The organism is Haemophilus seminalis, assembly GCF_006384255.1.
Lineage (GTDB): Bacteria > Pseudomonadota > Gammaproteobacteria > Enterobacterales > Pasteurellaceae > Haemophilus > Haemophilus seminalis.
Map to the genome: position 1 here is coordinate 1 of NZ_VCED01000007.1, position 57,671 is coordinate 57,671.

Annotated in this window: 50 protein-coding genes, 2 tRNA genes, 1 other RNA gene and 1 pseudogene; 34 read left to right on the forward strand and 20 right to left on the reverse strand. The window is 37.8% G+C overall.

What is annotated here, in order from left to right; all coding sequences use genetic code 11:
* The 6 genes from FE813_RS10565 to FE813_RS08720 form a co-directional block, all read right to left on the reverse strand.
* A partial coding sequence (locus FE813_RS10565) for a collagen-flanked surface repeat-containing protein (RefSeq protein WP_444546726.1) occupies window positions 1-748 on the reverse strand: 748 nt, incomplete at its 3' end.
* A 75-nt stretch (window positions 749-823) separates the two neighbouring features.
* Window positions 824-2,209, reverse strand: a complete 1,386-nt coding sequence (locus tag FE813_RS08700; RefSeq protein ID WP_139990253.1) for an ESPR domain-containing protein — start codon at window positions 2,207-2,209, stop codon at window positions 824-826.
* Window positions 2,210-2,481: 272 nt separating this feature from the next.
* A complete protein-coding gene (locus FE813_RS08705; protein ID WP_005628250.1) occupies window positions 2,482-2,961 on the reverse strand; it encodes a threonine/serine exporter family protein in 480 nt (159 codons plus the stop codon).
* Between the two features lies 1 nt (window position 2,962).
* On the reverse strand, window positions 2,963-3,733 hold the full coding sequence (locus FE813_RS08710) for a threonine/serine exporter family protein (protein ID WP_139990254.1): 771 nt from the start codon (window positions 3,731-3,733) through the stop codon (window positions 2,963-2,965).
* Window positions 3,734-3,862: 129 nt separating this feature from the next.
* Window positions 3,863-5,125 (reverse strand): HlyC/CorC family transporter, encoded by a 1,263-nt coding sequence (locus FE813_RS08715; RefSeq protein ID WP_005626318.1) that lies wholly within the window; start codon window positions 5,123-5,125, stop codon window positions 3,863-3,865.
* Between the two features lie 135 nt (window positions 5,126-5,260).
* Window positions 5,261-6,046 carry a cytochrome C assembly family protein gene (locus FE813_RS08720; protein WP_139990255.1) on the reverse strand — a complete coding sequence of 262 codons (786 nt, stop codon included), beginning with the start codon at window positions 6,044-6,046 and terminating at the stop codon, window positions 5,261-5,263.
* 142 nt (window positions 6,047-6,188) lie between these two features.
* On the opposite strand from FE813_RS08720, the gene ffh reads away from it, so the two are divergent.
* From ffh to FE813_RS08825, 21 genes are all read left to right on the forward strand, one after another.
* Window positions 6,189-7,577, forward strand: a complete 1,389-nt coding sequence (ffh, locus tag FE813_RS08725; protein ID WP_139990256.1) for a signal recognition particle protein — start codon at window positions 6,189-6,191, stop codon at window positions 7,575-7,577.
* 190 nt (window positions 7,578-7,767) lie between these two features.
* Complete coding sequence (locus FE813_RS08730) at window positions 7,768-8,106, forward strand: PM0253 family protein (protein ID WP_048954133.1); 339 nt, start codon at window positions 7,768-7,770, stop codon at window positions 8,104-8,106.
* Window positions 8,107-8,293: 187 nt separating this feature from the next.
* On the forward strand, window positions 8,294-9,880 hold the full coding sequence (locus tag FE813_RS08735) for a carbon starvation CstA family protein (protein WP_139990257.1): 1,587 nt from the start codon (window positions 8,294-8,296) through the stop codon (window positions 9,878-9,880).
* Window positions 9,881-10,229: 349 nt separating this feature from the next.
* Window positions 10,230-13,013, forward strand: a complete 2,784-nt coding sequence (locus FE813_RS08740; protein WP_139990258.1) for a YadA-like family protein — start codon at window positions 10,230-10,232, stop codon at window positions 13,011-13,013.
* A 216-nt stretch (window positions 13,014-13,229) separates the two neighbouring features.
* The gene (mraZ, locus tag FE813_RS08745) at window positions 13,230-13,685 is read left to right on the forward strand and encodes a division/cell wall cluster transcriptional repressor MraZ (protein WP_139990259.1); all 456 of its coding nucleotides are present in this window, start codon (window positions 13,230-13,232) and stop codon (window positions 13,683-13,685) included.
* Window positions 13,686-13,722: 37 nt separating this feature from the next.
* Window positions 13,723-14,688, forward strand: a complete 966-nt coding sequence (gene rsmH, locus FE813_RS08750; protein WP_139990260.1) for a 16S rRNA (cytosine(1402)-N(4))-methyltransferase RsmH — start codon at window positions 13,723-13,725, stop codon at window positions 14,686-14,688.
* Between the two features lie 2 nt (window positions 14,689-14,690).
* On the forward strand, window positions 14,691-15,014 hold the full coding sequence (gene ftsL / locus FE813_RS08755; protein ID WP_048954129.1) for a cell division protein FtsL: 324 nt from the start codon (window positions 14,691-14,693) through the stop codon (window positions 15,012-15,014).
* Between the two features lie 11 nt (window positions 15,015-15,025).
* Window positions 15,026-16,855: a penicillin-binding transpeptidase domain-containing protein gene (locus FE813_RS08760; RefSeq protein WP_139990261.1), complete on the forward strand. Its 1,830-nt coding sequence runs from the start codon at window positions 15,026-15,028 to the stop codon at window positions 16,853-16,855.
* 9 nt (window positions 16,856-16,864) lie between these two features.
* The gene (gene murE, locus FE813_RS08765; protein ID WP_139990262.1) at window positions 16,865-18,331 is read left to right on the forward strand and encodes a UDP-N-acetylmuramoyl-L-alanyl-D-glutamate--2,6-diaminopimelate ligase; all 1,467 of its coding nucleotides are present in this window, start codon (window positions 16,865-16,867) and stop codon (window positions 18,329-18,331) included.
* Between the two features lie 13 nt (window positions 18,332-18,344).
* The gene (gene murF / locus FE813_RS08770) at window positions 18,345-19,718 is read left to right on the forward strand and encodes a UDP-N-acetylmuramoyl-tripeptide--D-alanyl-D-alanine ligase (protein ID WP_139990263.1); all 1,374 of its coding nucleotides are present in this window, start codon (window positions 18,345-18,347) and stop codon (window positions 19,716-19,718) included.
* Window positions 19,712-20,794, forward strand: a complete 1,083-nt coding sequence (gene mraY, locus FE813_RS08775) for a phospho-N-acetylmuramoyl-pentapeptide-transferase (protein WP_005635017.1) — start codon at window positions 19,712-19,714, stop codon at window positions 20,792-20,794. The genes murF and mraY overlap by 7 nt, the downstream gene beginning before the upstream one ends.
* A gap of 123 nt (window positions 20,795-20,917) precedes the next feature.
* Window positions 20,918-22,231, forward strand: a complete 1,314-nt coding sequence (gene murD / locus FE813_RS08780; protein ID WP_005637661.1) for a UDP-N-acetylmuramoyl-L-alanine--D-glutamate ligase — start codon at window positions 20,918-20,920, stop codon at window positions 22,229-22,231.
* Window positions 22,232-22,253: 22 nt separating this feature from the next.
* On the forward strand, window positions 22,254-23,438 hold the full coding sequence (gene ftsW / locus FE813_RS08785; protein WP_111696564.1) for a putative lipid II flippase FtsW: 1,185 nt from the start codon (window positions 22,254-22,256) through the stop codon (window positions 23,436-23,438).
* A 10-nt stretch (window positions 23,439-23,448) separates the two neighbouring features.
* The gene (murG, locus tag FE813_RS08790) at window positions 23,449-24,504 is read left to right on the forward strand and encodes an undecaprenyldiphospho-muramoylpentapeptide beta-N-acetylglucosaminyltransferase (RefSeq protein ID WP_139990264.1); all 1,056 of its coding nucleotides are present in this window, start codon (window positions 23,449-23,451) and stop codon (window positions 24,502-24,504) included.
* A gap of 68 nt (window positions 24,505-24,572) precedes the next feature.
* Window positions 24,573-26,000 (forward strand): UDP-N-acetylmuramate--L-alanine ligase, encoded by a 1,428-nt coding sequence (murC, locus tag FE813_RS08795; RefSeq protein ID WP_139990265.1) that lies wholly within the window; start codon window positions 24,573-24,575, stop codon window positions 25,998-26,000.
* A gap of 119 nt (window positions 26,001-26,119) precedes the next feature.
* Window positions 26,120-27,040, forward strand: coding sequence for a D-alanine--D-alanine ligase (locus FE813_RS08800; protein ID WP_139990266.1), 921 nt, complete (start codon window positions 26,120-26,122; stop codon window positions 27,038-27,040).
* A 1-nt stretch (window position 27,041) separates the two neighbouring features.
* Window positions 27,042-27,806: a cell division protein FtsQ/DivIB gene (locus tag FE813_RS08805; protein ID WP_139990267.1), complete on the forward strand. Its 765-nt coding sequence runs from the start codon at window positions 27,042-27,044 to the stop codon at window positions 27,804-27,806.
* 17 nt (window positions 27,807-27,823) lie between these two features.
* Complete coding sequence (ftsA, locus tag FE813_RS08810; RefSeq protein WP_048954118.1) at window positions 27,824-29,101, forward strand: cell division protein FtsA; 1,278 nt, start codon at window positions 27,824-27,826, stop codon at window positions 29,099-29,101.
* A gap of 83 nt (window positions 29,102-29,184) precedes the next feature.
* A complete protein-coding gene (gene ftsZ, locus FE813_RS08815; RefSeq protein WP_139990268.1) occupies window positions 29,185-30,444 on the forward strand; it encodes a cell division protein FtsZ in 1,260 nt (419 codons plus the stop codon).
* Window positions 30,445-30,476: 32 nt separating this feature from the next.
* Window positions 30,477-31,394 (forward strand): UDP-3-O-acyl-N-acetylglucosamine deacetylase, encoded by a 918-nt coding sequence (gene lpxC / locus FE813_RS08820; protein ID WP_048954116.1) that lies wholly within the window; start codon window positions 30,477-30,479, stop codon window positions 31,392-31,394.
* Between the two features lie 122 nt (window positions 31,395-31,516).
* Window positions 31,517-32,674 carry a chorismate mutase gene (locus FE813_RS08825; protein WP_111407207.1) on the forward strand — a complete coding sequence of 386 codons (1,158 nt, stop codon included), beginning with the start codon at window positions 31,517-31,519 and terminating at the stop codon, window positions 32,672-32,674.
* Between the two features lie 129 nt (window positions 32,675-32,803).
* Here FE813_RS08825 and FE813_RS08830 read toward each other — a convergent pair whose 3' ends face one another.
* Window positions 32,804-33,886: a porin gene (locus FE813_RS08830; RefSeq protein WP_106013397.1), complete on the reverse strand. Its 1,083-nt coding sequence runs from the start codon at window positions 33,884-33,886 to the stop codon at window positions 32,804-32,806.
* A gap of 254 nt (window positions 33,887-34,140) precedes the next feature.
* Window positions 34,141-34,611, reverse strand: a complete 471-nt coding sequence (gene rnhA, locus FE813_RS08835; protein WP_048954113.1) for a ribonuclease HI — start codon at window positions 34,609-34,611, stop codon at window positions 34,141-34,143.
* A 60-nt stretch (window positions 34,612-34,671) separates the two neighbouring features.
* Between rnhA and dnaQ the strand changes: the two genes are divergently transcribed.
* From dnaQ to FE813_RS08850, 3 genes are all read left to right on the forward strand, one after another.
* Entirely contained in the window at window positions 34,672-35,442 is a 771-nt protein-coding gene (gene dnaQ / locus FE813_RS08840) for a DNA polymerase III subunit epsilon (protein ID WP_139990269.1), read from the forward strand.
* An 88-nt stretch (window positions 35,443-35,530) separates the two neighbouring features.
* Window positions 35,531-35,607: transfer RNA gene (locus FE813_RS08845), tRNA-Asp, on the forward strand.
* A gap of 23 nt (window positions 35,608-35,630) precedes the next feature.
* Window positions 35,631-35,707 (forward strand) — tRNA-Asp (locus FE813_RS08850).
* Window positions 35,708-35,840: 133 nt separating this feature from the next.
* Here the strand turns inward: FE813_RS08850 and FE813_RS10835 are convergent.
* Window positions 35,841-35,900 (reverse strand): hypothetical protein, encoded by a 60-nt coding sequence (locus FE813_RS10835; protein ID WP_371316042.1) that lies wholly within the window; start codon window positions 35,898-35,900, stop codon window positions 35,841-35,843.
* Window positions 35,901-36,124: 224 nt separating this feature from the next.
* Here FE813_RS10835 and der point away from each other — a divergent pair, with 224 nt between their 5' ends.
* A complete protein-coding gene (gene der, locus FE813_RS08855) occupies window positions 36,125-37,636 on the forward strand; it encodes a ribosome biogenesis GTPase Der (RefSeq protein ID WP_139990270.1) in 1,512 nt (503 codons plus the stop codon).
* Window positions 37,637-37,691: 55 nt separating this feature from the next.
* Here der and hpt read toward each other — a convergent pair whose 3' ends face one another.
* Together hpt and pmbA are read right to left on the reverse strand one after the other, a co-directional pair.
* A complete protein-coding gene (gene hpt / locus FE813_RS08860) occupies window positions 37,692-38,231 on the reverse strand; it encodes a hypoxanthine phosphoribosyltransferase (protein ID WP_139990271.1) in 540 nt (179 codons plus the stop codon).
* Window positions 38,232-38,554: 323 nt separating this feature from the next.
* Window positions 38,555-39,910 carry a metalloprotease PmbA gene (pmbA, locus tag FE813_RS08865; protein ID WP_106013394.1) on the reverse strand — a complete coding sequence of 452 codons (1,356 nt, stop codon included), beginning with the start codon at window positions 39,908-39,910 and terminating at the stop codon, window positions 38,555-38,557.
* Between the two features lie 88 nt (window positions 39,911-39,998).
* On the opposite strand from pmbA, the gene yjgA reads away from it, so the two are divergent.
* From yjgA to rapZ, 6 genes are all read left to right on the forward strand, one after another.
* Entirely contained in the window at window positions 39,999-40,535 is a 537-nt protein-coding gene (gene yjgA / locus FE813_RS08870; protein WP_106013393.1) for a ribosome biogenesis factor YjgA, read from the forward strand.
* Between the two features lie 68 nt (window positions 40,536-40,603).
* Window positions 40,604-41,206, forward strand: a complete 603-nt coding sequence (lptC, locus tag FE813_RS08875; protein WP_106013392.1) for an LPS export ABC transporter periplasmic protein LptC — start codon at window positions 40,604-40,606, stop codon at window positions 41,204-41,206.
* The gene (lptA, locus tag FE813_RS08880; protein WP_048954107.1) at window positions 41,190-41,708 is read left to right on the forward strand and encodes a lipopolysaccharide transport periplasmic protein LptA; all 519 of its coding nucleotides are present in this window, start codon (window positions 41,190-41,192) and stop codon (window positions 41,706-41,708) included. Before lptC ends, lptA begins: the two co-directional genes overlap by 17 nt.
* Window positions 41,709-41,710: 2 nt before the next feature.
* Window positions 41,711-42,436: an LPS export ABC transporter ATP-binding protein gene (lptB, locus tag FE813_RS08885; protein ID WP_139990272.1), complete on the forward strand. Its 726-nt coding sequence runs from the start codon at window positions 41,711-41,713 to the stop codon at window positions 42,434-42,436.
* Between the two features lie 2 nt (window positions 42,437-42,438).
* Window positions 42,439-42,933: a PTS IIA-like nitrogen regulatory protein PtsN gene (ptsN, locus tag FE813_RS08890; RefSeq protein ID WP_065264583.1), complete on the forward strand. Its 495-nt coding sequence runs from the start codon at window positions 42,439-42,441 to the stop codon at window positions 42,931-42,933.
* A 22-nt stretch (window positions 42,934-42,955) separates the two neighbouring features.
* Window positions 42,956-43,816, forward strand: a complete 861-nt coding sequence (rapZ, locus tag FE813_RS08895; protein ID WP_111407214.1) for an RNase adapter RapZ — start codon at window positions 42,956-42,958, stop codon at window positions 43,814-43,816.
* A 16-nt stretch (window positions 43,817-43,832) separates the two neighbouring features.
* Here the strand turns inward: rapZ and nrdG are convergent, their stop codons facing one another.
* Window positions 43,833-44,300: an anaerobic ribonucleoside-triphosphate reductase-activating protein gene (gene nrdG, locus FE813_RS08900; protein WP_065264585.1), complete on the reverse strand. Its 468-nt coding sequence runs from the start codon at window positions 44,298-44,300 to the stop codon at window positions 43,833-43,835.
* Window positions 44,301-44,440: 140 nt separating this feature from the next.
* Between nrdG and ffs the strand changes: the two genes are divergently transcribed.
* Window positions 44,441-44,539, forward strand: an RNA gene (gene ffs / locus FE813_RS08905) — signal recognition particle sRNA small type.
* Between the two features lie 20 nt (window positions 44,540-44,559).
* Here ffs and cydC read toward each other — a convergent pair.
* The 7 genes from cydC to ydiJ form a co-directional block, all read right to left on the reverse strand.
* Window positions 44,560-46,290 carry a heme ABC transporter ATP-binding protein/permease CydC gene (cydC, locus tag FE813_RS08910; protein ID WP_139990273.1) on the reverse strand — a complete coding sequence of 577 codons (1,731 nt, stop codon included), beginning with the start codon at window positions 46,288-46,290 and terminating at the stop codon, window positions 44,560-44,562.
* On the reverse strand, window positions 46,290-48,050 hold the full coding sequence (cydD, locus tag FE813_RS08915) for a heme ABC transporter permease/ATP-binding protein CydD (protein ID WP_139990274.1): 1,761 nt from the start codon (window positions 48,048-48,050) through the stop codon (window positions 46,290-46,292). The genes cydC and cydD overlap by 1 nt, the downstream gene beginning before the upstream one ends.
* 64 nt (window positions 48,051-48,114) lie before the next feature.
* Window positions 48,115-49,071 (reverse strand): thioredoxin-disulfide reductase, encoded by a 957-nt coding sequence (trxB, locus tag FE813_RS08920; RefSeq protein WP_065264588.1) that lies wholly within the window; start codon window positions 49,069-49,071, stop codon window positions 48,115-48,117.
* 109 nt (window positions 49,072-49,180) lie between these two features.
* Window positions 49,181-50,038, reverse strand: a complete 858-nt coding sequence (locus FE813_RS08925; protein ID WP_139990275.1) for a co-chaperone YbbN — start codon at window positions 50,036-50,038, stop codon at window positions 49,181-49,183.
* A 63-nt stretch (window positions 50,039-50,101) separates the two neighbouring features.
* Window positions 50,102-51,088, reverse strand: a complete 987-nt coding sequence (hemH, locus tag FE813_RS08930; RefSeq protein WP_139990276.1) for a ferrochelatase — start codon at window positions 51,086-51,088, stop codon at window positions 50,102-50,104.
* Entirely contained in the window at window positions 51,085-51,501 is a 417-nt protein-coding gene (locus FE813_RS08935; RefSeq protein WP_048954097.1) for a hotdog fold thioesterase, read from the reverse strand. The genes hemH and FE813_RS08935 overlap by 4 nt, the downstream gene beginning before the upstream one ends.
* 13 nt (window positions 51,502-51,514) lie before the next feature.
* Entirely contained in the window at window positions 51,515-54,598 is a 3,084-nt protein-coding gene (gene ydiJ / locus FE813_RS08940) for a D-2-hydroxyglutarate dehydrogenase YdiJ (RefSeq protein ID WP_139990277.1), read from the reverse strand.
* A 379-nt stretch (window positions 54,599-54,977) separates the two neighbouring features.
* Between ydiJ and ompA the strand changes: the two genes are divergently transcribed.
* Entirely contained in the window at window positions 54,978-56,060 is a 1,083-nt protein-coding gene (gene ompA / locus FE813_RS08945; protein ID WP_048954095.1) for a porin OmpA, read from the forward strand.
* 152 nt (window positions 56,061-56,212) lie between these two features.
* Window positions 56,213-56,542: a Grx4 family monothiol glutaredoxin gene (gene grxD, locus FE813_RS08950; RefSeq protein ID WP_048954094.1), complete on the forward strand. Its 330-nt coding sequence runs from the start codon at window positions 56,213-56,215 to the stop codon at window positions 56,540-56,542.
* A gap of 60 nt (window positions 56,543-56,602) precedes the next feature.
* Here the strand turns inward: grxD and pta are convergent.
* Window positions 56,603-57,652: pseudogene (gene pta / locus FE813_RS08955) on the reverse strand (phosphate acetyltransferase); the annotation flags it as partial.
* Window positions 57,653-57,671: the final 19 nt, after the last annotated feature.

Sequence of the window (57,671 nt, forward strand, 5' to 3'; positions counted from 1 at the left end):
CTTCTTTGCCCCATGTGTTGTTATTCTTAACGAAGACGTCACCGGTTTCAGTATTGACGTATTTATCGCCGTCTTTACCTTCGGTTGTTGGATCTACTTTGCCGTTTAAGACATCTTTACCGTCGCGGCCTGCAGGTCCTTGTGCTCCATCACGTCCTTGAGGACCTTGAGCACCCTTAGCACCATCTTTTACGATAAATTTGGATGTATTATTACCAGTAGTAATCGTGACGGTATGCGTACCATCGTTATTGTCTTGAGTTTTTACAGTAGGTGTTAGACCGTCTCTACCATTTTGACCCGTTGCACCAGGAGCCCCCTGTGCACCTTTATCCCCTTTAGGGCCTTTAAATTCAGGGTGTTTTTTAATGTAGTCTTTATCAAGGCTAAAGGTGAAAGTTCCCTTATCTTGATCAACTTTAATACCATCGCCACCTTTAAATGTAACTAAATCTCCAGCGTGGATTGGTTGTTCTACGCGAGTTCCGCCACCAGCACCAGCTGCCGTAGCTCTCCAGAACGCGCTATTAATTGCAGTGGCAACACTTGTTGCGTTAGCAAAATAATCACCAGCTTTATCGGCAGAAATAGTACCTGTAGTGGTGTCTGCTTTGGATACTGTTAAATTTGATGTGTTAATATTAAATTTAATGGAATTCCCTTTATTTGATGGGGTTACTGATGCAGTAGTTCCCGTACCATTAACAAAATTAACCACATCACCAGCTTTAATTATCGTATTACCCACACCGTTAGCTTGTAATTTCCAGCCAGCTTTTTTTAGTGCCTCTAATAAAGCCTTCGCGGTAACAACACCATCTCCTTAGGTTGCTGGTATTTCATCATATTTGCCGGAATCTTTATTCGCTGTTACATTTTTGGTTTTTAAACCAATGGTATAAGTATTGGTTTGGTTATTGTTTTTATCCGCCGTAGCTGTTTTATTTGCAGTAATTAAATTATTATTAGAAGTTACGTTTGTGCCAATCGCATTTACGGTGTAAGTTTTGCTTTTATCCGCATTAGTTGTAGTTGTTACGTTAGCAACATTTGTGCCTGCCGCAACATTGCTTTTAGCTGCATTTAATTGGGATACGTTCACCGCATCATTATTATTGGTACCATTTGCTACATTGGTAATTTGTTTATTACCTGCATTGATCCCTGTTTGGGTCATACTTGGGCCACCATTTCCAATGGTTAAGCCATTCGTAGTAAATTCATTGCCACCAACAGTTACTTTATTGAAGGTAACGTCATCTGCGGTCGCATAGGTGAATTTTTTTCCAGCTTGCGTAATTGTCATGTTTTTGCCAGCAGCAAAGCTAACAGTCTCGCCGTTGTTAACGGGTTGTTCACCTGAGCCTGTTCCACCTTCAGATGTTACTTTCCAACCATAGGCAGTATTTTTTGACGACAAGTCATTAACCGCTTGTACTACAGCGTAAAGTTGAGATCCGTTGATTCCATCGGTTGAGCTTGCTGTCACACGACCTGCCGCTACGTTTTGAATTTGGCGAACGTTGTAGCGATCAGTATTCCATCGCTCATAAGTATCTATCATATGGCCTGAACCATCGCTTCTGCGTCCGTTCCAATCTCTGACAGCTGTACCTGAACCAATAGAAAGAACAGATGTATTTGTAGTTGCGTTCCCTGCAAAGTTGTAATCTTTACCACCAATGTGGATTGATTGAGAATCTGCTTGTGTATGTACACCACTAACTTGTGAATGGGCACCTAATGCTACGCTCCCTTTGCTACTGTTTGAGTTTACAGTAACTTTGGCATTATAACCAATCGCTAGAGCATTTTGTTTAGTTACTGTTGCTTTACCACCAATAGCGATAGAGTGATGAACACCAGTTATTCTCCCATCGGTAGTTGAACCACCCGTGCGAGCTGATGCTCCACCATCAGGACCAGAGGCATCGTTTTGTTCACCAATTACAACCGTACTGGCGTCAGCTTCATCCCACCCATTTCGGTTCATTGTCTCAGCCATAGCCGACGTAGAGAATAAACTCGCAATAATGACCGCACTTAGTGTGGCTATTGTAAAGCTTTTTTTCAGTTGGCTGGTTGGTTGATCGGTAAGTTGATTTGTGAGTTGGCTGGTGGAAGATTTAACGTTTCCACGAGCCAATTCAGAGGTGACCACCCAATTTTGGGCAGCATGATTCCAAAGAACCTTATAGATTTTGTTCATATTATTCTTTCCGTAGATAATTTATTTATATGATGAGAAATGGATGTTACGGCTTACCATTTCGAGACGTTGTTTAAGATTTGATAGAATTACGAATAATTCCTAAGCTATTATATGCCTGATTAATATTTATCTCCAACAAATATTTTTATTTTTTTGGGAATAAATCAAAAAGAATGTATTCAAAATATTCTTACATTTGATATAGATCAAAAATGCTTATTTTTGATTATTAAATAAACATTTAATTGCGGGTGAAAATAACAATTTATTTACACAACAGGTTTTTGTCGATAAAACAATAAGCCCGGTAAAGCTAATCCAAATACTATTGCACCTAGGATAAAACTAGTATTAATAAAGGAACTAATCATCTGTTCAAATAAAGCATCGGAAAAGCCGAAATGATGAATTTGTACCATTGAAATCATTGCTTTATAAGCATGAACACCAGGGATCATGGGGATAATTGCGGCAACGGTGAATGCTTTGGGATGGGCTAAATAACGATGGGAAAGATGCACGCCTAAAAATCCAATTACGCAAGTGGCAAAGAAGGTGGCAAATACAATAGGCATATTAATATGCAGTAATAATGTGCGTGTCACATGCCCAAGTGCGGCTAAAATTGCGCAATATTTTAAGGCTTTTGGCGGTACATTAAATACTAAAGCAAAGCCCACTGCTGGAATGGCGGCAAATAACATATCATCAAGTAATTTCAATATAAATATTGTGATATCTAATAACATTTTAATGCCCCCAAGTTGTAATATGTAATACGCTTAAAGCGAATACAATGCCAAGACATGCGCCAAAAGTGAGAATAGTGGCAATCGTCCAACGGCCTAATCCCATATTGACATAACCTTTTAATATATCCGCCAAAGAATTAATCAGCGGAAACCCCGGCACAAGTAATAACACACTAGACGCTAAAGCAATTTGAGGATCATTACCTAAGTTATATTTTAAGCTCACGCCAGAAATCAGCGAGGCGACAAAAGAGGTGATGGAAAAGACAATTAGAGGATTATAGTGCCGTTTAGAAAATTCTTGTCGCACAAACATGGCGATGGCTGCCGCCACAAAGGTGATGCCACAAATTATCCAATCGCCACCCGATAAATGGGCGAATGCCGCACAAGATAAGCCAATCATAAACACCACTAACCATCGGTTATATTTAAGCGGTTTTAATTGATCCAATTTTCTTTGTGCGATTTCTAAGTCATACAAATGATGCTCAACGGCAATTACAATGCGCTGAACATCTGTGACCATTTGCATATTAATGCCTTTATCTGTATTTTTTCGTGCGGTGGTAATGCAATGATTATCTGATAAGGTCGTCAGCACCACCGCATTTGCCGTGAGCGCACATTCTACACTTTCTACGCCAAGTGCGATGCCTAAACGCTGCGCCATTTGCACCACCACGGTACTTTCTGCCCCATGTTGTAACAAGAGTAGTGCCGTTTGTACGCACACGCGAGTCACCTCACGTTGATATTCGTGTTCCATATCTTTCTTCTTTTATCAAAATGTACCTATAAATAATTATAAAAATGTTTTCTAAAAAATGCGCAAAAAAAGAACCGCACTTATGATCCAAGTCAAAAGTGCGGTTCAATTTGTTAGAGTTTTTTATGATTAAAGTTTGACGACTTTCGCTTGTTTAATCATATTATCACCCACTTCAAGAATGGTAATTTGCAAGCCATCAATTTCGCAAACCGTGCCTTCATCGGGAATTTCTTCTAAGTGTTCTAGGATTAAACCATTAAACGTACGGGCATCTTCTGTATCCAATTCCCAGTTAAACATTTTGTTGAGATCGCGTAGGTTGGCAGAGCCATCGATAATCATGGAACCATCAGATTGTTGCGTTACTTCCTCATCAATACTCGGGGCGGTGGAAGTGGTAAAATCGCCAACGATTTCTTCCAAAATATCTTCCAACGTCACAAGCCCTTTAATATCGCCGTATTCATCTACAACTAAGCCAATGCGTTCTTTATTTGCACGGAAATTCGCAAGTTGCGTTTTTAATGGCGTGCTTTCAGGAATGAAATACACTTCATCAGCGGCACGAATTAAGGTTTCTTTGGTAAATTCATTTTTTTCAAGCAGTAAGCGGAATGCTTCACGCACGCGCAAAATGCCAAGCACTTGTTCATCAAGGCTGCCTTTGTAAAGCACCACGCGGTTGTGTGCTGCGTGATTGAGCTGGCGCATAATGGCTTTCCAGTCATCATCAATATCAATGCCGCCAATTTCGTTGCGTGGAACCATAATGTCATCAACGGTGACGGTTTCCATATCTAAAATAGAAAGCAACATTTGTGGATGTTGTTCATCAGGTGTGGCTTCGCCCGCTTCTGATACGATACTGCGAAGTTCCTCACGGCTAATTACTTGTTTTTGCATATCGGGTTTTAATCCCACCAAATGCATTAATGATTTGGTAAAAATATTCATCAACCAAACTAGTGGATAGAAGATTTTAAGTAATACCGTCAAAATATGGCTGGAAACAAAACCGACTTTTTCCGCGTGCATTGCTGCCACCGTTTTAGGAAAAATTTCAGAAAAGACAAGCATCACGAAAGTGAGCAAACCCGTTGCAATCGCCACCCCTGCATCACCGTATAAACGCATACCAATCATGGTCGCAATTGCCGATGCGCTGATATTCACAAGGTTATTAAAAATAAGAATAAAGCTTAATAAGGTATCTGGCTTTTCGAGTAGTTTTTCTGCTTTTTGTGCGCCTTTATTGCCTTGTTCGGATAGAAAACGAAGACGATATTTATTGAGAGAGAGTAGTCCGGTTTCTGATCCGGAAAAATAGGCAGATAACACTAAACAGATAATGAGAATAATAAATAAAGTACTAAGGGGAATACTGTCCAAGGGAAAATCCTTTTATTCGTTAATCACATCATAGGGTGTAATTTATTAAAGCATAAATTAGTCGAGTTAATTAAGTTTATGTAATAAGTTATGCCCTATGGAATAATAAAGGCGAACTTGAATTCGCCCTTATTTTTAAATCAGCCGACTGCCAAAATAAGCAATCGTGAGTAAGATAATACCTGAAATTGCATAAATTATCATCCTTTTTCCATGCCATCCTTTTTTCCAATGACCAAAAAGTGCGATGCCAAAGACAATCCAAGCAAAAAATGAAAATAGTGCTTTGTGAATATTTTCCGCAGTTAATGCATTGATAGAATGATAAATACCTGAAATTAATGTCAGTGTTAATAATAATTCACCAAAAGCAAATACCCTTGCAAAATGACGTTCTACGGTCATTAAAGAAGGTATAATCGGAGAAAAGTTGGTTTTTTTGGCTTTTAATGAACGATCAATCCAGTTGAGTTGGATTGCATAAAGCATGGCAATAAAGCATACGGCATAAGTAAATATTGATAAGCCTATATGAAATAACATCGCAGAATCTTGATTGAGTAATTGAATAAAATGACTTGGTATAAATGTTGACAAAATTAAGTTAAAAATTGAAAAGGCAAAGACGATAGGTAAAACGAACCAGATAGAATTCACTGATAAAATAGCAAATACTGCAAGGGCAGAGATGCTAACACTCATTAATGAACTAATTTGAATTAATGTGAATGTATGCTCTTCAGCTAATTCCTTCAAGGAAGGGCAAAGCGTAATAACGTGTAGTGCTATCGCAAAAAGTGCGGTAAAAAACAACGGTGTTTTTTTCGGAGAATGTTGTGTGTTTTCTACGGACGTAAGTAAAGGAGCGATCATCAACACACTAATTAGATAAAATAAAATCGAAAAAATAGCAAACCACATAATTTTTTTCTCTGTTTGGGAATGGTTCGTATTTTATCGTTCTCATACACAATTCGCTATAAATTTATTTGAAATGATGAAAAACGCCTAAATTTCGGTATAATCAAGGCAATTTTTTTAGAAAAAAACAGGATTACGAGTCATGTTTGATAATTTATCGGATCGCCTTTCTAAAACTTTACGCAATATCACGGGAAAAGGCCGTTTAACGGAAGATAATATTAAAGACACCTTACGTGAAGTGCGTATGGCATTACTTGAAGCAGATGTTGCATTGCCTGTGGTGCGTGAATTTATCGCAAAAGTAAAAGAAAGCGCGCTTGGGGAAGAAGTCAATAAAAGTTTAACGCCAGGGCAAGAGTTCTTAAAAATTGTTCAGCGTGAGCTTAAAAAAGCCATGGGCGAAGCGAATGAGAGTTTAAATCTTGCAACCCAACCACCAGCGGTTATCTTAATGGCGGGTTTACAAGGTGCGGGTAAAACCACCAGCGTAGGTAAATTGGCAAAATTTTTGCGTGAACGCCATAAAAAGAAAGTGTTAGTTGTTTCTGCTGACGTATATCGCCCTGCTGCGATTAAGCAACTTGAAACCTTGGCGCAATCTGTTGGCGTGGATTTTTTCCCATCGGATGTTAAACAAAATCCAGTTGATATTGCTAAATCGGCACTTGCTGATGCAAAACTTAAATTCTACGATGTGTTGATTGTGGATACGGCAGGTCGCCTACATGTTGATACGGAAATGATGGATGAAATCAAGCAAGTCCATGCAGCGTTAAATCCAATCGAAACCCTTTTCACCGTAGATGCGATGACTGGTCAAGATGCCGCCAATACGGCAAAAGCCTTTAATGAAGCATTGCCGCTTACCGGTGTTATTTTGACGAAAGTGGACGGTGATGCGCGCGGTGGTGCGGCGTTATCAATTCGTCAAATCACAGGTAAACCAATCAAATTCTTGGGTGTGGGCGAGAAAACAGAAGCGCTTGAGCCGTTCCATCCAGACCGTGTCGCTTCCCGTATTTTGGGCATGGGCGATGTACTTTCCCTTATTGAAGATCTTGAACGTTCTGTTGACCGTGAAAAAGCAGAAAAAATGGCGCAGAAATTCAAGAAAGGCGATGATTTCACTTTAGATGATTTCCGCGAGCAGCTTATGGAGATGAAAAAAATGGGCGGCATGATGTCCATGCTTGAGAAATTACCAGGTGCAAAAAATTTGCCTGATCACGTTAAAAATCAAGTGGATGACAAAATGTTTGTCAAAATGGAAGCGATCATTAACTCCATGACCTTAAAAGAACGTGCCAACCCAGATATTATCAAAGGATCTCGCCGTCGTCGTATTGCATTAGGCTCTGGCACTCAAGTGCAAGATGTCAATAAATTACTTAAACAATTCGATGAAATGCAACGTATGATGAAGAAAATGCGTAAAGGCGGCATGGCTAAAATGATGCGTGGAATGCAAGGCTTAATGGGCGGAGGCTTAGGCGGTCTTGGTGGTTTAGGCGGAATGTTTAAACGATAATTTCAGAAGATAAAAGTGCGGTTAAAAAAGACATATTTTTAACCGCACTTTGTTTTGGGCAAAAATATTAGCCTAAGTGTCATTTATAAGTGAATTTTAGTTGAAATAATACCCGGTACTTAGTATGGGAATTTTCTTTACTTCATTCTATACTCATTACACATTTCAACTTTTTTTATAAAAATTCAACATGAATAATAATCCATTCCAAGTTAACTGGTCATCTAAGGGACATACATTATGTTTAGGACATTGGGAAATTAAATATCTTGGTTTACCTGTCGTGTTACCTCGAGAGCGCCAAGATAAAGATATGGGAACAGAAAATATTTATAATTTTATGGATCCTGAAGATGAGCTTTATCGTGAGGGATTGGGTGAAGATGATTGGATTGTTGAAAATATTGAATGGCTTTCTGATGTATTTATTGAGCATAATATTCCTTTAGAGGAAAATATAATGAGAGCATTTTATCAAGCAGTAAATCAGGCCGATTGGCGCTGCGGGAGCTGTGGAGGATGTATTTAACTTTGAGAGTATCAATCTGTTTTATTCTTTTAATGTAAATAGTGTTATTAATAAATGTGATAAAAGTCACAAATTTAAAAAAAACTCTTAAATTCAATTTTTGATTTCTATCAATTTGACATAGAATACGGCCGCTAATTTAGAGTATATCTAAATATTATTACCCATCTTTTGAGGAGTATTTTCTATGTTGTGGTTTTTCTTTTGTGTAGCCATTTTGATTCTTGGTTACTTTGTTTATGGAAAAATTATCGAAAAAATCTTTGTGATTAATCCACAACGTCAGACCCCTGCTTATCAGGTGAATGATGGCGTGGATTATATGCCAATGTCAAAAACCAAAATTTGGTTAATTCAATTATTAAACATTGCTGGAACTGGTCCTATTTTTGGTCCAATTCTTGGTGCTTTATACGGACCAGTGGCAATGCTTTGGATTGTAATCGGTTGTATTTTTGCCGGTGCAGTACATGACTATTTCTGTGGTATGTTGAGTATCCGTCATGGCGGTGCAACTATGCCACATTTAGCTGGTAAATTCTTAGGTCGTCCTGTAAAAGTATTTATTAACACATTAGCACTTGTACTTTTATTATTAGTAGGTGTTGTGTTTGTATCAAGCCCAGCTCAATTAATGGGTACGATTACCATGGACTTATTGGGCGCATCTCAAGGCGCGTTACAATTAGGTGATGCTGAGGCTGTTCATCATGCAGTTGAAGCGGGCGGTATCAAAGTATGGGGAATGGATAAAGCAACGGTTGTTGCAATTTGGACGATTATTATTTTTGCTTACTATATTCTTGCGACTTTATTGCCAATCGATAAAATTATTGGTCGAATCTATCCGCTCTTTGGCGCATTATTGCTATTTATGTCTGTGGGTATGGTGTATGGCTTAGTTTCTGCACACTTTAGTGCTGTTGATCCTATTGAGTTCTTCCGTACTATCAATGCAGATGGTCAAGGTTTAACTTTAGAGAAATTCACACAAAACTTCCAAGTGAAGGGTGATGTTCCAATTTGGCCATTGTTGTTCTTAACTATTTCTTGTGGTGCATTATCTGGTTTCCATGCAACTCAAACTCCTTTAATGGCGCGTTGTGCTGAAAATGAAAAAGAAGGTCGTTTTATCTTTTACGGTGCAATGATTGCTGAAGGTGTAATTGCGCTAATCTGGTGTATGGTTGGTCTTGCATTCTATGAAAACCCACAAGCATTACAAGATGCAATTACAGCGGGTTCACCATCTAAAGTTGTATATGATAGTTCATTACACTTCTTAGGTTTTATCGGCGGTATCTTTGCTGTGTTAGGTGTAGTGGTTTTACCTATTACTTCTGGCGATACCGCATTCCGTGCAGCTCGTTTACAATTAGCGGAAATTTTCCATATCGACCAACGTTCATTACCTAAACGTTTATTAATTGCTGTACCACTATTCGTATTAGGCTATTTTGTTTCAACCATTGATTTTAGCGTATTATGGCGTTATTTCACTTGGGCAAACCAAATGACAGCAATGGTAATGTTATGGACAGCAGCTGCATATTTATATCGTTATCATAAATTCCATTGGGTTGCATCTATTCCGGCTTGGTTTATTACCACTGTGTGTGCAACTTATTTATATTACAATCCAATTGGTTTCCACTTAGATTATCAATTATCAGTGTATTTAGGTTTGGTAACAACAGTAGTATGTATCATATTATTCTTTACGTTACTTAAACCATTCGGTGACCGTGACGAAGAAGCTTATGTGAATAACTAATTCATTAAATCTCATTTTATAAAACCGTTTGGAGTAATATTCAAACGGTTTTTTATCTATAAATTTTACATTTCTTTACATTTCTTTACATTTCTTTACATTTCTTTACTTGTTTTGAAGATTGAATGATCGGAGAATTTGAAAATTTCTATAATCGAGGATTTTAATCTATGCGAACATTTGACAAGCAAGCAAGCAAGCAAGCAAGCAAGCAAGCAAGCAAGCAAGCAAGCAAGCACCCCAATATTTATCTCCAAATTCTTTAGTTTATTCGATACTTACACTAAGCATATTAAATGCTTTTACATCTCCAGTTTTTGCAGTTGTATCAGATAGAAATTTTGAGGAATTGAAAAATAAAGTATCAGTATTAAACGATCAAATTAATAATTCAAACAAAATTAGAATTGGAGAAGGCTCAACAGTTGGGAGCGTATCTGTAGCAATTGGTTACAAAGCAGCTGCAGGAAATGCAGGTGTTGCTATTGGATATAAAACAAATGCAGGTGTACAAGGAACAGCTATTGGTATTATGTCTAATGCCACGGGAGTAAATTCTTTTGCAACAGGATTAAATTCTTTAGCTTCAGGTAAAAATAGTCAAGCTATTGGTCCTCAATCTCAATCTACTGGAGTTCAATCAATAGCATTAGGTAATGAGGCAACTGCTAAGAAGGATTTTACAATGGCTTTAGGTAGTGGAGCTATTGCAAATGATGTTGGAGGGCTTGCTGTTGGGGAACAAGCTCAAGTATCAGGTGAATATTCCTCTGCATTTGGTGGGGCCGCAAAATCTTTAGGGCAATACTCTGTTGCAGTGGGAAGTTTGGCTTATATAGGTGATACTGTAAATGCACCAAGCCAAGGAGGTACTTCTGGAGGGCATCATATAAGTAAGGCTGATGACTATTCTCTTACTCATCCTCTTAAGCAAAATAGATACGGCTATTCTATTGCAATTGGCAGTCTTGCAAAAGCTCATGGACATCAAGATATTGCTGTAGGTGGTATAGCTCACAATAATTTTGGCACAGCGATAGGATCAGCTTCAATTGCTCGTGGAAACTTTACTACAGCTATTGGTGCTGCTAGTAATGTAAGTGGGCAATATGCAACTGCATTAGGTTATAAATCTTTGACAAATAAAGATGGCGCGCTTGCTATTGGTTACAATAGTGAGGCTATTGTTGAAAATTCTGTTGCGTTAGGTAGTTCCTCCGTTAGCAGTAGAGAATTAACAGATAATAAAACATTGGGTTATGATCCATCTAATCAATTTGTTAGGATAGATAATACAACAAATAAAAATTCTATTGTTCTTACTGATGAACAAAAGGCTAAGTATTTATCACTTTCAGCTGATTTATATAGATTAAATAATGAAAGAAAAAATCTTGAAGAAGAATATATAGCCATTAAGGATGAATTAAATCAACTTACAGAACCTACTGAACCTTCACCAGATGCAGCTGATGATATAAAGCAGCAATATACAATAAAAAAACAGGAATACGATTCTCAAAAAAATGAAATTGAGAAACGTCTTAATACTAAAAAAGTTGAAATTGATAGTAAGTTCCAAGAAATAGTAAATAAAGTTCCAGAACGTAATAAATTAGTTTCAATTTGGTCAGCTACAGCTGCAGCTGTTTCTGTAGGTGATGATGCGATGGGGCTGACCCGCCAGATTATTAACGTGGCAGCGGGAAGTGAAGATACAGATGCAGTGAATGTGGCGCAGTTAAAATCCTTAGCTGTAACAGGTATTCAATTTTCTGCCAATGATTATAATAAGGATGATTCTAGCGACAATATGAAAGCTAAGATCATTAAAAAACAGATCGGTGGTATTTTACCTATTCAAGGTAAATCAGGTACAGTGTATGGTTCAGGGAATGCTGCTACATATTCATCAGATAATTTAATTACATTTAATGATGGTGGTACGTTGCGTATAGGCATGCTAAAAGAACCGACTTTCTCTAGTATTAAATTAGGTAATGGAACTCCAAAAGTATTAACCGTTGATAATGATGGGAAATTAAGTTTTGATGGAAATGAAGTTGTAACTAAAAATAATTTTGGAACTATTTTTAATGAATTATATGAATTCCAAAATGGGTTGAAGACAACAACAGAAAATAATAAAAAAATTGTTAGTCTAGATAAAGATAGTCTTAAAAATGATCCTTCTTTTAAAGGAGATAAAGGTGCAGATGGCAAATCTGCTTTCGATACATGGAAAGAAATACCAGGTAATGAAAACAAATCGGCACAAGAGTTTGCTGATTCCTTAAAAGGTGCAGATGGCAAATCTGCTTTCGATACATGGAAAGAAATTCCAGGTAATGAGAACAAATCAGCACAAGAGTTTGCAGATTCTTTAAAAGGTGCAGACGGCAAAGATGGCAAATCTGCTTTCGATACATGGAAAGAAATTCCAGGTAATGAAAACAAATCAGCACAAGAGTTTGCAGATTCCTTAAAAGGTGCAGATGGCAAATCTGCTTTCGATACATGGAAAGAAATTCCAGGTAATGAAAACAAATTACCAAAAGAGTTTGCTGATTCCTTAAAAGGTGCAAATGGCAAATCAGTTAAAGCAACTGTAACCAATAACAGCGATGGCACGCATACGCTTGAAGTTACCAATAGTGATAATACCAAAACTAGTACGAAGATTAAGGACGGTAAAAACGGTAAATCTGCTTATGAGATCTGGAGAGACAATGGCAACACTGGCAAAACAGAACAACAATTTGTGGATAGTCTTAATGCTAATACGAAGTTAAAAGAGCGTGTTGATACCATTGAGAACACCGTACATAATCATAGTCGTGAAATTCAGCAAAACCGTAATGCAATTGCGCAAATCAATCATGATATGCAAAAAATGAATAAAGAATTGCGTGCAGGTATTGCGGGTGCGATTGCAATTGGTAGTTTGTATCAAAATACTATTCCAGGTAAAAAAACGATTTCTGCTGGGCTTGGTTCTTTTAAAGGACAAAATGCCGTTGCAGTAGGGTATTCTCGTTTATCTGATAATGGACGAGTTGGTATGAAAGCCAATCTTTCTATTAACTCAAGTGGAGATGCCGGCGCTGGGGCAAGTATTGGTTATACTTGGTAATACACTTTAATTCTGTAAAAAATAGCCTGTGAATGAAAATTCACAGGCTATTTTTTATTCTCTAAGATAACTCTTGATCTTATTAAATCTTCCTCTATTAATCGCTTGCAACTTAAGCAAACAAATTATAAACTTACGCAGGTGTGGAGAAAAGTGGTGTTTTGTGGAGATTTTTAGAAAAATTCCTAAAAATAAGTTTAATTTTGAAGGCGTAATATGTTTCGTGGTGCAACAGCGGTTAATTTAGATTCTAAGGGACGCGTAGCGATCCCAACCCGCTATCGCTCTGAAATTCTTGAAAAGAATCAAGGGCAAATGGTTTGTACTGTGGATATTCGTCAACCCTGCCTTTTACTTTACCCCCTTGATGAATGGGAAAAAATCGAACAAAAACTTCTCGCACTTTCTAACTTTGATCCTACCCAACGCCGTTTGCAACGAGTAATGCTTGGTTACGCCACTGAATGTGAGATGGATGCTCAGGGCCGTATTTTGCTTAGCGGACCATTACGCCAACATGCAAAATTAGAAAAAGGTTTAATGTTGGTAGGACAACTTAATAAATTTGAAATTTGGAGTGCTGTAGAATGGCATGCCCAAATTGAGGAAGATATGGAAATTGGTTCAAGTGCAGACTTTGCGTCTGAGGCTCTGAAAGATTTCTCATTATAGAAAATGATTCACCGTTTTTTATTTTTATATTGTATTTATGGATACCGAAAATTCCTTTTCTTCACCTGAACATATCACAGTTTTACTTCATGAAGCCGTGAATGGCTTGGCATTGAAGGAAAATGGAATTTATATTGACGGTACTTTTGGCCGTGGTGGACATTCTCGCTTAATCCTTTCTAAATTATCCCCGAATGGTCGCCTCATTGGAGTTGACCGAGATCCTAGAGCCATTGCTGAAGCTCAAAAGATTCAAGATTCACGTTTTCAGATTGAACACAACAGCTTTTCCCATATTCCTGAAATTTGTGAAAAATTAAATTTGGTTGGCAAAATTGACGGCATTTTGCTTGATCTTGGCGTGTCATCCCCACAGCTTGATGAAGCAGAGCGTGGTTTTAGTTTTATGAAAGATGGCCCGCTTGATATGCGTATGGACACGACTCAAGGTTTATCAGCAGCAGAATGGTTAAAACAAGTATCGGTTGAGGATTTAACTTGGGTTTTGAAAACTTTTGGTGAAGAGCGTTTCGCTAAACGTATTGCGACTGCTATTGTTGATTACAACAAAAGTGCGGCAAAAAATGGCACCGAATTTTTATCGCGCACTAGTCAATTAGCTGAGCTTATTTCACAAGCGGTACCTTTCAAAGATAAACATAAACATCCTGCGACTCGCAGTTTCCAAGCTATTCGTATTTTCATCAATGCAGAATTAGATGAATTGGAAAGTGTACTTAATTCTGCTTTAGACATGCTAGCGCCAGAAGGTCGTTTATCAATCATTAGTTTCCATTCTTTAGAAGATAGAATGGTGAAACATTTTATGAAAAAACAAAGTAAAGGTGAGGATATCCCTAAAGGTTTACCATTGCGAGAAGACCAAATTCAACGTAATCAGAAATTAAAAGTAATTGGTAAAGCAATTCAATCAAGTGATGCAGAAATTCAAGCAAATCCTCGTTCAAGAAGTGCGGTATTGCGTGTGGCGGAGAGAATTTAGTGATGTCTGAAAATAATAAACCTCGTTATCCGTTACAGCAGATTTTGGTTGAAGATTTGTTTTCTTCAAATAAGTTAATTGTTTTCTTATTAATAGCAATTTTGGTATCAGCAATGGGCGCTATTTGGGTGACGCATAAAACACGTCAGTTAATTTCTGAAAATGGTGCACTTATTTTACAAAGGCAAGCGCTTGAAAATGAATATCGAAATTTACAGGTGCAGGAAGCGACTGAAGGGGATAGCACAAGAGTAGAATCTATTGCTGTAGGTACTTTAAAAATGAAACCTTTAACGACAGAACAAGAAGTTGAGATTAGAGAATAATAGGTAAAAAGATGGTTAAATTCAATTCTTCTCGTAAATCAAATAAGTCTAAAAAAATAATTAGAAAATTAACCGCACCTGAAGCCGTGAAACATAACAAACCGAAAATGGTATTTGATAAATGTTTTATGCGTGGACGTTATATTATTTCGGTATTTTTTGTTTTTCTTGGTTTGTGTGCATTGGTAGCTCGCGCTGGTTATGTCCAATCTATTAATGCTGATACCCTATCTGGCGAGGCAGATAAACGTTCGTTACGTAAAGATGAAATTCTTTCAGTGCGTGGTTCAATTTTAGATCGTAATGGGCAATTATTATCGGTAAGTGTTCCGATGAGTGCAATAGTAGCTGATCCCAAAACGATGTTAAAAGAAGATGCTTTAGCGGATAAAGAGCGTATTAATGCATTAGCGCAAGAGATAGGAATGAGTAGCAATGACTTGATTAAAAAAATTGAGAAAAATTCAAAATCAGGTTATTTGTATTTGGCTCGTCAAGTAGAGTCAAATAAAGCAGATTATATTAAAAAATTAAACGTTAAAGGCGTTTTCTTAGAAACTGAACATCGTCGTTTTTATCCACGTGTAGAAGAAGCTGCACATTTAGTCGGTTATACTGATATTGATGGGAATGGTATAGAAGGGATAGAGAAAAGTTTTAATACCATGCTTGTGGGGAAAGATGGTTCACGCACAGTACGTAAAGATAAGCGAGGTAACATTGTTGAACACATTTCCGATGAAAAAAAATATGATGCGCAAGATGTTACGTTAAGTATTGATGAAAAATTACAATCTATGGTGTATCGTGAAATTAAAAAAGCGGTATCAGAAAATAATGCTGAATCAGGTACGGCTGTATTAGTTGATGTTCGTACAGGAGAAGTATTAGCCATGGCTACTGCGCCATCCTATAACCCGAATAATCGTGTTGGCGTTAAATCAGAATTAATGCGTAATCGTGCTATTACGGATACCTTTGAGCCAGGTTCTACTGTAAAGCCTTTGGTTGTGTTAACTGCACTTCAACGTGGTGTAGTTCGTCGCGATGAGGTTATTAATACGGGGTCTTTTACAGTAAGTGGAAAAGAAATTGTAGACGTAGCACCACGTGCGCAACAAACATTAGATGAAATATTAATTAATTCAAGTAACCGTGGTGTAAGTCGCCTTGCGTTACGTATGCCCCCAAGTGCCTTGATGGAAACCTATCAAAATGCAGGTTTAGGTAAGTCGACAGATTTGGGATTGATTGGTGAACAGGCAGGGATTTTAAATGCCAATCGTAAACGTTGGGCGGATATTGAACGTGCAACGGTTTCTTATGGTTATGGTATTACTGCAACACCACTCCAAATAGCTAGGGCTTATGCAACGCTTGGTAGCTTCGGTATTTATCGTCCACTCTCTATTACAAAAGTTGATCCACCTGTAATTGGGAAACGAGTTTTTTCTGAAAAAATCACGAAGGATATTGTCGGTATTTTAGAAAAAGTAGCGATTAAAAATAAGCGAGCGATGGTTGAAGGATATCGTGTTGGTGTAAAAACGGGTACAGCACGTAAATTAGAGAATGGCCATTATGTGAATAAATATGTTGCATTCACAGCGGGGATTGCACCAATTAGTGATCCACGTTATGCCTTAGTCATTTTGATTAACGATCCAAAAGCTGGGGAATATTATGGTGGTGCGGTTTCTGCTCCTGTGTTCTCTAGTATTATGGGTTATGCATTACGTGCTAACGGAATTCCACAAGATGCGGAACCAACAGAAAAAACAATGAAAAGTGCGAAACGCATTGTATATGTTGGTGAGCGTAAGAATGAAAAAATGAATTAAGGAAACATAATGAAAAAACTCACCGCACTTTTTGATTTACCTGAATTAAAGGATGAGATAGAACTCCATAATATGGTATTGGATAGCCGTGAAGTTAAAACAGGGGATCTTTTTGTCGCAATAAAAGGACATCAAGTCGATGGAAATCAATTTATTGATTCGGCTATTCACTTTGGTGCAACTGCGGTAATTTCTGAGACAGAATTATCTAGCGAGCATTTAACAGTAACATTTATTGGGAATGTGCCAGTAGTTAAGTTTTATCAACTTGCACGCCATCTTTCGTTGTTGGCAGATATTTTTTATGATTCGCCTTCTAAGAAATTAACTCTTGTTGGCGTAACTGGGACAAATGGCAAGACTACTATTTCTCAATTATTAGCACAATGGGCGGAGCTATTAGGCCATCGTGCAGCAGTAATGGGAACAATTGGTAATGGACTTTTAGGTGCCGTAGTTGAGGCTAAGAATACGACAGGGTCTGCGGTAGAACTTCAGTCTTCCCTTGCCAAATTTAGACAAGATGGAGCCGATTTCGCTGCAATTGAGGTTTCATCACATGGTTTAGCCCAATATCGAGTAGAAGCATTACATTTTAAGGCCGCTATTTTTACAAATCTAACTCGTGATCATCTTGATTATCATCAAACAATGGAAAATTATGCTTCCGCTAAAAAACGCTTGTTCACTGAATTAGATACGCAAATTAAAGTGATTAATGCTGATGATGAGATTGGAAGCCAATGGTTAAGTGAATTACCTGATGCTATTGCGGTAAGTACGAGCGCTGATTTTCAATCAAACTCACATCAATGGATGAAGGCAATAAATATTCACTATCATGCTAAAGGCGCTGATATTACTTTTGAATCTAGCTGGGGTAATGGCGTATTGCATAGTCCATTAATCGGTGCTTTCAATGTAAGCAATTTGTTATTAGTGATGACCACATTATTATCATTTGGTTACCCATTGGAAAATTTACTCGCTACGGCGAAATCTTTGAAAGGAGTATGTGGAAGAATGGAAATGATTCAATATCCAAATAAACCAACAGTTATTGTAGATTATGCGCATACACCTGACGCACTAGAAAAAGCCTTGATGGCAGCGCGTGAACATTGCCAAGGTGAGTTATGGTGTATTTTTGGCTGTGGTGGAGACCGCGATAGAGGCAAACGTCCATTAATGGCACAAGTCGCAGAGCAGTTTGCAGAAAAGGTTATTGTGACGAAAGATAATCCTCGAACAGAATCACAAAGCCAAATTGAATCAGATATTGTCGCTGGCTTTAAAAATATGGATAAAGTAGGCATTATTCCTGATCGTGAACAGGCTATTCAGTTTGCGATTGAAAGTGCGGTTGAAAATGATGTGATTTTAATTGCTGGCAAAGGCCATGAAAATTATCAAATTATTGGCACTGAAATCGTGCATTTTTCAGACCAAGAAATTGCTCATGATTTTTTAAAATAATAACAATTAAATTATGATTAAACTCTCTATTGAACAATTAGCACAGATTCTTCAAGCTAAATTAATTAGCGATAAAAATGTGCAAGTTGAAGAAATTAATACAGATACCCGAAAAAGTGTATCAAATAGTTTATTTTTTGCGTTGAAGGGCGAAAAGTTTGATGCTCACCAATATCTTGAACAAGCGGTAGCACAAGGTGCGGTAGCCGTTGTTGTTCAGCAAGAAAATTCTTCCATTTCTATTCCACAACTGGTGGTTAAGGATACTCGAATTGCTCTGGGAGAACTTGCAAAATGGTTACGCGAGAAAATTAATCCGCGTACTGTTGCGATGACCGGGTCTTCTGGTAAAACCACGGTAAAAGAAATGACGGCGAGTATTTTGCAACATACTGCGGGTGATTCAGACGCTGTACTTTTTACCAATGGTAATTTTAATAACGATATTGGTGTGCCTTTAACCCTTCTTCGCTTAACAGAAAAACATCGTTTCGCTGTGATCGAACTTGGTGCCAATCATCAAGGTGAAATTGATTACACTACAAAATTAGCTCAACCTGATGCAGCATTGATTAATAATATTGCGCCCGCGCATTTAGAGGGCTTTGGCTCTTTAGAGGGCGTAGCACAAGCTAAAGGTGAAATTTATCGTGGTTTAACATCGAATGGTGTGGCGATTATTAACGCAGAACATGATCACTTAAATGTTTGGCAAAAAGAAATCGGTGAACATGAGATTCAATATTTCAACGGTAAAGATTATTCTGCAAAAAATATTCATCATACTGCTCAAGGCTCCACTTTTACACTTATTTCCCCACAAGGTGAAATTGAGATTAACTTGCCTTACCTTGGTGAACATAATGTAAAAAATGCCTTGGCTGCTACCGCGCTTGCAATGAATGTTGGCGCCACTCTTACAGATGTAAAAGCTGGATTAGAACAACGTTCACAAGTGAAAGGGCGCTTGTTCCCGATTCAAGTAACGCCTAATTTATTGCTATTAGATGATACTTATAATGCGAATAAAGATTCTCTGTGTGCTGCGATTGATGTTTTAAAAAGTTATGATGCTTTCCGTATTTTGTGTGTCGGCGATATGAAAGAGTTAGGCGAAAACTCTCTCGCTATTCACCATGAAGTAGGACAACATGCCAATTCGGCAAATTTAGATTTAGTTTGTTCTTATGGCAACGAAAGTGCGGCTATTTCAGAGGCTGTTTTGGGTAAGCATTTTACTGATAAGGTGGAAATGGTTGATTTTCTTGTGCCATTGATTGAAACCCAATTACAACAAAATAACAGAGTCGTGGTGCTAGGAAAAGGCTCTCGCTCAATCAAAATGGAAGATGTGATTTATTCATTAAAGGATAAAATTAAATGTTAGTCTGGCTTGCTGAATATCTTGTTCGTTATGAAACCGCATTTAATGCGATTTCTTATATTACCGTCCGTGCAATTCTTGCATTATTAACCGCACTTTTTATCTCGCTTTGGATTGGTCCAAAAGTGATCAAACGGTTACAGATCTTAAAATTTGGCCAAGAAGTCCGAAATGATGGTCCTGAAAGTCACTTTGCAAAAAAAGGCACACCGACTATGGGCGGTGTGATGATTTTATTCTCTATTGGCGTAAGTACGTTATTATGGGCAAATCTCACGAATCCTTATATTTGGGTTTGCTTATTTGTATTATTTGGGTACGGTGCAATTGGTTTTGTGGATGATTTCCGTAAAATTACCCGTAAAAATACAGATGGTTTAATTGCTCGTTGGAAATATTTTTGGATGTCTATTGTGGCATTAGTGGCAATTCTTTGGCTTTATTGGCTTGGACACGACACTGATGCAACTCGTTTAGTGATTCCATTCTTTAAAGACATTATGCCTCAATTAGGTTTGTTCTATATTGTGTTGTCTTACTTTGTGATTGTTGGAACGGGTAATGCGGTGAATTTAACAGATGGTTTGGATGGATTAGCGATTATGCCAACGGCTCTTGTCGCAGGTGCATTTGCGTTAATTGCATGGGCGACGGGTAACGTGAATTTCGCAGAATACTTGCACATCCCATACATTAAATATAGTTCTGAGGTGGTTGTATTTTGTACCGCCATCGTTGGTGCAGGGTTAGGATTCTTGTGGTTCAATACTTATCCCGCACAAGTCTTTATGGGCGATGTAGGTTCCCTTGCGTTAGGCGGAGCACTTGGTGTAGTAGCGATTCTTGTTCGTCAGGAATTTTTGCTTGTGATAATGGGCGGGGTATTTGTTGTTGAAGCGCTCTCTGTTATTTTGCAAGTGGGCTCTTATAAGTTACGTAAACAACGCATTTTTAGAATGGCACCGATTCACCACCATTTTGAATTGAAGGGATGGCCAGAGCCAAGAGTTATTATTCGGTTTTGGATTATTTCCTTAATGTTAGTGTTGATGGGATTGGTAACCTTGAAGTTGCGTTAATAAATATAGCTAGGTTCGCTCTTTCAATTTTTGAAAGAGCGACCTTTTTTACGTTAGTAAAGGAAATTTATATTTCCATCAATAATATAATTTTAAAATTTATAGCAATTAAGAAGAAAGAAAATGAACGCCTATCAAAACAAAAATATTACTATCATCGGGCTTGGCAAAACAGGTCTTTCTTGCGTGGATTATCTCTTATCCCAACGGGCTAATATTCGTGTGATTGATACCCGAAAAAATCCTACTGGCGTTGATAAACTTCCTCAAAATATTCCTCTTCATACTGGTAGTTTAAATCAGGAATGGTTACTTGAAAGCGATATGATTGTTATTAGTCCTGGGCTTGCGGTAAAAACACCTGAAATTCAAACCGCACTTAAAGCCGGCGTAGAAGTAATCGGTGATATTGAATTATTCTGCTGCGCGGCGACAAAGCCAATTGTAGGGATTACAGGTTCAAATGGAAAAAGTACTGTTACTACTTTAGTTTATGAAATGGCGAAAGCTGCTGGCGTGAAAGTTGGTATGGGTGGAAATATTGGGATTCCCGCTTTGTCATTGTTGAATGAAGATTGTGAACTTTATGTATTAGAGCTGTCTAGTTTTCAACTTGAAACAACTTACAGCTTAAAAGCTGCGGCTGCAACTGTCTTGAACGTGACTGAAGATCATATGGATCGCTACGTGGATTTAGAAGATTATCGTCAAGCAAAATTACGCATTTATCATAATGCTGAGGTCGGCGTTTTGAATAATGAGGATACGCTGACTTTTGGTGAAGGTGAAAATCAAGCGAAACAAACCGTTTCTTTTGCGGAAAAGACAGCAGATTATTGGCTAAAAACGGAAAACGGCAAGCAATATTTAATGGCAAAAGATGAAGTAATTTTGCCTTGTGAAGAAGCAACATTAGTCGGTCGCCATAATTATATGAACATTTTGGCAGCAACGGCATTGGCACAATCTGTCGGTATTAATTTAGATTCAATTCGTACCGCACTTCGTCATTTCAAAGGATTAGATCATCGTTTTCAATTAGCGCATCAAGCTAATGGCATTCGTTGGATTAATGACTCTAAAGCAACAAATGTGGGGAGTACAGTTGCCGCATTAGCAGGCCTTTATGTGGAAGGCAAATTGCATTTGTTGTTAGGCGGTGATGGAAAAGGTGCTGATTTTTCAGAATTAGCTGACTTAATTAATCAACCACACATTATTTGTTATTGTTTTGGTCGAGATGGTGCACAACTCGCTAAGCTTTCATCGCAAAGTTATTTGTTCGATACAATGGAGCAAGCGATAGCATTTTTACGCCCAACATTGCTAAGCGGAGATATGGTATTATTGTCGCCAGCTTGTGCAAGCCTCGATCAGTTTGCCTCTTTTGAAAAGCGCGGTGAAGAATTTACCCGTTTAGCTCAGTATTCAGCCTAATTTAGTCATTAATAAAAATAAGATGGAATTTTTACAAAACATCAAAAAAAATTACGATGAATGGACACGCATCACACCGCAAGGTTTGTTGTATGATCGTGCGCTATTTTGGTTATTTGTTATTTTGCTTTTAATTGGTTTAGTGGCAGTAACATCTGCATCTATTCCTTATAGCTCTCGTTTATTTAATGATCCTTTTTACTTTGCAAAACGCGATGCTATTTATGTGCTACTTTCTTTGCTAACTTGCTATATTTCATTGCAAATTTCTTCTTCTCAATGGGAAAAATGGCACGCTAAAATTTTCTTATTCTCAGTCATATTATTGTTGCTCATTCCCCTTATTGGAACATCGGTTAATGGAGCAAAACGTTGGATTTCACTAGGTATCTTAAATTTCCAACCAGCAGAATTTGCAAAATTAGCTTTGACTTGTTTTTTAGCAAGCTATTTTACTCGTCGTTATGATGAAGTGCGCTCACAACATCTTAGTATTTTTAAACCGCTTATTGTTATGCTCGTACTCGGTGGGTTTCTTTTATTGCAACCTGATTTAGGCAGTACAGTCGTGCTATTTATTATTATGTCTGGGATGCTTTTTATCGTAGGTGCGAAAATTTTACAGTTTGTAGGATTGATAGCATTAGGTGGAATCTTATTCGTTTGGCTTGTATTGACTGCCTCTTATCGTTTAAAACGATTTACTGGTTTTTTAGAACCCTTTAAAGATCCTTATGGTACAGGCTTCCAATTAACGAACTCTCTTATGGCATTTGGTCGTGGAGAAATAACGGGGGAAGGGTTAGGTAATTCAATTCAAAAACTAGATTATTTACCTGAAGCGCATACTGACTTTATCATGGCGATTATTGGTGAAGAGTTTGGCTTTATAGGCATTTTAATTGTTGTTATTTTGCTCGGTTTACTTGTTTTTCGCGCCCTGAAGATTGGTAAAGAGTCTTTAATGTTAGAACAACGTTTTAGAGGATTTTTAGCGTTGGGTATTGGCTTTTGGATTTTCTTCCAAGGCTTTGTTAATTTAGGTATGGCTCTTGGCATGTTACCAACTAAAGGTTTAACTTTCCCTCTTGTCAGCTATGGTGGCTCTAGTATTATTATTATGTCAGCAACGATTGGTATTTTATTACGTATAGATCATGAAAATCGCCTACTCCGAGCTGGCCAAGCACGTTTGCGTGATGATTAGAGACATAAAGATGAAAAATAAAAAATTATTAGTAATGGCCGGTGGAACTGGCGGACATGTTTTTCCAGCAATAGCTGTCGCACAAACTTTACAGAAACAAGGATGGGATATTTGTTGGTTAGGTACAAAAGATAGGATGGAAGCCCAGCTTGTACCGAAGTACGGTATTCCAATTTATTTTATTCAAATTTCAGGATTGCGTGGTAAAGGCTTAAAAGCCTTACTTACTGCACCTTTTGCTATTTTACGTGCAATCCTACAAGCAAAAAAAATTATTCAACATGAGAAACCTGATGCCGTGCTTGGTATGGGGGGGTATGTGTCAGGTCCTGGTGGTATTGCCGCGAAGCTTTGTGGTGTACCAGTTATTTTGCATGAGCAAAATGCGATAGCGGGATTAACGAATAAGTGGTTAGCTAAAATTGCGAAGCGTGTATTGCAGGCTTTTCCAATGGCTTTTCCAAATGCAGAGGTTGTTGGGAATCCTGTTAGACAAGATTTATTTCAGATGTCCAATCCTGAAATTCGTTTTTCTGAACGTGGAGATAAATTACGTGTTTTAGTGCTAGGGGGAAGCCAAGGGGCGAGGGTATTGAATCATACGTTACCAAAAGTTTTCTCTAAACTCGAGAATAAATTAGATATTCGCCATCAAGTAGGGAAAGGTGCAGTAGATGAAGTGAAAGCGCTTTATGCAGAAAATGCTCATCGAGTTAAAATAACAGAGTTTATTGATGATATGGCAGAAGCTTATTCTTGGGCAGATGTGGTGATTTGTCGTTCAGGTGCATTAACGGTTTGCGAAATTGCTGCAGTTGGTGCAGCAGCTATTTTTGTACCTTTCCAACATAAAGATCGCCAGCAATATTTGAATGCTAAATATTTGGCTGATGTTGGTGCCGCAAAAATTGTGGAGCAAGTTGATTTAACGCCTGATATTTTGGTCAACTATTTAAAAAATTTCTCACGTGAAAATTTATTGCAAATGGCAATCAAAGCAAAAGAAATGGCAACACCATTATCAGCGCAACGAGTTGCAGATGTAATTATTGAAAATTCAAAGTAATAACAAAAACATTGTGAGTTTTTAACCGCACTTTAGTATTTTGCCAATAGGTCAAAAAGGAAATATAAATGAAACATTCCCACGAAGAAATTAGAAAAATTATTCCTGAAATGCGCCGTGTACAACAAATCCATTTTATTGGTATTGGTGGTGCGGGAATGAGTGGTATCGCTGAGATTTTATTAAATGAGGGCTATCAAATCTCTGGTTCAGATATTGCCGATAGCGTTGTTACTCAACGTTTAGTGCAGGCTGGGGCGCAAATTTATATTGGTCATGCCGCAGAGAATATAGAAGGCGCAAGCGTTGTTGTTGTGTCAAGTGCGATTCATGAAGATAATCCTGAGCTTATTGCTGCTAAGGAGAAACGTATCCCAGTTATTCAACGCGCACAAATGCTAGCTGAAATTATGCGTTTTCGTCATGGTATTGCTGTTGCAGGAACACACGGGAAGACGACTACTACTGCTATGATTTCCATGATTTATACCCAGGCAAAACTTGATCCAACCTTTGTAAATGGAGGATTGGTAAAATCTGCGGGTAAAAATGCTCATCTTGGTGCGAGTCGCTATTTAATTGCGGAGGCGGATGAAAGTGATGCTTCATTTTTACATTTGCAACCTATGGTTTCAGTGGTGACTAATATGGAACCAGATCATATGGATACGTATGAAGGCGATTTTGAGAAAATGAAAGCCACCTATGTGAAGTTTCTACATAATTTACCATTCTATGGTTTAGCCGTGATGTGTGCAGATGATCCTGTATTAATGGAACTTGTGCCAAAAGTTGGTCGTCAAGTAATTACCTATGGATTCAGTGAGCATGCGGATTATCGCATTGAAGATTATGAACAGACTGGTTTCCAAGGGCATTATGTAGTGATTTGTCCAAATGGTGAACGTATCAATGTATTATTAAATGTGCCAGGTAAACATAATGCCTTAAATGCAACGGCAGCATTGGCAGTAGCGAAAGAAGAGGGTATTGATAATGAAGCCATCTTAGAAGCATTAGCCGATTTCCAAGGGGCTGGTCGCCGATTCGATCAATTAGGTGAATTTATTCGCCCTAATGGAAAAGTACGTTTAGTAGATGATTATGGCCATCACCCAACAGAAGTTGGTGTAACCATTAAAGCTGCACGAGAAGGATGGGGCGATAAACGAATTGTGATGATTTTCCAACCTCATCGTTATTCTCGTACTCGAGATTTATTTGATGATTTCGTTCAGGTACTTTCTCAAGTTGATGCGTTAATTATGCTTGATGTTTATGCAGCAGGAGAAGCCGCAATTGTCGGTGCGGATAGTAAATCACTTTGCCGTTCTATTCGTAATTTGGGAAAAGTTGATCCAATTTTAGTTTCTGATACATCACAATTAGGCGATGTGCTTGATCAAATTATTCAAGACGGTGATTTAATTCTAGCGCAAGGTGCGGGAAGTGTGAGTAAAATTTCTCGTGGTTTGGCTGAATCTTGGAAAAATTAATATAGGCTCTTGGTTATTTATAATCATCCTCTGTTGAGGAACAGCTATATTTCCCATGAAATAGAATAGAAAGAAATCTAGGATATATTTTCCCTAGGTAATGACGAACAGGATAAAAAATGAACTTAAAAAAAGAAAAAATTGCTGTATTACTAGGCGGTACATCTGCTGAGCGTGAAGTGTCTCTTCAATCGGGGAAAGCCGTATTAGAGGCTTTGTTGAATCAGGGGTATAACGCTCATCCAGTAGATCCTAAAGAATACCCTGTTGCAAATCTTAAAAATGATGGTTTTGATCGAGTATTTAATATCTTACACGGTCGTGGTGGTGAAGATGGCACAATGCAAGGTTTATTAGAGCAAATTGGTTTGCCTTATACTGGTTGTGGCGTGATGGCTTCTGCGTTGACGATGGATAAAATGCGTACAAAAATGCTATGGAAGGCGTTTGGTTTACCTGTCGCTGAAATGGAAGTGGTTACACGTGAAACTTTTAATAATCTTAATTCTGAAGAGGTTGTGGCAAGATTGGGCTTACCATTAATGGTAAAACCGTCTTTAGAAGGATCTAGTGTGGGATTAACAAAAGTGAAAACCGTAGAAGCCCTAAAAAGTGCGGTAGAATTTGCCCTTAAATTTGATAATACAATTTTAATTGAAGAGTGGCTTGCTGGAGATGAGTTAACTGTACCTGTATTAGATGGAAAGGTTTTACCTGCTATTCGTATTGTACCTGAAGGTGAGTTTTATGATTATCAGGCAAAATACATTTCAGATAATACACAATATTTTTGTCCTGCAGGCTTAACGCCTGAACGTGAACAAGAATTAGCGCTATTAGTGAAACGTGCTTATGATGCAGTAGGTTGTCGTGGTTGGAGCCGTATTGATGTCATGTGTGATTCAAAAGGCAATTTCCGTTTAGTGGAAGTGAATACAAACCCTGGTATGACTAGTCATAGTTTATTTCCTAAATCAGCTGCGACAGTCGGAATTTCTTTTGAGCAACTTGTCGTGAAAATTTTGGAGTTAAGTGCATAATATGAACATTCTGAAAGGGAATACACCACAGAATATTCGTTTTGGCGAAAAAAAGTCCAAGTATTATTTTCACATCCGGGCTTTCTTTGCTTTGTTAGGCGCTTTGCTTGTGTTTAGCGTATATATTAATTGGCAAACACTTTTAGAAAAAATGGATGACAAACCCATGGGAGCATTTGCACTTATGGGGCAGAAAACATTTACGACGGATGCAGATATAAAAGAAAGCCTATTAAAAATGGGATCGTTAAAAGGCTTCTGGGGACAGGATGTTGAGCCTATTCAGGCTCAAATAGAAGCTTTGCCTTGGGTTAAGAATGCAATTGTTCGGAAAATATGGCCAAATCGTTTAAGCATTTGGGTAACTGAATATCAGCCTGTAGCATTTTGGAATCATAACCAGTTAGTCACACAAGATGGTGTTGTATTTCAGCTTCCTTTTGAAAGGTTGAATAAGCAAACGTTACCTTATTTAGGAGGGCCAGATTATCAAAGCTTAAAAGTTTTGGAGGCATGGAGTCAAATTTATGCTGATTTTAAGACCAAGAATTTAATGGCAAAAGGCATGACAATTGATGAGCGTGGTGCATGGCAGGTTACGCTTGATAATGATATTGTGTTAAGATTAGGCAGAGGTGAGTGGAAATCGAAACTGGAGCGCTTTGTAACGATTTATCCACAAATTGATGTACCAGAAAATAAAAAAATAGATTATGTAGATTTACGATATACGGCAGGTGCTGCTGTAGGTATGGCAGATAAATAAAATAACTAGGTGCAAAAATGGTTAAAGGTGTGGAAGCAAAAACGATTGTAGGATTAGAAGTTGGCACGTCAAAAGTTGTCGCAGTTGTTGGGGAAGTTTTCCCTGATGGTGTGGTAAATGTTCTTGGGATGGGAAGTTGCCCATCAAAAGGTATTGATCGTGGCAGTATTACTGATCTTGATGCTGTCGTCAATTCTATTCAACGTGCGATTGAAGGCGCTGAATCCATGGCAGACTGCCAAATTATGAGTGTGACTTTAGCAATTACAGGTGAGCATATTCAAAGCTTAAATGAAAGCGGCTTTGTCCCTATTTCTGATCGCGAAGTAACACAAGATGAAATTGATGCGGCACTTCACACTGCAAGTTCGATTAAATTGCCAGAAGGATTATCTTTATTACATATTATTCCACAAGAATATGCAGTAGATCGTCAATTTAATATCAAGAATCCTCTTGGTTTACAAGGTGTTCGATTAAAAGCTCAAGTGCACTTAATTGCTTGCCATCAAGATTGGCAAAATAACTTAAAAAAAGCTGTTGAACGTTGTGGTTTACAGGTTGATAAAGTTGTATTTTCTGGTTTTGCTGCTACCCATTCAGTATTAACTGAAGATGAAAAAGATTTAGGGGTATGCTTAATTGACTTTGGCGCAGGCACAATGAATGTGATGGTTTATACTAATGGTGCTTTGCGTTTTAGTAAGGTAATTCCTTACGCTGGGAATATTGTGACAAATGATATTGCACACGCTTGTACTATTTCACGTGCAGAAGCTGAGCGTGTTAAAGTTAATTATGCAAGTGCATTTTATCCAGCACGTTTACATGGCGATAAAAAAATTGAAGTGGCAAGTATTGGTGGTCGAGCACCTCGTTCTTTAACTAAAAGTGATTTATCCTTAATTACATCTGCGCGTTATACTGAACTTTTAGGTGTAGTAAAAGATGAATTAGATAAATTAAAGAAAGAATTAGAAGCAAAACATATTAAATTTGAATTAATTGCAGGTGTTGTGATTACTGGTGGTGGCGCACAAATTGAAGATTTAAAAGAATGTGCTTCAGATGTATTTAATTGCCAAGTACGTATTGGTAGCCCGTTAAATATTACTGGTTTAACGGATTATGTGAGTCGTCCACAATATTCTACAGTAGTAGGCTTATTACAATATAATCAAAGCAATAGTGATGATGATTTAATTTCGGGTAGTGATGATTCAGAGAGTGGTGTTTGGCAGCCAATTTGGCAAGGAATTAAAAAAATTGTCAATAAAGTGCGGTCAGAATTTTGATTATTTTGATTTTTCATCTACAATAAAGAGAATTTAGGTTTTATATATTGGGTCAGTTTGTCTGATCATAACGGAGAACATCAATGCTATACCCTGAGTACCCTGAGTACGACAATTTTAACGAGTCCGGCGCACTGATTAAAGTCGTAGGTGTGGGAGGCGGTGGCGGTAATGCCGTCAACCATATGGTTATGAATATGGTGAAACAAGAAATGGGTGGTACCTACTTAGGGGAAAGCACATTAACATCGGAAGAGCATGGCCGCATTATTTTCTATGCAGTAAATACTGATGCACAAGCTCTACGTAAAAGCCATGTTCAACAAACTGTACAAATTGGTGGAGAGACGACTAAAGGTTTAGGTGCAGGGGCAAATCCAAATATTGGCCGTAAAGCAGCGGAAGATGATCAAGAAGAAATCCGTAAAATGCTTGAAGGTGCAGATATGGTCTTTATTGCAGCTGGTATGGGTGGCGGTACAGGTACGGGGGCTGCGCCTGTTGTAGCGAGAATTGCAAAAGAATTAGGTATTTTGACCGTAGCGGTTGTTACTAAGCCGTTTGCTTTTGAAGGCAAAAAACGTATGCAATTTGCTGAATTGGGTATTAAAGATTTAGCGCAATATGTTGATTCAATGATTATTATCCCAAATCAACAAATTCAAAAAGTTCTCCCTAAAAACGCTAAATTAATTGATGCATTTGCTGCAGCAAACGATGTATTACGTAATTCTGTAATGGGTATTTCAGATATGATTACCTCACCAGGTTTAATCAACGTAGATTTTGCTGATGTAAGAACTGTTATGTCAGAAATGGGACAAGCAATGATTGGCTTTGGTTCTGCTGTTGGTTCTGCGGGTGAAGGGCGTGCTGAAGAAGCCGCTCGTATTGCCGTACGTAATGATTTATTAGAGAAAATCGATCTTTCAAATGCAAAAGGTATTTTGGTGAATATCACTGCGGGTATGGATCTTTCTTTCGAAGAATTTAATATTGTCGGTGAAACGGTGGGTAGTTTTGCTTCTGAAGATGCTACTGTCGTGATTGGTACCAGCTTAGTGCCTGAAATGACGGACGAAATCCGAGTGACTATTGTTGCAACAGGATTGGGAGATATCTCAGTTAATGAGCCAATTCAAGTTGTTCGCCCCGTACGCCAGCCACAAGATGTAAGTATTGTGCCAGATATTCGTCGTCCGGAACCGGTTGAAGAAACTAAAACAGTAGAAGAGGAATATCATCGTCCGCTTGATAAACCTATTACAGATCGTTTAGATATGTTTAAAAACAATGCTTTCTTTAACCCTGCAGCACAACGTGATGAAAATTCATCAAATTGATGTAGTATTGCCTGAAATTAAGGGTAAATAATATGATTAAACAAAGAACATTAAAACAAAGCATTAAGGTCACTGGTGTAGGCTTGCATAGTGGCAAAAAGGTAACATTAACTTTACGTCCTGCAATGCCAAATACAGGGGTTGTATATTACCGTACAGATTTAAATCCAGCTGTGGCATTTCCTGCTGATCCTAATTCTGTGCGTGATACTATGCTTTGTACTGCCTTAATAAATGAGCAAGGTGTGCGTATTTCAACAGTTGAGCATTTAAATGCTGCACTAGCAGGCCTTGGTATTGATAATATTATTATTGAAGTCGATGCTCCAGAAATTCCTATTATGGATGGTAGTGCAAGCCCATTTATTTATTTGTTACTGGATGCGGGTATTGAAGAACAAAACGCAGCGAAGAAATTTATTCGTATTAAAGAATATGTACGTGTAGAAGACGGTGATAAGTGGGCTGAGTTTAAGCCTTATAATGGTTTCCGCTTAAATTTCACTATTGATTTTGATCATCCTGCGATTGGTAAAAACGTGCGTAATTATGACATGGAATTTTCGGCTCAAGCATTTGTTCATCAAATAAGCCGAGCAAGAACCTTTGGTTTTATGAAAGATATTGAATATCTTCAATCTCAAGGTTTGGCATTAGGCGGTAGCCTTGATAATGCTATCGTGTTAGATGATTATCGTATTCTTAACGAGGATGGATTACGTTTCAAAGATGAATTAGTACGCCATAAAATGTTAGATGCGATCGGCGATCTTTACATGGCAGGCTATAATATCATTGGTGATTTCAAAGCTTATAAATCAGGACATGGTTTGAATAATAAATTGCTTCGCGCCGTTTTAGCTAATCAAGAAGCATGGGAATTTGTCACCTTTGAAGATAAAGCTCAAGTACCGCAAGGGTATGTAGCGCCTGTTCAAGTATTGATTTAATTCTTTTTTTGTTGAAAAAGCTATATTTCTGATAAGAAGTATAGCTTTTTTATTTAGTACGTATTTTAATTGTAAAGCGCAAAAGCGCGGTTAATTTCGGGAAGATTTTATAGGAAAACATTATGGCATTAGAATTATCAGAAATTCGGCAACAAATTACACAAATTGATCGTAGTTTGTTGAAGTTGCTGTCAGAACGTCATCGCTTAGCTTTTGATGTTGTAAGAAGCAAAGAAGTCACTCAAAAGGCTTTACGAGATGTTGAGCGTGAACAAGCGCTTTTGCAAGAATTGATTCAATTTGCTGAAAATGAGAACTATCAACTTGAGGCTCAATATATCACATCAATTTTTCAAAAAATCATTGAAGATTCAGTATTAACGCAGCAAGTTTACCTACAAAATAAATTAAATGAACAGCGTAGCCAAAATTTACATATTGCATTTTTAGGGAAACGTGGATCTTATTCTAATCTTGCGGCAAGGAATTATGCGGCACGTTACCAAAAACAATTTATTGAATTAGGCTGTCAATCTTTTGAGCAAGTATTTGAAAAAGTACAAAATGGTGAGGCTGATTTTGGTATCCTTCCTTTAGAAAATACTACTTCGGGTGCGATTAATGAAGTTTATGATTTACTTCAACATACAGAGCTTTCATTGGTGGGAGAGTTGGCTTATCCAATTAAACATTGCGTATTAGTCAATGATATGACAGATTTAAGCCAAATTGATACCTTATATAGCCATCCTCAAGTTATTCAACAATGTAGCCAATTTATTCATAGTCTTGAACGTGTTCATATTGAATATTGCGAAAGTAGTTCCCATGCTATGCAATTAGTTTCAAGTTTGAATAAACCTAATATCGCGGCATTGGGTAATGAAGACGGTGGAAAATTATATGGTTTGAATGTTCTGAAAACGAATATTGCTAATCAAGAAAATAATATTACACGTTTTATTGTGGTTGCTAAAACACCTCGAGAGGTTTCTTCTCAGATCCCAACAAAAACCTTATTGTTGATGACGACTTCACAACAGGTGGGATCATTAGTCGATGCCTTATTGGTATTTAAAAAACACCACATTAATATGACAAAATTAGAATCTCGTCCAATCTATGGTAAACCATGGGAAGAAATGTTCTATTTAGAAATTGAGGCGAATATTCATCATCCCGATACGCAACAAGCCTTAGAAGAGCTGAAAAATTATAGTAATTATTTAAAGATTTTAGGGTGCTATCCGAGCGAAATTGTTAAGCCTGTGAACATATAAGAAAAAGTGCGGTAATAAAATGCTATTTTTATTACCGTACTTCGTTATGACTAGATTTTGTTTACATGTAATAAGTAAAAAGGCGAATCATTTGATTCGCCTTTTATACAGTAGTCTTTAATCAACTAATTAGAAGTATACACGGATACCTACGCCAATAGCTTTATCTTTAACTTTGCTATCGTCTACGTATTTACCATCTTCGTCATAAGATTTAGTAACTTGATATTTACCTTCTAAGTAGGTTACTACTTGTTTATGAAGTTTATAGTCAATACCTAGTAAGAAACCGTGTTGTTTATCTTTAGAACTATCCGTGCCTTTAATTTGTTCATATTTATAGTTACCATATACTTTACTTAAGTCAGTAATTTGATATTGGAAACCTGGTGATACAAAGAAACGAGTTTCTTTTTTATCGGTATCTTTAAATTTGGTTTTTGCGTAACCACCATCCACAGAAAGAGTTACACCATTGAACTCATAACCTAAGCTAGCAACAACGCCATCTCTATGTTCTTTAGTTTCTGTATTGCCAGTTTTGTAATTTGTTCTACCAAACGCAGTTTTAGCAATTATGCCATCTTTTTCATATAAAGCACCAAATTGGTTTGAGTTTTGAACAGAACCTTCAAGTACTTCATTATTATCTTTGCGTTGTTCTGCAAATTGGTAACCAACCCCTAATTGTAAACCTTCAATACCATAGTAGTCGTAACGAACAACAGATTTTCCTTCTTTTGATACGTAATCACCTTGTTCAATTAGACCGTATGTTTTGTCTTCTGCTGTCACTACGTCATCAACAATAGTTACTTGACGACCAAAAGTTACTTGACCAAATTCTTTGTGGCCTAAACCAACATAAGCACGTTTCGTAGTTAAATTACCAAAACCATCGTTGTCTTTCTTTTTAAGACCTTTTTCATCACCATCAAAACGTACTTCAGTACGTGCTAATGCGTAATAGCCATCACCTAAATCATGACGTGCTTTAATTTCAAAACGAGAACCATCATTTTTCAATCCTGAATGAGTATGACGTTTTAAGTTCCCTGATTTATTAATACCATCTTGGTTAGATTTTTCTAAGTTGATACGTAAAGAACCGTTTAATTCAACTTTAGTACCTTCATTATTATAGATTACTGTCGCGTTCGCCGCTGAAGCTGCAAATGCACCAATGATTAATGCTGCAAGTGTTTTTTTCATAATTTGTATTCCTTATGGTTGTTTTACTATCTATGATTGAACTTTTTCCTTATATGGCAGTCCAACCGCCTAAATAGATGCGCAAATCATTGCAAATTCCTTTTTTTGTGTCAATCACTTCTATAGGCTTAATTTCCAAAAATTTGATCAAGATCACATTTTTCATTAGTTTTTGTTTATTTTGTGTTCGGATGAATGCTTTCGTAATCGTTTGCTTAAATAAAGTGGTATAAAAATACATCGAAGCTGGGGATTTATATTGAGGTTTCAAAATATCCTTCATCTTCCAATATTGGGTTCTCAGCCCCTTTTTTGGCTAATTCATCACAGATTTCATTTTCGCGATGTCCTGCATGGCCTTTTACCCATTGCCAATTGATTTGATGATGTTGAATGGCTTCGTTCAGCGCTTGCCATAAATCTTGATTTTTTACAGGTTTGCCTTGACTTGATTTCCAATTATTTTTTTTCCAATTGAAAATCCATTTTGTGATCCCGTTTTTCATATATTGGCTATCACTGTAAAGTGTGATTTGGCAGGGCTCTTTTAAAATATTCAGTGCTTCAATGACAGCACGAAGTTCCATACGATTATTTGTAGTTTTGAAGTAGCCTTTGGAAATGGTTTTTTCATGCTGCTTATAGCGTAAGACAATGCCAATTCCTCCTGGGCCAGGATTACCCAAGCAGGAGCCGTCAGTAAAAATTTCAATCTGTTTTTGCATAACAAAAGGGTTGTTGTGTAAAATGGTCCTCATTTTAAAGGAAAGAAATAGGTTGAACAAATGGTTAATCCAAATCGCCAAATTGTACTGGATACCGAGACAACGGGGATGAATCAATTAGGGGCGCATTATGAAGGACATTGTATTATTGAAATTGGTGCGGTAGAAATGATTAATCGTCGTTATACTGGCAATAATTTTCACTTTTATATTAAGCCTGATCGTCCTGTTGATCCTGAAGCAATTAAAGTTCATGGCATTACAGATGAAATGTTGGCAGATAAACCCTCATTTAATGAGATTGCACAGCCATTTTTGGATTATATTAAAGGCGCAGAATTATTGATTCATAATGCGCCCTTCGATGTAGGGTTTATGGATTATGAGTTTCGTAAGTTGAATCTTAATGTGAAAACTGATGAAATCTGCTTAGTTACAGATACGTTACAGATGGCGCGTCAAATGTATCCAGGTAAGCGTAATAGCTTAGATGCACTTTGTGACCGTTTGAATATTGATAATAGTAAACGTACGCTACATGGGGCGTTGCTAGATGCTGAAATTTTAGCTGATGTTTATTTGGCAATGACAGGCGGCCAAACCAGTTTGTTTGATGAAAATGATGTGAATGAATCACATTTTATTCGAACCATGTCAGGTAATAAAAATGCAGCTTTACGAAGTGCGGTGAATATTTCGCATAATTTGAAAGTATTACAACCGAGTGAAGATGAATTATTGGCGCATTTAGAATTTATTAAAATGATTAATAAAAAAAGCGGTGATAATTGTTTATGGGATAAACGTTTAGACAAAGAGATTATTCACTAATCGTTTAGGATTTAATCATACAATAAAAAAAATCATAAAAAAAGATTGACGAGATTTATGTTCGTCATTATGATACGCAGCACTTAGCGGAGTGGTAGTTCAGCTGGTTAGAATACCTGCCTGTCACGCAGGGGGTCGCGGGTTCGAGTCCCGTCCATTCCGCCAATTTAAAATTAATATCTTATCTCGGAGTGGTAGTTCAGCTGGTTAGAATACCTGCCTGTCACGCAGGGGGTCGCGGGTTCGAGTCCCGTCCATTCCGCCAATTAAGATAAATAAAGATAGCACCTAACGGTGCTTTTTTTGTATCTGAAATTTGCTTCATCCTTGACAAAAATAAAGTAAACTTTTAAGATTTGAAGAACTAGGGAGCTGCTACTCCCTAGTATGTCGTGTTATTAGTAAGTCGGTAAACTCACTAATAATAGTAGTACGACAAGGATAATGAGTTTAATCATTTTCTTATCCTCTTCAAACGTTGCGAAAAAGCGCAACACTCGCTTTCAAGGTGATGACTTGAAAGCGAGATTATTATAACGTTAAGTTATAGATAAATAAACAGTGTTTGGAAAGCCATAGGATTGCATCCTGTGGCTTTTTCTTTGCTTTATGAAATCATTTTTTACCAATCCTTTAACTTCCGATATAATAGCCACCATTTTGACAAAATAAGAGATTTTTTATGGCAACTCCAGTTGTGGCCCTTGTTGGTCGCCCGAATGTGGGAAAATCCACATTATTTAATCGCCTTACTCGTACACGAGATGCGTTAGTCGCTGATTTTCCAGGTTTAACTCGTGATAGAAAATACGGCCATGCTCATATTGCTGGCTATGAGTTTATTGTTATTGATACTGGCGGGATTGATGGAACAGAAGAGGGCGTAGAAGAAAAAATGGCGGAGCAATCTTTGCTTGCTATTGATGAAGCCGATATTGTTCTTTTCCTTGTGGATGCGCGAGCGGGTTTAACGGCAGCGGATATTGGTATTGCTAATTACTTACGCCAACGTCAAAACAAAACGACGATTGTGGTGGCCAATAAAACCGATGGTATCGATGCGGATTCTCATTGTGCTGAATTTTATCAGTTGGGGTTAGGGGAAATTGAGCAAATCGCTGCTTCACAAGGCCGTGGTGTCACTCAGTTAATGGAACAAGTCCTTGCTCCTTTTGCGGAACAAATGGAAAATTCAGATGAAAATGACTGCACTTCTGAGGAAGAACAAGACGAATGGGAACAAGAATTCGATTTTGATTCAGAAGAAGATACGGCATTGCTTGATGAGGCGTTAGAGGAATCGGAAGAAGAGCAAGATAAAAATATTAAGATTGCCATTGTTGGCCGCCCAAATGTGGGTAAATCCACCTTAACCAATCGTATTTTAGGTGAAGATCGTGTGGTGGTTTACGATATGCCAGGCACGACACGCGACAGTATTTATATTCCAATGGAGCGTGATGGGCAGCAATATACGTTGATTGATACAGCTGGTGTGCGTAAGCGTGGTAAAGTGCATTTGGCTGTTGAAAAATTCTCCGTGATTAAAACCTTACAAGCGATTCAAGATGCTAATGTTGTATTGCTGACTATTGATGCGAGAGAGAACATTTCTGATCAGGATTTATCTTTGCTCGGCTTTATTTTAAATGCAGGTCGTTCTTTAGTGATCGTCGTGAATAAATGGGATGGTTTAGAGCAAGATGTGAAAGACCGCGTTAAATCTGAGCTTGATCGTCGTTTAGATTTTATTGATTTTGCTCGCGTGCATTTTATTTCTGCATTGCACGGAAGTGGTGTGGGTAATCTTTTTGATTCGATTAAAGAGGCGTATGCTTGTGCGACTCAAAAAATGACGACCTCGCTTTTAACTCGTATTTTACAAATGGCAACGGATGAACACCAACCACCGATGATTGGCGGTCGTCGAATTAAATTAAAATATGCTCATCCAGGTGGTTATAATCCGCCGATTATTGTCGTTCACGGTAACCAAATGGATAAATTACCCGATTCTTATAAACGTTATTTATCTAATTATTATCGTAAGAGTTTGAAAATTATTGGCTCACCAATTCGTATTCTTTTCCAAGAAGGCTCGAACCCATTTGCGGGGCGTAAAAATAAACTTACCCCGAACCAATTGCGTAAGCGTAAACGTTTGATGAAGTTTATTAAGAAAGCAAAACGTTAAAAATAAGTGCGGTCAAAATTCATTATAAATTTTGACCGCACTTGTTTGATGAGCATTATTCTTCTAAAACCACTTTGCCAATATAGCCTAAATTACGGTGACGTTGTGCATAATCGATACCATATCCAACCACAAATTCATCTGGAATTTCAAAACCTATCCATTCTACAGGCACTTCAACCTCGCGACGAGAGGGTTTATCAAGCAAGGTACAGATAGCAAGGCTTGCAGGATCTCGTAAATTCAAAATATCACGTACTTTTTCAAGCGTGTAACCAGTGTCGATAATATCTTCTACGATTAATACGTGTTTACCTTTAATATCACCATCAAGATCTTTTGTGATACGTACATCATGATTTGTTGTCATCCCTGTTCCATAACTGGAAGTAGTCATAAACTCAATTTCTACAGGTAAATGAATGTGGCGTACAATATCAGCCATAAACATAAATGAGCCACGTAAAAGTCCGATAACAACAAGGTTATTGACTTGTTTTGCTTGATAATGTTTTGTTATTTCAGCCCCAAGCTCTGCAATACGAGAGTGAACATCGCTTTCTGCAATTAAAACATCAACATGGTGTTTTTTCATAAAATGTCCTTGTGAATTTAAAAGGAATGTAATCGTTTGCTATTCTACAAAAAAATTGATCGTTATGCCATGTGTATCAGAATTTCTCGCTGAGTGTTATTCCATATTTCAATATCAATAACTTGGATTCTTTTAAGATAGATTTAGAGATGGAAGATGAAATATAAAAAAGGCTGAAGATTAATCTTCAGCCTTTTGAACCCTAACGAATTTACTTTCTACTCTACCTGTTGGAGCAACCTGCAATCGCTTAACAGATGGCGGGTATCTTATCAGAATTTTAATTTCTGTCAATAAGAATAATTATCAATATTAAATATTTTTTAGTTTCCAGAAATTTTCATCTTTTCTAATAAAATTGAGCCGGTTTGTATGTTTGAACGATGTTCTATATCATCTGATACGGCAACAATGTTTTTCAACATATCTTGTAATTGACCTGCAATTGTAATTTCAGCGACAGGGTATTGAATTTCACCGTTTTCAACCCAGAATCCTGATGCACCCCGAGAATAATCACCAGTCACAAGGTTTACTCCTTGTCCCATAACATCTGTTACTAATAGACCTCTATCCATTTTACGTAAGAGTGCGGTTAATCCTCCCGTTAAATTTGGTTGAATAAGCCAATTGTGAATCCCGCCTGCATGACCTGTGCTTGGCATTCCGAGTTTTTTTCCACTGTAACTGGTCAATAAATAGGTTTGTAATATACCATTCTCAACAATTTCACGATTTTGTGTGCGGACTCCTTCACTATCAAAAGGCGTTGAAGCCAGTGTACGTAATAAATGGGGGCGTTCGCTGATATTAAACCATTCAGGTAAGACGGATGTTCCTAGTCTATCAAGTAAAAAACTTGATTTTCGGTATAAACTACCGCCACTTATTGATGCCGCTAAATGCGAAATAATACTAGTTGCAACATCATTTAAAAAAATGACGGGTACTTCACATGTATTAAGTTTTTGTGGATTTAGGCGTGAAATTACTTTTCTCGCACAAGTTTCACCGACCCAAGTCGGTGATTGAAGTCGATCAAACTCACGGGAAATTGTATATTCGTAGTCATTTTCTAATGCACCTTCTATGCCCCCAATGACTGAGCAAGATAATGAATAGCGACTGGATAAATAGCTTTGTAACATACCGTAGGTATTACCATATACTTTTACACCCGTGTGAGAATTAAAGCTTGCACCATTGCTATTTACGATTCGTTTATCTGCTTCAAGAGCAGATTTTTCTGTACGGAGAGCAAGTTCTGTTGCTTTTTCTACATCAATATTAGCAGGATGGTAAAGTGCTAAGTCAGGCGCATCAAAGGCCATTAATTGCTCATCAGCAAGTCCTGTACAATCATCGGGTGATGTATATTTTGCGATAGAAAGTGCCGCTTCTACAGTATTTTTAATGGCATTTTCACTTAAATCAGAGGTAGAAGCATTACCTTTTTGTTGTCCTAAATAAACGGAAATACCTAGTGCTCCATCATTGGTAAATTCCACATTTTCAATATCTTGCAATCGTGTTGAAACAGATAAGCCGCTTACTTTGGTTACAGCCACCTCGGCACTGGCTCCAGCTTTTTGGGCTAATTCAACTGCAAAACTAACAGCGTGACGTAATTCTTGCTCCTGCGCTTTTAAAAGTGCGGTTTGATTTTCGGGTGCTTTCATTGTTTTTTCCTGTTAAAAATTTGCAACATTTTATCTTATTTTCAAAGTTTATGGTAAAATGCGCCCCAATTTTTATAAAGGACAAAAAATGGCGAAACGTAAGAAGAAAGAAGCTTTTGATTGGGAAGATGAGGCGCAAGAAGAAATTATTTGGGTAAGTAAAAGTGAAATTAAGCGAGATGCAGAAGATTTAAAGCAACTTGGCGAAAAAATTGTGAATTTAACCAAAGCAAATTTAGCTAAAATTCCCCTTGATGAATCTTTGCTTGATGCCATTGAGCTTGCTCAGCGTTTACAAAAAGAGGCGCGCCGTCGTCAGTTACAATATATTGGAAAATTATTTCGTGGTATTGATATTGCCCCAATTCGTGAAGCGTTAGATAAAATCGAAAATAAGCATAATCAGCAGCAAGCGATGTTACATAAAATTGAAAAAATTCGTGATGAGTTGATCGAAAATGGTGATATAGCATTGACGAATTTATTAAATAATTATCCAGAAGCTGATCGCCAGAAATTACGTAATTTGATTCGTTCTGCACAGAAAGAGCGGGAACAAAATAAACCTTCAAAAGCATATCGAGATATTTATCAAATGCTGAAATCATTGATGCTGGAAGATTAGCTTTGTGAGACTCAAGCAGTGCTATCAACGTTTTTAACCGCACTTATCCGGATAATAAAGTAGAAAAAATGAATATTCGTTGGAATGTAATTTTAAGTATTATTGTTTTTTGTTTACTAGGTTGGTTTTATTCACTGAATCGGGATGCACCTGATTTATCAAATTTGGTGAAAAAGCCAGATAGCCCCGATTATATTGGCAATAAAATGGAAACAACAGTGTTTTCACCAGAAGGGAAAAAACAATATGTTTCTCTTGCGGATAATGTGAAACATTATACTGTAGATGGACATACTGATTTTGAGATGCCATTAGTCTATTTATTCGATGTTAATTCATCTAATACTAGTCAAGCAAAGGATGTTGCTCATGCTTTGGTATCACAGAGTTGGAAATTGAGTGCTAAAAAAGCCAAGCTCACAAAAGATGAAATGCTGTATTTAGAGGGAGATGTTGTGGCGGAAAGTTTGGAACCAACTTCTCATTTGCAGCGTGTAGAAACTCAGATGGCAATTGTCAATTTGAAAACACAGGATATGACATCAGACTCAATGGTTAAGATTAATGGACAAAATTTTAGTTCAACAGGATTAAAAATGGTTGGCAATTTACGTCAACAAGTTGCTACTTTAAAAGAACAGGTGAAAACATATTATGAAGTTCGTAAATAATAAAATATTTTTACTCACAACGTTAATGATGACATCCATATCAGCTTTTGCGCTTAAAGATGATACAAATCAACCGATTAATATCGTTTCGGATAATCAAGCGTTGGATATGGAAAAGAGTGTAGTGACTTTTACGGATAATGTTGTGATAACTCAAGGATCGATTTTAATTAAAGCAAGCAAGGTTGTGATTACACGTCCACCTGAAAACTCAGGTAAAAAAGAAACTGTTGATGCTTTTGGTAGCCCTGTTACATTTCATCAATTACTTGACGATGGGAAACCGGTTGATGGGAAGGCTAATAAGGTGCACTATGATCTTGGTACGGAGTTTTTAACATTGACAGGTAATGCTGAGTTGAAACAATTAGATAGCAAAATTAATGGTGAACTTATCACTTATGATGTGAAGAAACAGCAACTTAGAGCCAATGGCGGTGCGAAATCACGAGTGACTACAGTGTTAATTCCGTCTCAATTACAAAAAGCGAAAGGGAAGTAATCATGTCAGTTTTGATTGCTGAGAATTTAGCGAAAAGCTATAAAAGCCGTAAAGTGGTATCTGATGTTAGTCTTCAAGTTAATTCAAATGAAATTGTGGGATTACTTGGGCCGAATGGTGCGGGAAAAACGACGACTTTTTACATGGTGGTGGGGCTCGTTCGCCAAGATCAAGGTAAGATTGTGATTGATGGTGAGGATATTAGTTTACTTCCAATGCATAATCGCGCCCAGCGAGGTATTGGGTATTTACCCCAAGAGGCATCTATTTTTCGCCGTTTAACCGTCTATGAAAATTTGATGGCTGTTTTAGAAATTCGTAAAGATTTAACCGCTGAGCAACGCCGTGAAAGAGCGGATGAATTAATCGAAGAATTTAATATTAGTCATATTAGAGATAGTCTCGGCCAATCTTTATCTGGTGGGGAACGTCGTCGTGTAGAAATTGCTCGAGCATTAGCCGCTAATCCTAAATTTATTTTATTAGATGAACCTTTTGCTGGTGTTGACCCTATTTCAGTATCTGATATTAAGAAAATTATTACTGATTTACGTAATCGCGGATTAGGTGTGCTAATTACTGATCATAATGTGCGTGAAACTTTAGATGTGTGTGAGCGTGCTTATATTGTTGGAGATGGTAAAATTATTGCGACAGGTACGCCTGAGTCTGTTATGAATGATGAGCATGTTAAACGTGTTTATCTTGGTGATCAGTTTAAGTTATAAAGATGAACATTACCGAGTTATTAAGCCCTGAGAATATTCGTCAGGGGGTAAGTTTTTCCAGTAAAAAACGATTATTTGAATCTATTGCGCATTTTGTCATTGAGCAAGTTAATGATGAGAAAGGTGAACAAGTTTGTTTGGAATGTCTTTTTGAACGGGAAAAATTAGGTAATTCAGGTTTAGGAAATGGTATCGCCATGCCTAAAGCTAAAATTCCTGTAACGTTATCAGACAAAGCAATAGCTGTATTTATGCAATTAGATACACCGATTGATTACGATTCATCAGATGGGAAATTTGTTGATCTTGTATTTGCGGTATTGGTACCTGAAAATCAGTGTGTAACCTATATGCCAATTTTATCTTTCTTAACCGAAAGACTAACGGATAAAAACCTTTTGAAGCAGTTACGTTCAGCAAAAAGTGCAGAGGAAATTTGGCAGGTTTTTGAAATTTCAGATAGCTCAGAAAATATCTCTTTTGAGAATAATGGATAAGAAATAAAGAGTGGGAGGGCACATGGATATTATCATTATTAGCGGACGTTCTGGTGCGGGAAAGTCTGTGGCTCTACGCGCTTTGGAGGATATGGGCTATTATTGTGTAGATAATATTCCTTTTGATTTACTACCTCAATTAACTCAGATTCTTTCTCAATCACAATCTTCAGTAGCGATTAGTCTAGATATTCGTAATATTCCAAATTCTGCGACGACGTTAGAGCAAACACTTTCAACATTACAAAATCATCATCAGGTTAAGATTATTTTCTTAGAGGCGGATCGCAGTACGTTGATTCGTCGATATAGTGATTCTCGGCGTTTACACCCACTTTCTGTTCAAGATCTGTCCCTTGAAGTTGCGATTGATGCAGAATATCAATATTTAGAGCCACTAATCCAACATGCTAATTTCATTCTTGATACGACACATCTTTCGACACATACGCTTGCAGAAAAATTACGAGAGTTTATTTGTGGGTATGGCGAAAAAGAGCTTAAAATCATTATAGAATCTTTTGGGTTTAAATATGGTATTCCGCTTGATGCAGATTATGTTTTTGATGTGCGATTCTTACCCAATCCACATTGGGATCCGGCACTTCGCCCAATGACAGGATTAGATGCGCCTGTGGCGGCATTTTTAAATAGTCATACAGAAGTGAATGAATTTATTTATCTTACACGAAATTATATAGAAACATGGTTGCCACTTTTAGAAAAAAATAATAGAAGTTACTTAACTATTGCTATTGGGTGTACTGGTGGGAAACATCGCTCTGTTTATATAGCACAACAACTTGGAGAATATTTTCAGGCAAAAGGAAAAATAGTGCAAATTCAGCATAAATCTTTAGAGCGAAATAAAAAGACGCAATAATGGCATATCGGTAATATTATAGTTTAAATCGATGAATAACCTGATTTGCTGAACCACGCCAAATTAAACTTGGATCTGCTTGTTCTTGAATAAATTTCCCATCAATTAACACATCAATATAAGGCAACATAGCACGTTGTTGTTCGTCTAGTTCATCCAGCTTATAACCTGTCCAAACCCAGATGTCTTTATCGGGGCATTCTCGTTTTACGCGTTGCACAAAGGGCAATAATGTTTCTACGTTGAGGGGATGAAGTGGATCTCCACCTGAAAGCGTCAGTCCTTGGCGTTTAATGCGTGTGTCTTTTAAATCATTGATGATTTGTTGTTCCATCGCTTCATCAAATAATACACCTGCTGAAAATGACCAGCTTTTTTGATTGTAGCAACCTTTACAACCATGGGTACAGCCACTGACAAATAAAGTACAACGTGTACCTTCGCCATTAATGACATCAGTGGGATAGTATTGAAGATAGTTCATATTATTATAAACTCCTGGAATATGGTGTAAATTATCAGCAAATTAACTGCACTTTTGTAATTAAAGAGAATTAATCTTTGCAATAATATGGTAATTCTTGCATAATAGCCCGCAATCGCTCTGCGATATCAATGGAAACCTTTTCGGTCTCTCGCAACGGTGTCTGGTTTACTCGGTCAGGTCCGGAAGGAAGCAGCCAAAGTCGGAATTACTGTGTGCCGAGAAGAAGCTGGGAAGGTTTCCGCCCAACTTCCTTTTCTTATACTCGCTCAATCAATCTTTTAAAGAATCCATTCTCTTTTGTGATTAAGCTATTGTAATCGCCTTGCTCGATTAATCTTCCGTTGTCAATTACACAAATTTTATCGAATTGTTCAATTGAACTGAGACGGTGAGTGACCATTATTAGGGTTTTATTTTCGGCATGTTGTAGAATTAAACGTAAAATTTGACGTTCAGTTTCGCGATCTAAACCTTCTGTTGGTTCATCCAATAATAAAATTGGCGCATTATTGAGTAAAATACGGGCTAAACCTAAACGGCGTTGTTCCCCACCAGAAAGAGGACGACCACCATCACCAAGCCAAAGATTTAAACCTTTTCCTTCTTGCTCAAGTAATTTGCTTAAACCAACTTGATGTAGCACTTCAATCATTTTTTCATCAGAAATTTTATCCGCACTTGCAAATTGTAAATTTTGACGAAGTGTATCGCTGAATACGTGAACACGTTGAGTTAAAAAACAAATTTGGCGGCGTAATGTCTCTTCTGAATAGGCTGAAATTGGTTTTTCTGCTAATAAAAGCTTACCTTGATTCGCATCATAATTGCGCACTAAAAGTTGAAGGAGTGAAGATTTCCCACTTCCAGTTTTGCCTAAAATAGCAATTTTTTGGCTTTGTTCTAAATCTAATGTAAGATTTTTTAATACAAGCGTTTCTTGCCCTGGATAGGAAAAACTTAAATCCTTCGTAGAAATCAACCGCACTTTTGTTTCAAATTCCTCATTACCATTAAACTTAACAAGCGGTTTTTGCTCAATGATTTCGGTTACACGCTCTGCTGCAGCAATCACTTGACCTATATGTAAAAATGCAGCACCCAATGGCATGATGATCTCAAAGGCGGCAAGCGCAGCAAAAGTGAACAGTGCAATATAAGCCGTGCGGTATTCATCTGTGCCAAAATCGGCGTTACTTGCAAACCATAGCATGCCAGAAATCAACAAACCATTTAGAAACAGAACAAGCGCGGTAGAAAATCCACTTAATTTTGCTTCTTTGGCTTGATCTTCCTGCCATGTTTTTTCTGTGGCTGTCATTTTCTCTTTTAATTTATCTTCTGCATTAAATAATAAAAGCTCGGCTTGTGCTTGGATAAATTCTAAAAACTGGGTTCGATAGGTCGCGCGTGCTTGGATTAAGCGTTCGCCAAATTCCTGACCTAGTCGATAGAAAACAGTTGGGATAATTATTAATAAAATTAACAAAAATAAGCCTAAACCAAGTGCGAGTGGAATATTGACAAAGCTAAGTCCAATCGTCATGGCAATGATTACAAATGCAGCAGTGAAAAATGGCGCAAGTAAACGTAAATATAGGCTATCAAGTGTATCCACATCGGATACTAAACGATTTAACAAATCGCTGTTACGATAACGATTTAATACCCCTGGGCTTAAAGGAATGATTTTTTCAAATACTTGTACGCGTAATTTTGACAAAATGCGGAATGTTGCATCATGCGTCACTATTTTTTCAAAATAGCGCATGACGGTTCGTCCGATAGCTAAACCTCGCACACTGGCTGAAGGGTAGAAAAAGTTAAATAGAGTGCCTAGTCCTGCAATGGCTGTAGCGGCTAAAAACCAGCCTGAAACGGTAAGTAAGCTCATGCTGGATCCCAATCCTAAAATCATCAGCACCAAGCCTAAAATAAGAGGAAATTTGGCGAATTTAAATAAACGTATAAACGGAAGTAATGTGCGCATTATTGGATATCCTGTTTTCGTTGTGCAAGAAGTTCTCCAAAGAAACCTTCATTTTGTAATTCAGCAAAAATCCCCTGTTGGACAATTTCGCCCTGCTGCATGACAAAAATTTGATCACATTGTTTTAAATCTTCAATGCGGTGTGTAATCATTAATGTTGTTTGGTAGCAACTCATTTCATTTAATGCTTGAAGGACGAGACTTTCAGATTGGGCATCGAGACTGGCTGTTGGCTCATCAAGTAATAGTAGGCTCCCCTTGCGTAATAATGCACGTGCAATAGCAAGACGTTGCGCTTGTCCCACAGAAACGCCTAATCCTCCATCTTTAATTTCATAATCTAAACCGAGTTTATCTATAAATTCGGTGGCTTGGGCTTGGCTTAAAGCATGGTGAATTTTCTCATCGCTTGTTTGAATATCACCAAGCAGAAGATTTTCTTTAATTGTGCCTTGTAATAACAATGGATTTTGTCCTACCCAGGCAATATGTTTGCGCCAGTCAGCTAGATTGCTTTCGCGAAGTTCTTGTCCATTAATTTTGAGAGAACCCTCATAAGGTAAAAAGCCTAAAATTACATTCATTAATGAGGTTTTCCCTGCGCCACTTTGTCCTACAAGCGCAACATTGTAATTTGCTGGAATTTGGAAATTTAACGGCTTGGTTAATGCTGAACCCTGTGTCGAAAGTACCACTAAATTTTCGGCAGAAATTTCAACCGCACTTTCCAAAGAAATTGTTTTTTCATTTTGATGAACGGTTAAATAATCGGATTCTAAGAAATTAACAATGGCATCTGCTGCACCAATACCCGCTGCGCGGTCGTGGTAATAAGCGCCTAGATCACGTAAGGGTTGATAAAATTCAGGTGCAAGAATTAAACAAAAGAAACCTGTGAAAAGTGTAAGTGGTGCATTATAGGTACCAAATTCAATTTGACCTAAGTAGCTAAAACCAAAATAGACCGCCATGAGGGCAATGGAAATAGAGGTAAAAAATTCCAATACGGCAGAAGAGAGAAAAGCGAGTTTTAGCACATCCATCGTGGTTTCACGGAAATCTTCAGTGGCATTTTCAATATGCTCAGTTTGTTCAGAAGTGCGGTTAAAAAGACGTAAGGTTTCAAGACCACGTAATCGATCTAGAAATTGTGCGCTTAAACGAGCCAGTGTTTCCATATTTTTTTGGCTACTGTCTGCTGCAGCGATACCAACAAGGATCATAAAAACGGGAACAAGTGGCGCGGTGATCATTAAAATTAAACCTGCAGCCCAGTTCAACGGAAATACAGCAATTAAAATAACGACAGGAACAATGGCTGAAAGACTTTGTTGAGGCAGAAAACGGGCATAGAAATTATGTAAGTTTTCAACTTGTTCCAACATAATGCTTGCCCAACTTCCAGCTGGTTTTTGATTGATTGTCGCAGGGCCAACAAGATGGATTTTATCCAGAATTTTTTGACGAATATGATTGCGTAATAATTGTCCGCTTTGGAAACCTATTTTTTCGCGTGCCCATAAAATAATTGCACGCAATCCGAACCCGATAATCAACCCAAGAAAATAAGGAATAAGTTCATCACGAGGCACTTTTTGTATAATCAGTTTATCAAGCAACGTCGCAAGAAAATAAGTTTGCGCGACTAAAATGAGTGCAGAAAGCGTAGCTAAGACAATGTTTGCGCGCATTAATTTTTTGATAGGTTCTTGTTGTGCGCGAAGCCATTTTTGTAAATATTTTTGGCGAAGTTTGTTCATAGTTTTATCGTGATATAGAAAAAGTTCCCCTCTTTTAAAAAAAGAGGGGAATGAGTTAGAGAATTTATGCTTCTTGAGCATCTAAATAGCGTTCTGCATCCAATGCCGCCATACAACCAGTTCCTGCAGAGGTAATGGCTTGTCGATAATTGTGATCCATTACATCGCCTGCTGCGAATACGCCTTCCACAGAGGTGGCTGTTGCATTTCCTTCAAGACCAGATTTTACAACGATATAGCCATTATTCAATTCTAGTTGCCCTTGGAAAATGTCCGTATTTGGCGAGTGACCAATGGCTACGAATAAACCATCTAATTTGAGTTCTTCTTTCTCTCCAGTTTTAGTGTCGGCTAAACGTAATCCGGTTACGCCCATGTTGTCACCTAACACTTCATCTAAAGTGCGATCAGTATGCAGAACGATTTTTCCTTCTTCCACTTTTTTGTACAAACGGTCGATAAGAATTTTTTCCGCACGGAAGCTATCGCGACGGTGGATTAAATGCACTGTACTTGCGATATTGGCTAAGTAAAGCGCTTCTTCCACCGCAGTATTTCCACCACCAATTACACCGACTGGTTTATTACGATAAAAGAAACCATCACAGGTTGCACAAGCAGAAACTCCACGACCTTTGTAGTTTTCTTCTGACGGTAAGCCAATATAGCGTGCAGAAGCGCCTGTTGCGATAATTAACGCATCACAAGTAAAATTTTGCACATCGCCAAAAAGTTTGAATGGACGAGAGGATAAATCGACTCGATTGATATGATCGAAGACGATTTCTGTTTCAAATTTTTCTGCATGTTGCAACATACGTTGCATTAAACCTGAACCAGTAGTCATCTCAAAATCACCTGGCCAGTTTTCGATTTCATCTGTGGTGGTAAGCTGGCCGCCTTGTTGCAAACCCGTCACCAATACTGGTTTTAAGTTTGCACGTGCTGCATAAATGGCAGCTGTATAACCAGCAGGGCCTGAGCCTAAAATTAAAAGTTTTGCGTGTTTGATATCTGACATAAAGAATCCTTGTTTTTTGTAAAGAGAGAATTAATTGAATTTAAGTTTATTCTGATGATTGCTATGTATGAAATTGTTCCATACACCTTATCAATTATAAACCTTTCGATTAATAGAGCAGTGAATAAAGCAATCGGCGAAACTTATTTGTTAACGGATCAGCATTGCCCATTGCACTTAAAATGGATAAAAATTGTTGTTTAACTTCACCATTCTGCGCACCTAAGTCGGTTTTTAAAATATCGAAAAGTAGTGTCAACGCTTCTTCATTTCGTCCAGCTTGATGAAGTTGTATAGCAAGTTTTATTGCAATTTCAGCTGTTGGGTTTTTAGCATAATCGGCCTGTAATTGTTGGATTTCAGGTGTGTCGGCAGCTTGAATTTGTAGCTCAATTTGTGCCTGTAATCCGTGCCAACGACTATCACGATCTTGCAACGGAATTTGTTTTAGAATTTCTTGTGCTGGCTCCGTTTTTTTCATTGCAATATAGGTTTCAGCGTAGAGCAGGGCGACATCACTATTTTTCTTATCTGAAAGTTCCCATGCGTCTTTCAATAATGGCAATGCAGCCTCATAATTTTCTACTTGCAAGAAATCTAATGCTTGTTGGAATTTTAAATCTTCTTCTTTCGGTAAAATAATGCTTAATCGTTGGATTAATGACGCTTTATCAAGCGCACCTGGAAATGCATCTAATGCCTGTGCTTCTTTAAACAAATAGGTGGTTGACAATGCTTGGATGCGGAATTGTGCGGCAATCATTTGCTCTTTTTCACAATTTACTTTTCCAAGAACAAATTGTCCTTGATATTGTTCTGCAACTTGCTCAAGTAAAGTCAAGAAATCTGATGATTCTTTATGCGTTGGAGCATAAAAATTGATGACAAGTGGTTTTTCTAAGGATTGTTGCAGTATTTCAGTAAGATTTTGTTCGTTGATGTCAACGATAAAAGGAAAATCAGCCATGTTTTATCCTTGTGAAAAAATAATGGCTGATTTTAACAAAGTGCGGTCGATTTTAGAAATGTTTTACTCTTTCAATGAGGGAAAGATTTTTGCCAGGAGCAGTTTTCCCATCATTTCAATATGTTGTGGTTCTGCATTGAGTGCCGGAATATATTGGTAAAATTGTCCGCCATTAGTGAGAAAATTCTCGCGGTTTTCCTCATCAATTTCTTCAATAGTTTCTAAACAATCAACCGAAAAACCTGGGCAAATGACGGCTATTTTATGAATACCTTGTGATGCTGCATTTTGGAGAAATTTATCCGTGTAAGGTTGTAACCATTCTTCTCGCCCAAAACGTGATTGGAAGGTTATTCCCCATTGGTTTTCGGTCAATCCCAACTTATCTACAATAGCAAGCGTTGTCTGTTTGCAGTGTTCACGGTAGTAATCACCCATATTTTCATAACGTAATGGGATACCATGATAAGAAAATAGCAAAAACTCATCGGGTTTTAACCGCGCTTTTATGGAATTGGCTAAGGCGTTAATGTAATTTTCATCAACATGATAAGAATGAATAAAATCGAACGGTACCATTCCCCGCTCTTCTTTAAGGGCATGGGCAAAGGCATCAAATAGCGCGCCTGTTGTTGTACTAGAATATTGTGGGTAAAGGGGGAGTACAATAATTCGTTCAACTTTATTTTTAAGTAAATTTTTCACCGCACTTTGCATTGATGGGTTGCCGTATGTCATCGCAATTTCTACTTGAGCATCAATATTTTGCTTATTTAAATAGGCTTGTAATGCATCTTTTTGTTGTCGTGAAATGGCAAGTAAAGGCGAACCTTGCTCTGTCCAAATTGCTTGGTAATTTTTAGCGATACGTTTTGAACGTAATGGCAAAATAACAGCCTTGAGTAATGGATACCATTTGTAAGGAGATAAATCGACTACTCTTGGGTCGGTTAAAAATTTCCATAAATAACGGGATATAGCAGATGAGGTGGGCGCATCGGGTGTCCCTAAATTGGCTAAAATAATCCCTATTTTTTGATTTGCTATCATAAGTTTAGAATAGAAAGTGTAAGTCGAGAAACGCAGCAAAGTTTATCTTGTTCATCACGAATGTCAATTTGCCATACGTGGATATTTCTATTTAAACTAATAGGCGTAGCCTTTGCTGTAACAATGCCTTGCTTTACTGAACGTAGGTGATGGGCATTAATATCAAGTCCCACTGCAATTTTATTTTCTTCTATTGCAAGGTATCCAGCCAATGAACCTATCGTTTCTGCTAATGCAACAGATATTCCGCCATGTAATAGACCAAAAGGTTGGGTTGTACGATGATCCACAGGCATTGTCGCTTCAATCCAATCTTCGCCAAAAGCAGAAATTTCAATGCCAAGATGGCTAACGGCACTGTTGGAGCAAAGTTGATTTAAGTTTTCGAGCGTGAAGTTTTTTTGCCAAATCATGATATTCCTTTCATTACGCTAAAATTTCTAATAATGCCTGCACAGGGTGTTTTAGCACCACATGTTCATAACGTTTTACCTGACTGCGGCAAGAATAACCGGTTGCTAAACAAAAGTGCGGATCTTTTCCGTGCAGTTTTTTATGCCACGATACATCGTAGATTTCTCGGCTCATTTTTTGATTTTGCACTTCATGTCCAAATACACCTGCCATACCGCAACATCCTACTTTTTCTACATTCAGTTGTTGCCCAAATCTTCCAAAAATTTCTTGCCATTCTTTTGGGCTGTTCGGCATAAAGGTAGATTCCGTACAATGCGGGAATAAATACCAATCGGAAGTGCGGTCAGTTTTTGCGATGTTTTTCAGTTTATCTTGTAATGTCGTATTTTGTAAGCGTTGTTTTAACCATTCGTGAGCAGTGAGAACGTGGAAATCGCCACGTTTTTCTTGTAGTGCTTCCTTGTATTCATCTCGATAAGACAGCACGATGGCTGGATCAACGCCTACAAGTGGAATGCCTAATTTTGCCATTCGATTTAAAAACTCGGCTTGGTTTTGTGCTGTTTTGCTAAAGTGTTTTAAGAAACCTTTAATGTGCATTGCTTTGCCGTTTGGTTTAAATGGCAACAGAATTGGTGTGAAGCCTAATTTCTGCGTAAGCATAACAAAATCGCGTACCACTTTCGCATCATAGTAAGATGTGTAAGGATCTTGCACAATAAATAAAATATCGTTTTTTTCTACCGCACTTAGACCTTCCAATTCTTCCAAGGATTTGCCTTGATAATGAATTTCCACCAGCTGTTGTTGCAAATTGGGTTCAGAAAGCAAGGGCAAATCAGTCATGCCTAGTGTTTTTTCCACTAATGTTTGCGTGACTTTTAGCTTGGTAAAATAATTAAAGAATTTTGCCTGCTTTGCCATATAAGGCGCAGCGATTTCTAAATTTGCCACAACGTGATCTTTTACTGGGCGTAAGTAGCGGCTGTGATAAAAATGAAAGAATTTCGCACGGAAACTTGGTACATCAATTTTAATCGGGCATTGACTAGCACAGGCTTTACAAGCAAGACAAGTATCCATTGCAGCTTTCACTTCGTGAGAAAAATCATAATCCCCTCGCCATTTTTGAACCGTATTGCTTAGTCTTTTCACAAGTGCGGTTAATTTTATTTCTGTTTTACAGAAGTCTAATTGTTCGGGCGAAACATTTTCATTTGCCATCAATCGAAGCCATTCTCGAACCATAGCTGCGCGACCTTTCGGCGAAAATACACGATTTTTACTGACTTTCATCGATGGGCACATGATGCTGTGTTCATCAAAATTGAAACATAAACCGTTTCCATTGCAGTTCATCGCCCCCTTAAATTCATCTCGTATTTGGATAGGAATTTGGCGATCCTTATCAGCCCGCATTGGCGAAAGAATAGAATAAAGTTCCTCTTCGGAATCCAAAGGCGTACAGATTTTGCCGGGATTTAAACGATTGTTTGGATCGAATAAGGTTTTGATATAACGAAGTTCGTGCCAGAGTTCTGGGGTAAAGAATTTTTCGCCGTAATGGGAACGCACGCCTTTTCCGTGCTCTCCCCAGAGTAATCCACCATATTTAATCGTAAGTTCGGCGACTTCATCTGAAATTTGTTTGAATAATTTCACTTGTTCTTTATCGCATAAATCAAGCGCTGGGCGAACGTGTAATACGCCCGCATCCACGTGACCAAACATGCCATATTGTAAATGGTGCTTGTCTAATAAAGTGCGAAATTCACTAATGTAATCCGCAAGATTTTCTGGGGGGACACAAGTATCTTCTACAAACGGAATCGGTTTGGCTGCGCCTTTTGCGTTACCAAGTAAGCCTACTGCTTTTTTGCGCATTGCATAAATACGTTCAATAGAAGGTAAATCTGAGTAAACTTGATAGCCAATAATGTGATCTTGGTTGTGTTCGATTTTTTCATCAAGTGAGCGACAAAGTGCGGTGACTTGGCGGTCTATTTTTTCTTTATTATTACCAGCAAATTCCACAATATTTAAACCAAGAATTGGATCTTCTTCATCTTCTGTAAGAAGTTCATTCACCGAGTGCCAAATAATATCTTGTTTAGCGAGATTTAAGACTTTGGAATCAACGGTTTCCACAGAAAGCGCATTGGCTTTCACCATAAAAGGTGCATTGCGTAATGCTGCATCAAAAGAACGATATTTAATATTGATGAGCGTGCGATACTGCGGAATAGGCAGAAGATTGAGTTTGGCTTCACAAATAAATGCGAGAGAACCTTCAGAACCAGTGAGAATTCTGGTGAGATTAAATTCACTTTCATCTTCATTAAATACATTTTTCAGATCGTATCCCGTTAAAAAACGGTTAAGTTGTGGCAGATCTTTAATGATTGCCGCTCTTTTTTCTTTACAGTGTTGTGCAATGGTTTGATGGAGTCTTTTGCTACTATCACTTAATTCAAGCGTATCGATGTTTTCTAAAACATCAACAGAATTGACAGCACTGGTATCTAAAATCTCACCGTTCATTAATACTGCGCGTAATGCCAAAACATGATTAGAGGTTTTACCATATTGCAATGAACCTTGCCCAGAGGCATCCGTATTAATCATTCCACCTAACGTTGCTCGATTGCTGGTGGATAGCTCTGGGGCAAAGAATAAACCATGTGGTTTTAAAAATTGATTAAGTTGATCTTTTACTACGCCTGCTTGTACACGAACCCAACGTTCTTTGACATTGAGTTCTAAAATAGCAGTCATATGGCGAGAAAGATCCACTATTATATTGTTATTGATGGATTGTCCATTTGTGCCAGTGCCTCCACCACGAGGAGTAAAGGTGAGGAATTGATATTCAGGTAAATTTGCCAATTTGGTTATACGTACTATATCAGCAACAGTTTTCGGAAAAAGAATCGCTTGAGGAAGCTGTTGGTAAACGCTGTTATCCGTAGCAAGACTTAATCTATCTGCATAATTTGTAGCGATATCCCCTTCAAAATGTTGTTTTTTTAGTGCTTGGAGATAGTTAAGGACATCTTGTTCAATTTGTGGAGTGCGATTTAGACTTGGCAACATAGCATTTAACTCATTTAAAGCTATAAATACAGGGTGTTCTCGATAATATCTTAAGGAGCGCACAATGTCGAATTAGATTTTGAGCGTTTTGAAGAAGCGTTTTGTGGAGTAAATTAGTCAAGAATAGTGTATTTTTGGATAAAAAATAAACAAAAAGTTCAAAAAAATTTGATCTTTTGAATTTTTATAGGATAATAATCGCACTTTTGAACGTTCCTTTGGCGTAAACAAAGGAATTGAATTTGTCAAAAGGTAACAATAGGGCAAATTCAAAACCCTAGTTAAGCAAATGCTTTGAGTGTAACTTTCCCTAAAAGTTCCATTATAAGCAAGGAAACTTTTCTTATTAATAAACGATGACTAAATAGAGGACATCAAAATGAAAAAAACTGCAATCGCATTAGTAGTTGCTGGTTTAGCAGCGGCTTCAGTAGCTCAAGCTGCACCACAAGAAAACACTTTCTATGCAGGTGTTAAAGCAGGTCAAGCATCTTTCCACGATGGTATTAACAAAAACAGTGTTATTGCTAACAAATTAAGTGTTAATGATTATGGTTATAACCGTAATTCTTTCACTTATGGTGTATTTGGTGGTTACCAAATCTTAAATCGTGATAACTTAGGTTTAGCAGTGGAATTAGGTTACGATGATTTTGGTCGTGCAAAAGCGCGTGAAGCTGGTAAAACTGTTGCTAAACACACTAACCACGGTACTCACTTAAGCTTTAAAGGTAGCTACGAAGTGTTAAATGGTTTAGATGTTTACGGTAAAGCAGGTGTGGCTTTAGTACGTTCTGACTATAAATTCTACGATAAGACAAATGGTGCTCGTGATCACGAAGAAGGTCGTCACAGCTTACGTACCTCTGGTTTATTCGCAGTCGGTGCAGAATATGCAGTATTACCAGAGTTAGCAGTTCGTTTAGAATACCAATGGTTAACTCGCGTAGGTAAATTCCGTACTCAAAATGCTCACAATAGCTCTGTAGATTACAACCCATGGATTGGTTCTATCAACGCTGGCGTTTCTTACCGTTTCGGTCAAGGCGCAGTAGCTGCACCAGCTATGGCTCCTGAAGTTGTAAGCAAAACTTTCAACTTAAACTCTGATGTAACTTTCGCTTTCGGTAAAGCAAACTTAAAACCACAAGCTAAAGCAACTTTAGATGGTATCTACGGTGAAATCGCACAAATCAACAGTGCTAAAGTAGCTGTTGCTGGTTACACTGACCGTATCGGTTCTGATGCTGGTAACTTAAAACTTTCTCAACGTCGTGCAGACACAGTAGCTAACTACTTAGTACAAAAAGGCGTAGCAACTAACGCAATCTCTGCAACTGGTTACGGTAAAGCAAATCCAGTGACTGGCGCAACTTGTGACCAAGTTAAAGGTCGTAAAGCGCTTATCGCTTGTTTAGCACCAGACCGTCGTGTTGAAATCGCAGTTAACGGTACTAAATAATTTTAGTATTCGTTTAACGAAAGATTAAATACAGAAAAAAAGGCTTAAACTTCGGTTTAGGCCTTTTGTTTTATTAAGATAATAATCCTAGAATTTCACTCAAGTTTTAACTTGTGGTAGAATTCAATCCTCTTTTATTCGTGGGGAACATTATGGAAACCTTAGACAAAATTAAAAAACAAATTAGTGAAAATCCAATTCTTATCTATATGAAAGGCTCACCTAAATTACCATCTTGTGGTTTTTCGGCGCGAGCAGTAGAAGCACTGATGAATTGTAAAGTACCTTTTGGTTATGTTGATATCTTACAACATGCTGATATTCGTGCTGAATTGCCTGTTTATGCGAATTGGCCTACTTTCCCACAACTATGGGTCGAGGGAGAGTTAATTGGTGGGTGTGATATTATTTTGGAAATGTATCAATCTGGGGAGTTGCAAACTTTATTAAATGAAGTTTCTGCAAAACATGCACAAAATTGATTAATCAATAAAAAATCCCGCATTCTTTTAAAAGTGCGGGATTTTTTTAGCTTGTTTAGACTATTGTGTTGCTTGAATTGCAGTTAATGCAATAGTGTAAACAATGTCATCGACTAATGCGCCACGAGATAAGTCATTAACAGGTTTTCGCATACCTTGAAGCATTGGACCTACCGCAACTAAATCAGCAGAGCGTTGAACTGCTTTATAGCCGATATTACCCGCGTTGATATCAGGGAATACAAATACATTTGCTTGACCCGCTACTTTAGAATTTGGTGCTTTAGAAGCTGCCACATCTTTCATCACAGCTGCATCGTATTGCAATGGACCATCAATTAATAAATCAGGGCGTTTTTCTTGTGCAATACGGGTTGCCTCTTTTACTTTCTCGACTGATTGACCCGCACCAGAAGTACCAGTTGAATAAGAAAGCATTGCCACTTTTGGTTCTAAACCAAATGCTTTTGCAGATTCGGCTGATTGGATTGCGATTTCAGCTAATTGTTCCGCTGTAGGTTCTGGATTTACCGCACAGTCGCCATAGACTAATACTTGGTCTGGTAATAACATAAAGAATACAGATGAGATAATTGAACTGCCAGGTGCTGTTTTGATGATCTGCATCGGTGGGCGAATAGTGTTTGCCGTTGTATGAACGGCACCAGAAACTAGACCATCCACTTTGCCAGCTTCTAACATCATGGTGCCTAATACAACGGTGTCTTCTAATTGCGCGCGAGCTTGTTCTTCAGTTAAGCCTTTAGATTTACGTAATTCAACTAAACGAGCAACGTAGTTTTCGCGTACGTCAGCTGGATTGATGATTGTTACGTCAGCACTTAAAGTCACGCCTTGTTCTGCTGCGACTTTTTTCACTGATTCAGGATCCGCTAATAATACTGATTTTGCGATACCACGTTCAGCACAGATTGCAGCCGCTTTAACAGTGCGAGGTTCGTCACCTTCTGGTAATACGATAGTTTTGCCTGCTTTGCGTGCTAAATCAGTTAATTTGAAACGGAATGCAGCTGGAGAAATACGTGCTTTACGAGCAAGTGGTGCAGAGATTGCCGCAACTAATGCTTGTTCATCGAAGGTTTTAATTTTTCCTGCTTGTGCACCAAAT

Excerpts from the sequence above, each read along its gene's own strand:
- murE (WP_139990262.1), top strand. The coding sequence starts at position 16,865 with ATGAAAAAACTCACCGCACTTTTTGATTTACCTGAATTAAAGGATGAG.
- rnhA (WP_048954113.1), bottom strand. The coding sequence starts at position 34,611 with ATGCAAAAACAGATTGAAATTTTTACTGACGGCTCCTGCTTGGGTAAT.
- murC (WP_139990265.1), top strand. The coding sequence starts at position 24,573 with ATGAAACATTCCCACGAAGAAATTAGAAAAATTATTCCTGAAATGCGC.
- pmbA (WP_106013394.1), bottom strand. The coding sequence starts at position 39,910 with ATGAAAGCACCCGAAAATCAAACCGCACTTTTAAAAGCGCAGGAGCAA.
- mraY (WP_005635017.1), top strand. The coding sequence starts at position 19,712 with ATGTTAGTCTGGCTTGCTGAATATCTTGTTCGTTATGAAACCGCATTT.
- FE813_RS08830 (WP_106013397.1), bottom strand. The coding sequence starts at position 33,886 with ATGAAAAAAACACTTGCAGCATTAATCATTGGTGCATTTGCAGCTTCA.
- FE813_RS08760 (WP_139990261.1), top strand. The coding sequence starts at position 15,026 with ATGGTTAAATTCAATTCTTCTCGTAAATCAAATAAGTCTAAAAAAATA.
- mraZ (WP_139990259.1), top strand. The coding sequence starts at position 13,230 with ATGTTTCGTGGTGCAACAGCGGTTAATTTAGATTCTAAGGGACGCGTA.
- FE813_RS08700 (WP_139990253.1), bottom strand. The coding sequence starts at position 2,209 with ATGAACAAAATCTATAAGGTTCTTTGGAATCATGCTGCCCAAAATTGG.
- murD (WP_005637661.1), top strand. The coding sequence starts at position 20,918 with ATGAACGCCTATCAAAACAAAAATATTACTATCATCGGGCTTGGCAAA.
- cydC (WP_139990273.1), bottom strand. The coding sequence starts at position 46,290 with ATGCGCACATTACTTCCGTTTATACGTTTATTTAAATTCGCCAAATTT.
- ompA (WP_048954095.1), top strand. The coding sequence starts at position 54,978 with ATGAAAAAAACTGCAATCGCATTAGTAGTTGCTGGTTTAGCAGCGGCT.
- FE813_RS08800 (WP_139990266.1), top strand. The coding sequence starts at position 26,120 with ATGAACTTAAAAAAAGAAAAAATTGCTGTATTACTAGGCGGTACATCT.
- der (WP_139990270.1), top strand. The coding sequence starts at position 36,125 with ATGGCAACTCCAGTTGTGGCCCTTGTTGGTCGCCCGAATGTGGGAAAA.
- FE813_RS08735 (WP_139990257.1), top strand. The coding sequence starts at position 8,294 with ATGTTGTGGTTTTTCTTTTGTGTAGCCATTTTGATTCTTGGTTACTTT.
- lptC (WP_106013392.1), top strand. The coding sequence starts at position 40,604 with ATGAATATTCGTTGGAATGTAATTTTAAGTATTATTGTTTTTTGTTTA.
- FE813_RS08705 (WP_005628250.1), bottom strand. The coding sequence starts at position 2,961 with ATGTTATTAGATATCACAATATTTATATTGAAATTACTTGATGATATG.
- ftsZ (WP_139990268.1), top strand. The coding sequence starts at position 29,185 with ATGCTATACCCTGAGTACCCTGAGTACGACAATTTTAACGAGTCCGGC.
- ptsN (WP_065264583.1), top strand. The coding sequence starts at position 42,439 with ATGAACATTACCGAGTTATTAAGCCCTGAGAATATTCGTCAGGGGGTA.
- grxD (WP_048954094.1), top strand. The coding sequence starts at position 56,213 with ATGGAAACCTTAGACAAAATTAAAAAACAAATTAGTGAAAATCCAATT.
- ftsL (WP_048954129.1), top strand. The coding sequence starts at position 14,691 with ATGTCTGAAAATAATAAACCTCGTTATCCGTTACAGCAGATTTTGGTT.
- lptB (WP_139990272.1), top strand. The coding sequence starts at position 41,711 with ATGTCAGTTTTGATTGCTGAGAATTTAGCGAAAAGCTATAAAAGCCGT.
- murF (WP_139990263.1), top strand. The coding sequence starts at position 18,345 with ATGATTAAACTCTCTATTGAACAATTAGCACAGATTCTTCAAGCTAAA.
- FE813_RS08935 (WP_048954097.1), bottom strand. The coding sequence starts at position 51,501 with ATGATTTGGCAAAAAAACTTCACGCTCGAAAACTTAAATCAACTTTGC.
- FE813_RS08825 (WP_111407207.1), top strand. The coding sequence starts at position 31,517 with ATGGCATTAGAATTATCAGAAATTCGGCAACAAATTACACAAATTGAT.
- ftsA (WP_048954118.1), top strand. The coding sequence starts at position 27,824 with ATGGTTAAAGGTGTGGAAGCAAAAACGATTGTAGGATTAGAAGTTGGC.
- FE813_RS08925 (WP_139990275.1), bottom strand. The coding sequence starts at position 50,038 with ATGGCTGATTTTCCTTTTATCGTTGACATCAACGAACAAAATCTTACT.
- rapZ (WP_111407214.1), top strand. The coding sequence starts at position 42,956 with ATGGATATTATCATTATTAGCGGACGTTCTGGTGCGGGAAAGTCTGTG.
- ftsW (WP_111696564.1), top strand. The coding sequence starts at position 22,254 with ATGGAATTTTTACAAAACATCAAAAAAAATTACGATGAATGGACACGC.
- lpxC (WP_048954116.1), top strand. The coding sequence starts at position 30,477 with ATGATTAAACAAAGAACATTAAAACAAAGCATTAAGGTCACTGGTGTA.
- ffh (WP_139990256.1), top strand. The coding sequence starts at position 6,189 with ATGTTTGATAATTTATCGGATCGCCTTTCTAAAACTTTACGCAATATC.
- FE813_RS08730 (WP_048954133.1), top strand. The coding sequence starts at position 7,768 with ATGAATAATAATCCATTCCAAGTTAACTGGTCATCTAAGGGACATACA.
- yjgA (WP_106013393.1), top strand. The coding sequence starts at position 39,999 with ATGGCGAAACGTAAGAAGAAAGAAGCTTTTGATTGGGAAGATGAGGCG.
- hemH (WP_139990276.1), bottom strand. The coding sequence starts at position 51,088 with ATGATAGCAAATCAAAAAATAGGGATTATTTTAGCCAATTTAGGGACA.
- trxB (WP_065264588.1), bottom strand. The coding sequence starts at position 49,071 with ATGTCAGATATCAAACACGCAAAACTTTTAATTTTAGGCTCAGGCCCT.
- murG (WP_139990264.1), top strand. The coding sequence starts at position 23,449 with ATGAAAAATAAAAAATTATTAGTAATGGCCGGTGGAACTGGCGGACAT.
- cydD (WP_139990274.1), bottom strand. The coding sequence starts at position 48,050 with ATGAACAAACTTCGCCAAAAATATTTACAAAAATGGCTTCGCGCACAA.
- rsmH (WP_139990260.1), top strand. The coding sequence starts at position 13,723 with ATGGATACCGAAAATTCCTTTTCTTCACCTGAACATATCACAGTTTTA.
- dnaQ (WP_139990269.1), top strand. The coding sequence starts at position 34,672 with ATGGTTAATCCAAATCGCCAAATTGTACTGGATACCGAGACAACGGGG.
- nrdG (WP_065264585.1), bottom strand. The coding sequence starts at position 44,300 with ATGAACTATCTTCAATACTATCCCACTGATGTCATTAATGGCGAAGGT.
- FE813_RS08720 (WP_139990255.1), bottom strand. The coding sequence starts at position 6,046 with ATGTGGTTTGCTATTTTTTCGATTTTATTTTATCTAATTAGTGTGTTG.
- FE813_RS08805 (WP_139990267.1), top strand. The coding sequence starts at position 27,042 with ATGAACATTCTGAAAGGGAATACACCACAGAATATTCGTTTTGGCGAA.
- ydiJ (WP_139990277.1), bottom strand. The coding sequence starts at position 54,598 with ATGTTGCCAAGTCTAAATCGCACTCCACAAATTGAACAAGATGTCCTT.
- FE813_RS08710 (WP_139990254.1), bottom strand. The coding sequence starts at position 3,733 with ATGGAACACGAATATCAACGTGAGGTGACTCGCGTGTGCGTACAAACG.
- lptA (WP_048954107.1), top strand. The coding sequence starts at position 41,190 with ATGAAGTTCGTAAATAATAAAATATTTTTACTCACAACGTTAATGATG.
- hpt (WP_139990271.1), bottom strand. The coding sequence starts at position 38,231 with ATGAAAAAACACCATGTTGATGTTTTAATTGCAGAAAGCGATGTTCAC.